The organism is Shewanella sp. AC91-MNA-CIBAN-0169 (assembly GCF_040310165.1).
Taxonomy (GTDB): Bacteria; Pseudomonadota; Gammaproteobacteria; order Enterobacterales; family Shewanellaceae; genus Shewanella.
In genome coordinates this window covers 1-57,671 of the sequence record NZ_JBEOPM010000022.1, presented here as the reverse complement: position 1 = coordinate 57,671, position 57,671 = coordinate 1, and the positions used below count along the sequence as shown (strand labels likewise).

The 57,671-nt window shown below is 38.0% G+C and carries 48 protein-coding genes, 1 tRNA gene and 4 pseudogenes (1 of these 53 running past the window's edge); 33 read left to right on the top strand and 20 right to left on the bottom strand.

Annotation, left to right across the window (positions count from 1 at the left end; translation table 11 throughout):
* A protein-coding gene (locus tag AAEY98_RS17165; protein WP_351018402.1) for a TIR domain-containing protein crosses the window boundary here: on the bottom strand, positions 1-2,903 show its 5' portion. Its footprint begins 175 nt before the window's first position; the window shows 2,903 of its 3,078 coding nt (coding positions 1-2,903); the start codon lies at positions 2,901-2,903; the stop codon falls past the left edge of the window.
* Between the two features lie 242 nt (positions 2,904-3,145).
* Positions 3,146-4,996 (bottom strand): hypothetical protein, encoded by a 1,851-nt coding sequence (locus tag AAEY98_RS17160; protein ID WP_351018399.1) that lies wholly within the window; start codon positions 4,994-4,996, stop codon positions 3,146-3,148.
* A 255-nt stretch (positions 4,997-5,251) separates the two neighbouring features.
* On the opposite strand from AAEY98_RS17160, the pseudogene AAEY98_RS17155 reads away from it, so the two are divergent.
* From AAEY98_RS17155 to AAEY98_RS17120, 8 genes and pseudogenes are all read left to right on the top strand, one after another.
* Positions 5,252-6,375, top strand: a pseudogene (locus AAEY98_RS17155) (ISAs1 family transposase).
* A 421-nt stretch (positions 6,376-6,796) separates the two neighbouring features.
* Positions 6,797-7,123 carry a hypothetical protein gene (locus AAEY98_RS17150; protein ID WP_182745147.1) on the top strand — a complete coding sequence of 109 codons (327 nt, stop codon included), beginning with the start codon at positions 6,797-6,799 and terminating at the stop codon, positions 7,121-7,123.
* Positions 7,124-7,151: 28 nt separating this feature from the next.
* The gene (locus AAEY98_RS17145; protein ID WP_351018396.1) at positions 7,152-7,745 is read left to right on the top strand and encodes a hypothetical protein; all 594 of its coding nucleotides are present in this window, start codon (positions 7,152-7,154) and stop codon (positions 7,743-7,745) included.
* 51 nt (positions 7,746-7,796) lie between these two features.
* On the top strand, positions 7,797-8,495 hold the full coding sequence (locus AAEY98_RS17140; protein WP_351011625.1) for a metallophosphoesterase: 699 nt from the start codon (positions 7,797-7,799) through the stop codon (positions 8,493-8,495).
* 70 nt (positions 8,496-8,565) lie between these two features.
* Complete coding sequence (locus tag AAEY98_RS17135) at positions 8,566-9,153, top strand: ECF-type sigma factor (RefSeq protein ID WP_182745141.1); 588 nt, start codon at positions 8,566-8,568, stop codon at positions 9,151-9,153.
* On the top strand, positions 9,150-10,280 hold the full coding sequence (locus tag AAEY98_RS17130; RefSeq protein ID WP_351018393.1) for a serine/threonine protein kinase: 1,131 nt from the start codon (positions 9,150-9,152) through the stop codon (positions 10,278-10,280). Before AAEY98_RS17135 ends, AAEY98_RS17130 begins: the two co-directional genes overlap by 4 nt.
* 164 nt (positions 10,281-10,444) lie before the next feature.
* The gene (locus AAEY98_RS17125; protein WP_351018390.1) at positions 10,445-10,951 is read left to right on the top strand and encodes a hypothetical protein; all 507 of its coding nucleotides are present in this window, start codon (positions 10,445-10,447) and stop codon (positions 10,949-10,951) included.
* A 503-nt stretch (positions 10,952-11,454) separates the two neighbouring features.
* On the top strand, positions 11,455-12,276 hold the full coding sequence (locus AAEY98_RS17120; protein ID WP_351018387.1) for a hypothetical protein: 822 nt from the start codon (positions 11,455-11,457) through the stop codon (positions 12,274-12,276).
* 305 nt (positions 12,277-12,581) lie between these two features.
* Here the strand turns inward: AAEY98_RS17120 and AAEY98_RS22815 are convergent.
* Positions 12,582-12,679 (bottom strand): annotated as a pseudogene (locus AAEY98_RS22815) (DUF1508 domain-containing protein); the annotation flags it as partial.
* Positions 12,680-12,826: 147 nt separating this feature from the next.
* Positions 12,827-12,934, bottom strand: a pseudogene (locus AAEY98_RS22810) (DUF1508 domain-containing protein); the annotation flags it as partial.
* 234 nt (positions 12,935-13,168) lie between these two features.
* Between AAEY98_RS22810 and AAEY98_RS17110 the strand changes: the two are divergent.
* The 4 genes from AAEY98_RS17110 to AAEY98_RS17095 all read left to right on the top strand — a co-directional run bounded on the left by AAEY98_RS17110 (position 13,169) and on the right by AAEY98_RS17095 (position 14,813).
* On the top strand, positions 13,169-13,474 hold the full coding sequence (locus AAEY98_RS17110) for a type II toxin-antitoxin system PrlF family antitoxin (protein WP_351018384.1): 306 nt from the start codon (positions 13,169-13,171) through the stop codon (positions 13,472-13,474).
* A gap of 182 nt (positions 13,475-13,656) precedes the next feature.
* The gene (locus tag AAEY98_RS17105; RefSeq protein ID WP_351018381.1) at positions 13,657-13,836 is read left to right on the top strand and encodes a hypothetical protein; all 180 of its coding nucleotides are present in this window, start codon (positions 13,657-13,659) and stop codon (positions 13,834-13,836) included.
* 138 nt (positions 13,837-13,974) lie between these two features.
* Positions 13,975-14,358 carry a hypothetical protein gene (locus AAEY98_RS17100; protein WP_351018378.1) on the top strand — a complete coding sequence of 128 codons (384 nt, stop codon included), beginning with the start codon at positions 13,975-13,977 and terminating at the stop codon, positions 14,356-14,358.
* 137 nt (positions 14,359-14,495) lie between these two features.
* Complete coding sequence (locus AAEY98_RS17095; protein WP_351018375.1) at positions 14,496-14,813, top strand: hypothetical protein; 318 nt, start codon at positions 14,496-14,498, stop codon at positions 14,811-14,813.
* Between the two features lie 135 nt (positions 14,814-14,948).
* Here AAEY98_RS17095 and AAEY98_RS17090 read toward each other — a convergent pair whose 3' ends face one another.
* The 5 genes from AAEY98_RS17090 to AAEY98_RS17070 are packed head-to-tail and all read right to left on the bottom strand — an operon-like array spanning position 14,949 to position 20,193.
* Entirely contained in the window at positions 14,949-15,167 is a 219-nt protein-coding gene (locus AAEY98_RS17090) for a hypothetical protein (protein WP_351018372.1), read from the bottom strand.
* Complete coding sequence (locus tag AAEY98_RS17085; RefSeq protein ID WP_351018369.1) at positions 15,155-16,714, bottom strand: TniQ family protein; 1,560 nt, start codon at positions 16,712-16,714, stop codon at positions 15,155-15,157. Before AAEY98_RS17085 ends, AAEY98_RS17090 begins: the two co-directional genes overlap by 13 nt.
* A 7-nt stretch (positions 16,715-16,721) precedes the next feature.
* Entirely contained in the window at positions 16,722-17,639 is a 918-nt protein-coding gene (locus AAEY98_RS17080; RefSeq protein ID WP_351018366.1) for a TniB family NTP-binding protein, read from the bottom strand.
* 9 nt (positions 17,640-17,648) lie between these two features.
* Positions 17,649-19,580 (bottom strand): TnsB C-terminal domain-containing protein, encoded by a 1,932-nt coding sequence (locus AAEY98_RS17075; RefSeq protein ID WP_351018363.1) that lies wholly within the window; start codon positions 19,578-19,580, stop codon positions 17,649-17,651.
* A complete protein-coding gene (locus AAEY98_RS17070; RefSeq protein WP_351018360.1) occupies positions 19,561-20,193 on the bottom strand; it encodes a TnsA endonuclease N-terminal domain-containing protein in 633 nt (210 codons plus the stop codon). The genes AAEY98_RS17075 and AAEY98_RS17070 overlap by 20 nt, the downstream gene beginning before the upstream one ends.
* A gap of 1,915 nt (positions 20,194-22,108) precedes the next feature.
* Between AAEY98_RS17070 and hsdR the strand changes: the two genes are divergently transcribed.
* From hsdR to AAEY98_RS17040, 6 genes are all read left to right on the top strand, one after another.
* Entirely contained in the window at positions 22,109-24,571 is a 2,463-nt protein-coding gene (gene hsdR / locus AAEY98_RS17065; protein ID WP_351018432.1) for an EcoAI/FtnUII family type I restriction enzme subunit R, read from the top strand.
* A 137-nt stretch (positions 24,572-24,708) separates the two neighbouring features.
* Complete coding sequence (locus AAEY98_RS17060; RefSeq protein ID WP_351018357.1) at positions 24,709-26,196, top strand: type I restriction-modification system subunit M; 1,488 nt, start codon at positions 24,709-24,711, stop codon at positions 26,194-26,196.
* Positions 26,196-28,130: a restriction endonuclease subunit S gene (locus tag AAEY98_RS17055; RefSeq protein WP_351018354.1), complete on the top strand. Its 1,935-nt coding sequence runs from the start codon at positions 26,196-26,198 to the stop codon at positions 28,128-28,130. Before AAEY98_RS17060 ends, AAEY98_RS17055 begins: the two co-directional genes overlap by 1 nt.
* Before the next feature lie 17 nt (positions 28,131-28,147).
* Positions 28,148-31,822 (top strand): reverse transcriptase domain-containing protein, encoded by a 3,675-nt coding sequence (locus AAEY98_RS17050; protein WP_351018351.1) that lies wholly within the window; start codon positions 28,148-28,150, stop codon positions 31,820-31,822.
* Entirely contained in the window at positions 31,819-32,259 is a 441-nt protein-coding gene (locus tag AAEY98_RS17045) for a hypothetical protein (protein WP_351018348.1), read from the top strand. The genes AAEY98_RS17050 and AAEY98_RS17045 overlap by 4 nt, the downstream gene beginning before the upstream one ends.
* Before the next feature lie 411 nt (positions 32,260-32,670).
* Positions 32,671-33,141 carry a hypothetical protein gene (locus tag AAEY98_RS17040; protein ID WP_351018345.1) on the top strand — a complete coding sequence of 157 codons (471 nt, stop codon included), beginning with the start codon at positions 32,671-32,673 and terminating at the stop codon, positions 33,139-33,141.
* 452 nt (positions 33,142-33,593) lie between these two features.
* Here the strand turns inward: AAEY98_RS17040 and AAEY98_RS17035 are convergent, their stop codons facing one another.
* From AAEY98_RS17035 to AAEY98_RS17025, 3 genes are all read right to left on the bottom strand, one after another.
* Positions 33,594-34,901, bottom strand: a complete 1,308-nt coding sequence (locus tag AAEY98_RS17035; protein ID WP_351018342.1) for a tyrosine-type recombinase/integrase — start codon at positions 34,899-34,901, stop codon at positions 33,594-33,596.
* 79 nt (positions 34,902-34,980) lie between these two features.
* The gene (locus AAEY98_RS17030; RefSeq protein WP_101088285.1) at positions 34,981-35,268 is read right to left on the bottom strand and encodes a hypothetical protein; all 288 of its coding nucleotides are present in this window, start codon (positions 35,266-35,268) and stop codon (positions 34,981-34,983) included.
* 441 nt (positions 35,269-35,709) lie between these two features.
* Positions 35,710-36,162, bottom strand: a complete 453-nt coding sequence (locus tag AAEY98_RS17025) for a hypothetical protein (RefSeq protein WP_162023110.1) — start codon at positions 36,160-36,162, stop codon at positions 35,710-35,712.
* A gap of 270 nt (positions 36,163-36,432) precedes the next feature.
* Between AAEY98_RS17025 and ccoN the strand changes: the two genes are divergently transcribed.
* From ccoN to ttcA, 11 genes and pseudogenes are all read left to right on the top strand, one after another.
* Positions 36,433-37,860, top strand: coding sequence for a cytochrome-c oxidase, cbb3-type subunit I (gene ccoN / locus AAEY98_RS17020; RefSeq protein WP_101088283.1), 1,428 nt, complete (start codon positions 36,433-36,435; stop codon positions 37,858-37,860).
* A 12-nt stretch (positions 37,861-37,872) separates the two neighbouring features.
* Positions 37,873-38,499 (top strand): cytochrome-c oxidase, cbb3-type subunit II, encoded by a 627-nt coding sequence (gene ccoO / locus AAEY98_RS17015; RefSeq protein ID WP_101088282.1) that lies wholly within the window; start codon positions 37,873-37,875, stop codon positions 38,497-38,499.
* A 9-nt stretch (positions 38,500-38,508) separates the two neighbouring features.
* On the top strand, positions 38,509-38,685 hold the full coding sequence (locus tag AAEY98_RS17010; protein ID WP_011637473.1) for a cbb3-type cytochrome oxidase subunit 3: 177 nt from the start codon (positions 38,509-38,511) through the stop codon (positions 38,683-38,685).
* Positions 38,686-38,690: 5 nt separating this feature from the next.
* Positions 38,691-39,659, top strand: coding sequence for a cytochrome-c oxidase, cbb3-type subunit III (gene ccoP, locus AAEY98_RS17005; RefSeq protein ID WP_192114919.1), 969 nt, complete (start codon positions 38,691-38,693; stop codon positions 39,657-39,659).
* 116 nt (positions 39,660-39,775) lie between these two features.
* Positions 39,776-40,255, top strand: coding sequence for a FixH family protein (locus tag AAEY98_RS17000; RefSeq protein ID WP_192114920.1), 480 nt, complete (start codon positions 39,776-39,778; stop codon positions 40,253-40,255).
* Positions 40,256-40,312: 57 nt separating this feature from the next.
* Complete coding sequence (locus AAEY98_RS16995) at positions 40,313-42,706, top strand: heavy metal translocating P-type ATPase (RefSeq protein WP_351018337.1); 2,394 nt, start codon at positions 40,313-40,315, stop codon at positions 42,704-42,706.
* Positions 42,703-42,858: pseudogene (ccoS, locus tag AAEY98_RS16990) on the top strand (cbb3-type cytochrome oxidase assembly protein CcoS); the annotation flags it as partial. The gene AAEY98_RS16995 and the pseudogene ccoS, both read left to right, overlap by 4 nt.
* Before the next feature lie 164 nt (positions 42,859-43,022).
* On the top strand, positions 43,023-43,712 hold the full coding sequence (locus AAEY98_RS16985; protein ID WP_162023117.1) for a sulfite exporter TauE/SafE family protein: 690 nt from the start codon (positions 43,023-43,025) through the stop codon (positions 43,710-43,712).
* Between the two features lie 329 nt (positions 43,713-44,041).
* Positions 44,042-44,794, top strand: coding sequence for an electron transport transcriptional regulator EtrA (gene etrA, locus AAEY98_RS16980; protein ID WP_101088277.1), 753 nt, complete (start codon positions 44,042-44,044; stop codon positions 44,792-44,794).
* 98 nt (positions 44,795-44,892) lie between these two features.
* Positions 44,893-45,822 carry a universal stress protein UspE gene (uspE, locus tag AAEY98_RS16975; protein ID WP_162023119.1) on the top strand — a complete coding sequence of 310 codons (930 nt, stop codon included), beginning with the start codon at positions 44,893-44,895 and terminating at the stop codon, positions 45,820-45,822.
* Between the two features lie 91 nt (positions 45,823-45,913).
* Positions 45,914-46,852 (top strand): tRNA 2-thiocytidine(32) synthetase TtcA, encoded by a 939-nt coding sequence (gene ttcA, locus AAEY98_RS16970; protein ID WP_101088275.1) that lies wholly within the window; start codon positions 45,914-45,916, stop codon positions 46,850-46,852.
* Between the two features lie 79 nt (positions 46,853-46,931).
* Here ttcA and AAEY98_RS16965 read toward each other — a convergent pair whose 3' ends face one another.
* Positions 46,932-47,585 carry a DUF2987 domain-containing protein gene (locus AAEY98_RS16965; protein WP_192114924.1) on the bottom strand — a complete coding sequence of 218 codons (654 nt, stop codon included), beginning with the start codon at positions 47,583-47,585 and terminating at the stop codon, positions 46,932-46,934.
* Positions 47,578-48,396: a glucosaminidase domain-containing protein gene (locus tag AAEY98_RS16960; RefSeq protein ID WP_101088273.1), complete on the bottom strand. Its 819-nt coding sequence runs from the start codon at positions 48,394-48,396 to the stop codon at positions 47,578-47,580. The genes AAEY98_RS16965 and AAEY98_RS16960 overlap by 8 nt, the downstream gene beginning before the upstream one ends.
* 266 nt (positions 48,397-48,662) lie before the next feature.
* On the opposite strand from AAEY98_RS16960, the gene yvcK reads away from it, so the two are divergent.
* Positions 48,663-49,619: a uridine diphosphate-N-acetylglucosamine-binding protein YvcK gene (gene yvcK, locus AAEY98_RS16955; RefSeq protein WP_351018332.1), complete on the top strand. Its 957-nt coding sequence runs from the start codon at positions 48,663-48,665 to the stop codon at positions 49,617-49,619.
* 208 nt (positions 49,620-49,827) lie between these two features.
* On the opposite strand, the gene AAEY98_RS16950 is transcribed toward yvcK, so the two are convergent.
* The 5 genes from AAEY98_RS16950 to thrS all read right to left on the bottom strand — a co-directional run bounded on the left by AAEY98_RS16950 (position 49,828) and on the right by thrS (position 54,644).
* Positions 49,828-51,021 carry an amino acid aminotransferase gene (locus AAEY98_RS16950; RefSeq protein WP_182744483.1) on the bottom strand — a complete coding sequence of 398 codons (1,194 nt, stop codon included), beginning with the start codon at positions 51,019-51,021 and terminating at the stop codon, positions 49,828-49,830.
* Between the two features lie 494 nt (positions 51,022-51,515).
* Positions 51,516-51,875, bottom strand: coding sequence for a 50S ribosomal protein L20 (gene rplT / locus AAEY98_RS16945; RefSeq protein WP_011637486.1), 360 nt, complete (start codon positions 51,873-51,875; stop codon positions 51,516-51,518).
* 16 nt (positions 51,876-51,891) lie between these two features.
* Positions 51,892-52,086: a 50S ribosomal protein L35 gene (rpmI, locus tag AAEY98_RS16940; RefSeq protein ID WP_011496149.1), complete on the bottom strand. Its 195-nt coding sequence runs from the start codon at positions 52,084-52,086 to the stop codon at positions 51,892-51,894.
* Positions 52,087-52,169: 83 nt separating this feature from the next.
* Positions 52,170-52,712: a translation initiation factor IF-3 gene (infC, locus tag AAEY98_RS16935; RefSeq protein ID WP_081430133.1), complete on the bottom strand. Its 543-nt coding sequence runs from the start codon at positions 52,710-52,712 to the stop codon at positions 52,170-52,172.
* Positions 52,713-52,715: 3 nt separating this feature from the next.
* Positions 52,716-54,644 (bottom strand): threonine--tRNA ligase, encoded by a 1,929-nt coding sequence (gene thrS / locus AAEY98_RS16930; RefSeq protein WP_351018329.1) that lies wholly within the window; start codon positions 54,642-54,644, stop codon positions 52,716-52,718.
* 494 nt (positions 54,645-55,138) lie between these two features.
* Between thrS and AAEY98_RS16925 the strand changes: the two genes are divergently transcribed.
* Positions 55,139-55,339, top strand: a complete 201-nt coding sequence (locus tag AAEY98_RS16925; protein WP_101088269.1) for a CPXCG motif-containing cysteine-rich protein — start codon at positions 55,139-55,141, stop codon at positions 55,337-55,339.
* A gap of 76 nt (positions 55,340-55,415) precedes the next feature.
* Here the strand turns inward: AAEY98_RS16925 and AAEY98_RS16920 are convergent, their stop codons facing one another.
* On the bottom strand, positions 55,416-56,030 hold the full coding sequence (locus tag AAEY98_RS16920) for a riboflavin synthase subunit alpha (RefSeq protein ID WP_101088268.1): 615 nt from the start codon (positions 56,028-56,030) through the stop codon (positions 55,416-55,418).
* 29 nt (positions 56,031-56,059) lie between these two features.
* Here AAEY98_RS16920 and AAEY98_RS16915 point away from each other — a divergent pair, with 29 nt between their 5' ends.
* Both AAEY98_RS16915 and AAEY98_RS16910 read left to right on the top strand, forming a co-directional pair.
* On the top strand, positions 56,060-57,430 hold the full coding sequence (locus tag AAEY98_RS16915) for an MATE family efflux transporter (RefSeq protein WP_351018326.1): 1,371 nt from the start codon (positions 56,060-56,062) through the stop codon (positions 57,428-57,430).
* Positions 57,431-57,596: 166 nt separating this feature from the next.
* Positions 57,597-57,670, top strand: a tRNA-Val gene (locus AAEY98_RS16910).
* Position 57,671 lies beyond the last annotated feature (1 nt).

Sequence of the window (57,671 nt, the reverse complement as noted above, 5' to 3'; positions counted from 1 at the left end):
TGGCGATTTTTTTCAGCAGCAACTTTCAACATGCGGATTATTGATTTAGGCACTGCTTCCATTTCGGTTATTTGATTAAATTTAAAGTCCTCATATTTATTGTAAAGGTTAAAGACTAAAATGTGTGAGCTCGTATTTAGACAAATTATGTCCGTTGAAATGAAGGTGTCTGGATATATCGCGATATATAAACAGCCTAAATCAAATAATAGTTTGTCTCGTAACGCACTTTGTTGGATGTTATTAGCTGAAAGGCAATATATTCCGGAAAACATTTCTCCCATCAACTCAGAAAATTTTTCTGGGGAAACGTAAGTGTTAACAATCAGAAATAATAATTTATTAAGTTCTGAATATAAAATATTGGTAAGCTCTTCGTATGAGTTTGTATTTTCAGCATTAAGAAATTGTTCACATAAGTTCTGGAAACTATCTAGATAGACTTTGGGGTCACCCTCTTCAGAGCCTAATGTAGCGACTATATTATTAAAGCAATACTCAATATGGCTCTTATTGTTATCGATATTTTCACTTTTACTCATCTGTGTTAAGTGTATAAATAATGCTGACTGAGGAGTATAGTCACTTTTATTTTTTGACTCTGAAAATAGTTTATTATAACAGGCAATCTCTAGGTCGAAAGCGCTTTTCTCGAGAAAGTAGGACTGTGGGATAGAATTGTTATAACTAAGGTTTGCGTAAGCATTCAGTAATCCAGCTTTGTTAGTCTCTGACGACAGAAGTTGTTTTTCACAAGCTCTGCGACTTCTGATTTCGTAAACAAAACTATTATTATTTGCAACAGGTGGTATTGCGGTTGTTTGCAGTTTTTGGTCGTCATCTACATACTCATATGACTCATGAACCGATATTTCATGACTAACTAATAACAATTTATCCACAAAGGAATCATCGTAACTAGGTGACTCTAAATAGTTCTTATAACATGGGTTAACCTGGCCTAAAAGAATGCTTAGAAGCCATCTGGCGCTATTTTTTTCTTTACAGGTATCTCGATAAATACCTGTGGGTTTATCATCTATTATTTTAACTTCGTAAGTATATATAGCGCCTTTTTTCAGTAATTCAAAAACTAACCTTTGTGAATAAGAGTAACCTTTAAGTGCAACCTGTTTTGCATAATAATAGCATGCGCCTTCCTTTTTATTTTCTTCGCTAATGAGTTCAACCAAATCTAGCGCATCTTGAAGTCTGTTATTGTACATGGCCAAGTTCATGAGAGCGATATTCAGATTTAAAGCTCGTTTCGGACTTGCTGCTTGAATTTCTTTTTTCACTAATGCATATAATTTTAAGTAATCATCTTCTAAAATAATGCCATCTAAATCAGTATCTTTAGAAAATTTAGCAAGTAATAGACTTGTTGGTTCGAAGTATCCTTGCTGGGCAGATTTTATGGCAAATGTACCCAAAGAAAGATGCTTGGTTTTTATATAGGCTTTTGCTAGAAACCCCCTACAATTTAGTTGGCCAAAATCGACCGCTTTTTCAAGAAAATCTATCTGCTCATCAATTGATATATGCGTTTGCAGCTCAGGTCGGTTTTCTAGTACCCATGCTAGGTCATGAGCACTATCAAATGAATTGAGAGAAATATTCTGGAGATGCATTTCAATACCAGAGGGAATATTCTCTTCAAAACCTAATGTTCTATATTCTGTCTCAAGGTAAATGCTGGCTAGGTATCGCCGGCACCCTGTACTTCCTTGTTCATCGCCTGCATGCAGGTAAGTTAAGCTTTTTTGAGTATTTTGAGCGACTTCGCTATCATTTTTACTGTATTTATAGCCTAACCAATAAACAGCATCTAAATATCCTTTACTGGCTAATTGATGTATCTCTTCAATAGCTTGTTCTTTATTTTTATTCGCGTGAAGTTGAGCGAGGAAATAACTATATTTTTCTGCAAGGTTAAAGCTTGTATAATTGGCTGATTGCTCAAAAATATGGTTCATAAATTCATTCGAATCTACAATGCCATATTTATTTTTTAAAAACTGTGTCGGGCAGTTGCTATTCTCGATATTGTCATCAAATAGTTTTGCTAAACGATAGGTTGCTCTAATATCACCCGCTTGGTGTGCTTTAGTGTAATACTCAGTCGCTTTATCTTCGTCACCACCATATTTTGTGTCTTCAAATCCATATAGCACTCCTAGTTCAAAATTCGCTTCTCGGCAGTCGGTAAGTGCTGCTTTTTGTAAATATTGATACGCTATTTCAGGCTCTATTTTTATTCCAAATCGGCCAAGGAGATTGAATTTAGCTAAAACCACATAATCGATAGACTCTTTTAAAAACTTATTTTCAAGTTCTACTTTATATTTAAGCGCTTCATTTACAGGCCAAGGCATGCTTAGTTTTAAATAAGCTTGCTGACTGTTTAACTCATGAATATTTACATGTGTTGAAGATGTTGAGGGTAATGGTGATTTTTTATTCTTTATTCTGATCAATTTATTGAGTTGGTTTAAAATCGTCTGGAAGTGAACAGAGTCTTTGTCTTCAAAGTGAATAAACTGAATTCCATTGAGCTCTGTCACCCACTCCGAACATTTTTCTTCAATAACATTAACTGGTACGCCTACAGAGATAGGAATAAGCTTTTTATCTTTCAATGCCCAATTAAGCTCTTCAATAATAAAGTTTTGCCCGTCATTATTACCATGTTCAATCCTTGCGAGGTAATCCTCTGTGAAAAAGGCTAAAACATAATTGGAATTATGCATAGCTTGCTGTAGCTCATTTGCCCAATTAGTTCCCGGCAACAAGCCTTTTTTGTCAATGAATACGGTAAAGTCATCATTCTTTAAAAAACTCGCAAAATCATGCGCTAAAGCGTCATCTGCACCTACTTTATAACTAACAAAGCAATCAAACATATTAAAATCTATTCCTAATTATACTTAAACAACATGCCTAGGGGTACAGTTCTCATTCTCGAGAGTGATGTGGATAGCTTAAATAGTCACAGCTGTGTCGTTTAACAAGCACTTTAATTCGATTCATTTTGAACTAATTCAACGCTAGAACAATGGTAAGTCAAAGTTTTCTAGACACTTTCTGTGGAATAAGATCAGAACAATCTTGATCTGATCTTAAGGCTAAATATTTTGGGTTATCACTATCTTCGTACTTTTAGATCGGAGAGCCCTTCATAGTGACTCCATTCGCAATGCTCGATAATTGCCTCATTTGCTATTTCTCTTAGACAGTAATCGATGGAGTTCTTATCATTTTCAGCTATGATTGATACGGCTCGTTCATAAAGCTTCGATAAATTTTCGTAACCTGTGGCGGTGGATTGATAGCCGGCTAATTCGCACCAAAGCGCAGTAACACCTGCTAACATTACTAAAATTTGTACGATAATCATCGTCCAAGATTGAATATGTAGACTAAAAGTGAACTGAGTTATTAACAAACAAATACCTGAAAATATAGCTAAGAGAAAAAGTATTCTTGAAACCAATGAAATATCTTTGTGTGCCAACTTTGGTCGATTGAAAATGAATGTTTTAAATGGCCAAAAAGACTTTTCTATGTTTAGATTTTTTTTCAAAAAATCATTCTGATTTTCTAGCCAATCTATTCTAATTCTTTCGTAACAAACAGGCTTTCTTGAACGCCACCAGTCCAACTCTGCAAGTGCAATGGCCTGATTGAACAAGGGGAGTGTTTCTTGATAACGTCTAGGAACCAACGGTTTGTTATTTGGTGCTATGTCAGCAAGATTAAGAAATCCACGGATCCGGAAACATTCTGCGATTCCTCTATATATTTGGTATTTCCATTTTAATTGCTTAGTAGCTGAATAATATATTAAATAGTAGCAAAGTGAGATAGACAAAAGGATTAGTACGTTTAGAACCATACCTATCTGCTTACCAACGTAGCTACCAAGAAACTCATAAAAAAATAGTCCCAATAGAGATATAACAAAAAAGAGTGTCATTATATTTCGATATTTTGATTGGAACTTACCAGCATTGTAATCTGCAGTGTTAAATAATGAAGCGCTATACCCTAATCCAGCTTGCGTTTGTTCTAATTGTTGGCTAGGTATTTCATCCATTAATTCTGTGTTATAGAATTGTAATTGACTCATTAGTTGTATAAATTGAGCTGACAGGTACTTCTGTATCGCTGGATGTTTTTTTACATTCAAATTATTGGTAATATAAATGCTAAATGGTGAGTCTATAGCCGTTTCTTCTAACTTTGTAAAACAAGATGAGATAATTGGTTTTGTAGATTCAATAAGACGTAACACTGGAATATGTTGAATAACGCCTCCGGTTCCACCATCAAAATCATTCATTGGCAAAAGAGCTGAGTGATCCGTTCCTTTTGGCCAGTCAATTTTTTGTCCTAATTTTATCGATACTACGTCGGCAGTACCACCTATTCCTTCACTGGCATGGCCATCCCAAAGGGCAATAATTACATTTGCGTATTTACTTAAAAATGCGCCTAAATTCAGATAAAGACTGCAACGATCTTCACCGTAATTAAGGTCTGCCATTGCAGATCTGTAGCGTTCTATTGTTAATCCACTCTCTATAATTAAATGTTCATTTTTATGTTTATCGAATAGTCGTCGAAATCCTTCTAACCCAAATTGACGTTCATGCAAAGGTTCTGCGAAATCAGTTTCATAAGCAGAAATCAACATCGGCAGACAAGGAATTATTATCAATTGTTCGCTTTGCCATCCTTCATTGATTAGTTCATTTGCAGCCTCAACTGCAAGCAGGTCTGCACCTTCAGCCATACCACTAAGTAACCATATTGGTGTTGTGTCATTTAGTTGTGTTCGCCAATACAGTAAGCAGCTCTTAATGGCTTTTTTTACTCCTTCTAAACCGCTTTTGGAATCCTTAGTTAGCCCGATAACGTCTCTATGACCGGAAATACCAATTATAAAAGGTATTTTTTTTGAACTTTCATTATTGTTTTGTTGTGTAAATTCCATTTAATAGGTTCTTCTTGTAAATTTATCGTGATATTTGCATTTTAAATAAGGTGAGGATTTGTTATTTTTAGTAGTTAATAATCATACTTTATTTGATTTTTATGTGTTTATCTAATGATTAATAAGATTTTTTGTGATTGGCTATCCTACAGGGTGAGATCGTTAACGTTTTTTTGAACTGCTGATATTGACACACAATCTGTTTGACGCCTTGGCTTAGCTGTGATCTTATACTCTCTTTTAGGAGAGTAAATTATGTACCTTGAAGCCTTCACAACTTTTTTCAGCGAGCTTACCGACACTCGTCAATCAGCTAAAATTACTTATCCTCTCGAAGATATTTTATTTGTTACTCTCTGTGGTGTTATCGCAGGAGTCGAGGGCTGGAGCGAGATCCGTGATTACGCTGACGGTCATCTTGATTGGTTTCAACAGCATGGATATTTAAGTGATGGTGTCCCTGTCGATGACACCATCGCGAGGACCATCTCACGCATTGACCCCGAGCAATTTAGGCTGTGTTTCATAAAGTGGATGCAAGCCGTGCATGAAATAACGCAAGGTCAACTTATCGCGATAGACGGCAAGACATTAAGAGGCTCCTATCAACGTGGAAACCGACAATCAACAATTCATATGGTGAAAATGCATTTGCATGTAAAAACAAACTCGTTCTTGGGCAAGTCAAGACCTCTGAAAAGTCCAATGAAATCACTGCAATCCCAGAGCTAATAAAGCTTCTGGATATTGAAGATGCTTTGGTTTCGATTGATGCCATGGGCTGCCAAGTTAACATTGCAGAGCACATTATCGAGCAAGGTGACGATTACTTATTTACGCTAAAAAGTAATCAGGGCAATCTACATAAAGCTGTAAAAACAGCATTTTCTGAGACACGTAAAGCCCCGCTAGGCGGCGTAAGCTTTGAGCTACAACATGGTCGTATCGAAGCGCGAGTTTACCATGTATTAAGTGCCAAACAGTTTAAAGAAGAATTCTCACAATGGCCTCAATTACAAACACTTAGCATGAGTATGAGCTTTCGTCAGCAAAAAGGAAAAGCGCCTGAGCTCATGTATCGTTACCATATCAGTTCCGCTGAACTGACAGAGCAGCAACTCGCTGAAGCGGTGCGTGCTCATTGGGCTGTAGAAAATAGCCTGCATTGGGTGTTAGATGTCTGTATGGCTGAAGATGCTTGCCAAATTTATCAAGACCATGGTGCTGAAAATTGGGCTATGTTACGCCAAGCCGCATTGAATATGCTTAGAAGCGAACCTTCAAAGGGAAGCATACCAGCTAAACAAAAACGAGCCTGGATGAAAACAGCATACTTAGAAGCGGTATTAAATGCTGGATTCAGTGATATGGCTAATTAATGAACACTCATGCGGTTGCCCTGGGCTATCCTAACATCGAATTTTTACCGTTTCCTGTAAATGAATGATTATCAGCATTTTCGGATTCTTTTATCCAGCTACCCCGAGGAACTGTGAGCTAACTCCTGGATTTCTTAAAGCTTCAGCAATGCTGTAATTTTACTCTCTTACCAGCGCACTGGCATCAAGAATAAATTCTTTTGAATAGTTTTTACCTGTAGTAATTTCGATCTCTAGTTAAAGCAACTATCTCTTAACCGTAGTCGTCATATCAATTAAATTTCGTGATCCTTTTAATTTATATTCATTTTTTTGCGTAAAAAAATATATTTTACGTCACTCCATGTTTTTCATCATTTCTTTAAGCTAATCCCAATCGCATATGACTTTAGTATGCATAACAAAAAGAAAGGATTAAAACATGAAAGCAATGATTAAAAGTAACATTAAATTTGGCGTCGTTTTGGGTTTGAGTGCATTAGTACTCGTAGGATGCGGCGGGTCTTCTGACGAAGAACAAATGACTTGGCTAAATGAGTGGAATAGTTCTGGGAATTATCAAGCTAATCTTAAAATGTTAGGTGTGTGCTTTAAAAAAGTGGGTATTAGAAGTATGACTCAAGAAATGAGTGATTCACAAAATGAAGCCGTCAATGAATGTGAGTTAGATTATATAACGGATTTAGCGGAAAAAGATGGCATTAGCCTGGATAGAGAGTTGTTAGCTAATAATATTATTCAGCTTTAACGTTGCAAATCTAATACAAGGATTGAAAATGTCATTAACAAATAAAAGCTTAGAACTGACTTGTGATGCAAAAAAAACAGTAGGGCAAGTCACGCACGAGTTGAATCAGTCACCTTCTTTTCAACAAGCTAAGTCTGCTATCACCAATACAACAAATAGTGCGTTAACTGCAGATATACCGAATATTAAATTAATGAACTTTTTTGCGGTATTCAGTCTAGCTTTAATGCTGTTAAGTACATTTTTTCCTGTGATGAACGTATTGGGCAGTAGAATGCCATTAAGTGACTTAGCACCAATATGGTTATACATAGTGACCATTTTTGCACTGTGTAGTCATCTTTTTGGATTTAAGCAGTTAATTTCACACGGTACTTTAATTATTCTATTACTGTCTATTTCCTTTACCGTTTATCAAGAGATATCCGACGTATTTCAAGCAACACAAATGTTTGGTAGCGTTAATCGCAAAGAAGTTATAAGAGGAATTGTTGAAGGGTTAAGGTATGCGGATGTTGGCTTCTATATGTTTATATCAAGCTTCGTACTGACTGTGATTGCAACGATAAAGCCAGGCTATAAAACTAATCATGCACTGTGGGATAAACTGGTTAGCAAATAGGTTATTACTCTCAAGGTCAGTTGTAAACTGGCCTTTTTTATGGATGTGTTTATGCATTTTATGCCTAGAAAGCAACATATTTATACTCCTGTTAATTCAGTTGGTAGAGACTATATAGTTGGTGATATTCATGGTCAAATTAAGCATTTATATAAAAAATTAGCAATATTAGGCTTTGATTTTAAAAGAGATCGGCTTTTTTGTACTGGTGATATCATTAGTAAGGGGCTAGGCAGTATTGATTGCCTTAACTTGCTCACTAAAAAATGGTTTTTTTCTGTTTTGGGAAACCACGAACAACTTTTTTTATTAGGATTTCAGTGTTCAAGTTATTGGGCTTTTTTAATCAAAAACGGAGGAGGTTGGTTAGCAGAAAATATTAGTCATTATGATGTATTACTTCGATGGAAAACTATCATTGATATCACCATGCCACTAACAAGGACAATTCAAGTAGGCTGTACATTTATTGGAATTAGCCATGCTTCAGCTTTAACTTCTTGGGGCAAGCTTCAACACGATGAATTGTCCGATGAGGATATATGGAATGTGCTTTGGAGTAGGCCATTACATGACCTAAATATGTGCACTGCAATTGAAGACATTGATTATGTCGTCCACGGGCACAGTCCAGTGAGGGAGATAGTTCAATACGAGAATCGTTTTTGGATAGACACTTTTACCTCAACACAAGAATTGACGATCGTTAATTTAACTGATTTACCCATTGCATTAGTCAATAGGTTGTAATTGCTAGTAATATAGGCTGAACTAGTTGATAATTTACATCATTATTATATTGAACAATATAGGGAATATAGTGTCCATTAGAGAGCTAAGTAATGCCACTGAATTACTGTTAGGTTGGCAAAATAGAGATAAGCATAAAAGCGAGGAATTCCTCATTTATGCGTATCAAGATATTCGATCTATAGTCGAAAAGTATCTTTCACATCATCGTCCAAATGAAACAATTTTACATGATGCATCTATTACAGAGCTGGCCAATGAGTCTGTTGTGAAGTTACATCGTTGGCGTAACGATGAGCAGCCCTTTGAAGGGAGGCAAGATTTTTTTGATTACGTACGCGTCTCAGTTTGGCATTTACTCTTTGGTAAACCACATCAATCCTTACTAAATCAACAAAAAGCTAAGCATGAATACCTTCAATTACAGTTGACGGATGCAGAGGTGTCTTTACCTAATTGGACAGAGAATCTTACGTTATCTTCTGTGTTGGAGCTTTTACAGAAGTCATATCCGAGACAAGCTGAAGTATTTGAGTTGAAAAATTTTGCCATGGTAACACATCAGCAAATCGCTGATATGTTAGATTTATCGACCAGAACAGTTGATAACGATTTACAATTTGCCACGGCTTGGCTTAGAACAAAGCTTACAGAATGATAGATATTGTTTCTCTGTTCGCTGAGTTATCGAGTTTAAATACCCTAGAACAACAGCAACGTTTACAGCCATTAAAGATACAATTTCCTGAGCAAGTTAATGAACTTGAGAAAATGCTCGCCATTAATCATACTCCCGTATCAAGTAGTGAACTAATAGAATCACAAATGTCCAATGTTGTTGATTTATCCTATGAATCCTTAATTGGACAAATTGTCATGGGTTTTACTGTCACCAAGCTTGTATCTGAAGCTGGCGGTATGGGCTTGGTATTTGAAGGTGAACAGCGCTTAATCTGTACTGATAGTCATAAAGGAGAGGCACATAAAGCGGCTATTAAAATTCTGCGAGCCAATAAGTTTAGTTCAACGCAACAACGAGCCATTTTTTTTAATGAAGCCACAACCTTAATGTCACTAGACCATCCCAATGTATGCAGCATATATGGAGTATCTGAGGTGCTTGGTTCCGCTTGTATTGTGATGGACTTTATTGATGGACAAGGATTAGATATTTGGTTGGCGAGTAGTAAAAAGAATTTAAAGCAGAAACTGAATATATTTGAGCAACTATTAGGCGCAGTAAGCTATTTACATCGAAAACATCTTTACCATGGTGATTTAAAACCGCAAAATATCATCATCAATGATCAAGGTCATTTAGTATTAATCGATCTTGGTCTCGCTAGAAAGTACAAACGAAATATGAATGACCCATTCGTTTCTGCTTATACAATTAAAGCATTCACTCGCTTTTGGAGTGCACCAGAGCAAATCGCAGGAGAACTTTCTTCCGCACAATCTGATGTATATTCACTTGGTGTGTTATTGCATTATGTATTAACCGGTACCACTGTTTTACCAGGGCATCAGTTAGGGGGTAAATACTCAGAATTAAATGCCATCATTAACAAAGCATTATCTAATAATCCTGAATTTAGGTTTCCTGATGCTTTAGCATTTGAACAGAGCATTCACAGATTTAAAGCTGGATTACCTGTAGTTGAATACTCACAAAGCACTTATTATTTATTCCAAAAATTGCTGAAACGCAAACCCTTCACATCTCTTGCATGCATGTTGTTTGTGTACTCATTTGCAACCACGGTCTGGATTTTTACTCACTAAAATTACTTAATAAAATTATTCAATAAATTGCGTATTTTTTTTTAACTTCTGTCACTGCAGTAATCTACTGCTATTTCATATTATAGCCACAAGTTAATCACAAACGCTGTAAGCGCGTTTGTGTTTATAACGATGTTGAATAATAAAATAATAGAGAGAAATCAATGAATTCAGATCATAATGTTGAAAAAAAAACCGGACTTAAACAGAGCTTACTTGAGACATTTAAAGGGCTAGATACAAAAAACAAAACTATGGTCATCGGTGGTGTCATATTAGTATTTGGGATTTTACTGTCATTTTCTGGCTCGGTAAATACAGGGAATATTGGTGAAACATTTCCTCAGGAAGCCTCTGTTAAAGAGCAATGTCACTTTATTGGAGAATACGAACGAAGTATGTATCGTGCTGCCGTTGAAGGCGCTTCTGCTGAAGATATTCTTGAGTTAATGAATAATGATATAAAAGATCCTGAAGAGTTTAAGCATTCGCCAGCCCAGTATTTTTACAAGATAAAGCAAAGTAGCATCAGAAAAGTCGACAATTTAGTTGCCAAGGTAACTGGGGAAAAGTTTCAATCTAAATCGGGCAGTGAGCAAAATGAAAAAATCGATTATAGAGGTAAACGATTAGAATCTGAATGTTTAGCAGGTTTTAACCGCTCTAAATAGAATTGATTGATCATATTTCTTATCGCTATATGGCTTGAGTAGGGGAGTTGTACTCAAGCCATCAAATTGATTAACAGCTCTAGACCAGGGCGAGGGCGCGAGCATTTACCATACAGATTTAGTCTGTTTTTAGAGCTAAATTTGTTCATTACGCTATCAATTCATCAATGGTTGTAAGTGATTCAGTATTGAAATTTTCGTAGTGACCAAAAAACGCACACTCATTCGTCTACGATGCCCTGTGTCACAATCCTAATAAATAATGAGAAACATTACTTTGTAAGAGTCTAATAAATATGTGCCAGTAAACAGAACTTGGTTTAAGTGTCGTATTAGCGAACTTTAGACTCTTGAGTGTTATGTTTTTTAATCTTATTGTTTAACTTTAAAAATACTGTTCTGGTCTACATACACAACTATTAAAATAAATATAAAGCATCAATGTATTACGAAAAGATAATACGTTGTACTAGTGTCAATAAAACCTAATTCGAGGTAGAGAAATGATTAACGATCAACAAGGCAACACAAAAAAATTTAGCGGCTTTAGAATAGTGAATAAGCTTGGGGGTAGCTTTTTTATTCTATTTTTAATAGGCACTTTTTTACCTTTGGTCGCGGCAGGAGGCTGGTCACAAGAAAAAATAAGTTTATATGAGTACGACCAACCTCTTTTATTAATGATCATAGCATTAATCGGCATCATGGTTTACCTGTCAGGTATAAGCCGTTTATTTGCTAGAGTGATTTCATCTATTTTTATTGCCGTTGTAATATTAACCATATTGTCAAATGCTTATGATATCTATGAGGCAGCTAAAATACTGAGAGTGAATGAGTTTAGGTTTAGCTATTTGGTTCGTTCAATCAGTGAAGCATTAGCCCCTTATTCATTTGTTACAAAACAAGATTTAGGCAGTAAAGTTCAATACACATTATCGATAGGTGCTGTAATTTTAACCCTTTCATTTGTTGGAATTATAGGCTGCATATTTTCTCCTCGATATAAAGAAAACAAAGAATTACAAGAAAAGATTGTTGAAGAAAATATAAATTCATCTGTTTCTCATACTTCGAAAGAAACTGAAACTGGCAATATTGATACTTTAACGACAGAAAAGATGCTCACAAATAGTCTAATGGCAAAGCTTATTAGTTTCGTTAAACACATTTATAGCATTGTAGCACCGGTTATTAATACATTATTAGATAAATGTTCCAATCTGATTTGTGACAAAATACCGACGTTAAAACCAAATCAACAAAAAGTAAAATTTGGACTTGGTTGTATTTTAATAATTCTAATCTATATAATTGCTTTTTAAATTATATGTAGTTTTTAGCCCGTTATTGACACTATCCCATAACGTCAATAATGGGTACTTATTCATTTCTATTGTCTAAACTGGCAAAGCTCGAGACATTAAGCGCTTTAGCCAGTATTTGTTATATAACTTGTGATTCTTAGCGTTGCAGTACCTAAAGATACGGACCTAAACCACTATTTTTGAAATAATGTAAATAGGGTCGAGCAGCTAGATAAGCTGCTTAAAGTTGATCCAGCTGAGTTCGTGAGCCTGTAAATGAGGGCATCTTGGAAGCTTTATTTGCTCACCAATCGAGTCATGAGCTATTCGTTCGTTAGATCTTTAATCTTATCTATACTTCCATTGTTCATCACTCTACTGATTCCGTTATCTCTAGCGGAAACAGTAGAGTAAATTTGGTTTGTACCATAATCTGATGATTAGCTGCTTTGAGATTAAAATATGGTTTATCATTATTTGCTATTTCTCCAGCAAATTTACTTTCATCAAAGTAGTTTTTTTGAACAGATTCAAAACCATTTTTAGCTCCGCTCCTCCCTGTGTATAGCTCACTGATAAGGATGACTTCACTATTTCCAGCATTAAGAACAAATTTAAACTGCCCGTTGCTACTTTTACTCAACTCATACCATCCTGATATGTCGTGCTCCTTCATTGGACTTAGATAGCTGGTATATAAATTAGACGCTCGAAATTAGTGTATTAAATCGATTGAATTTCATATAGATTTTCAAAAAAACCAATGTTTAGCCTTTGTCTGGCAAGTCCATCGTTCAATGTTAAACAGTAAGAGCATGTTACTTCAATGATGTAAGGTATGAATTTGTATTATCTTTGATTAGACGTTATTCTGACCACAGAAAGTAATATGCAAATGTAGGAGACCGGCATGGCACAAGCTGTTTTAGTCGCAGAATCTAAGCTAACTGACCGCTTTCAAACTACAGTACCTAGTCTTGTCCGACAGGCTTTGCATTTAGGTAAAAAAGATACAATAAAATACACCATTCAAGAGAATGGTGACGTATTAATGTCTCGTGCCGTATCAACAGATGAAGATCCTATCCTGGAAAGCTTTTTATCTTTTCTTGCAAATGATATGCAACTCACGGCAAATATGTGTCTTAGTGTTGAAAACTTAGTTGAAGATGTAGAAATTGATATAGATACCTCATTATTAGAAGAAGATGAGTAAGCTTGCCTAATGCCAATCCTATTATTGTTAATGAATGGAACTTTACACATCCATTTTTTATAGAGTAAACGATAAAATGTCTTAGATAGCTGGACTGGATCATCTAAACCATCTAATTGACCAAAATTTTTTTTAATGACATAGTCATGAATGGATATTGTTCATTTTATTTTGAGGTAATTATGCAGGTCAAACTAGAAGAGAATGAAGATGGCGAGATTTTTTTTAGGATACCCTCAATATATGAGCAGGAACTTCAGTGGGAAGAAGGTGATCTTATTGAATGGATCGATAATAAAAATGGTTCATGGACTTTACAAAAAATTAGTTCGCTAGATAAAAATTTCAAATCTGAAACATAGCTTTATAGAAAAATCAATTTATTCAATGGTGTCTATATGAAAAATCAATAAATTGGTATTTTAAGCTGCTTTAAGCTCAGTTAACAACCTATATGAATAACTCTATTAACTTTAATCATTACAATTTTCAGGAAGCAAATGGACCGCTTTTATTCAAACATTACCGGATGTATCAGATGTGCCGACTATTTAGATGCGGCAAAATGGTTGGACAAGGCTAAAGTACAACTTGATGATGAAAGTTATCTAATTTTACTATGGAAGGTTTTCGACAAGTATCCACTGATGGCTAATAGCGAACATTTTGCTCACTACAAGATATCGGAATTAGATGGTCTTGATGCATTAACAAGCTATCGTTTAAATAGTGATGAGCTTGTAAAATCTAATAAAAATGACATTGGCTCATGTTCAGGTGACCAAGAGGCTAAAATTGAAATAGAAGAAGATGAACTAGACCGTGAGTTCATAAAAAAAAGAGAACACTCGCATGAAATTACGATAGATATCAAAGATCTATAATTTTTTTAAACGCTCAGTTATACACTCAAAAAACTATTTTGTTTCAATAAACCTCCCTGTTTACATTATTGACCTATTGTTAATAATGGATTTAAAGCTTACCTTATCTTAATAACTTCCTGATATAAGTGTCGATTATGGAACTTCAATACATTGGTATTTCTGAACATTTTGCAACTGGTGAAGGGGTTACTTACACTATTTCTTCTGGCACAAAAGAACAGATTATTCAATTTTTCGGGCCTTATTTTTCTATTGGACTAGAGTTCTACACATTTGAAGCGATTAAAGAGGCTTTGCTTGAGTGTCAGAACATGAATCAAGATCTCATCATCCAAGATCAGTGTTTAAGAACAGCGTATGTGTTAAAAACTCATTTACCCGCAGTTGCAAATTTTATACAAAAACATGGATTTGGAAGCTTTTCATATTCGTTTCACTACAATTTAGCTTAATCTATTAGCTTGATTTATATAATTAAGTTCTAAATTGTAGGTTTCCCAATCATAATTGAGTAAAATATGATATTAAGCGTCTGATCATCTTAGCTAATGCGACCGAATTCAGTATGCCAGGTCACTACTTAGATATTAATCATAAGCGTACAATTCGTGATTATGGTAAATCGCGTTGTTTGCTGTTGTAAATGACGCATTGAGCTCATTTGCAAGGGGAAAAGGCTGTTTTGGACGATTATCTCGTTGTGAACAGCCATTTTGCCAGCGAAAGTTTGCAACGATTTTTACTTCAAAAAAAGTACCAAACAGAGTCTGTGCCGGTTGATGCTGATATTGAGTTAAAGTACCCATTTTTCATGCTTAGTCAGGTGGCATCGAGGCAGTTTTTCGACTCTTTGTAGTAAGTCTGCTAATTGTGCATGTGTTAATAAAGTACATTGTTGCGAACTGAGTATTGGCGTCATGTTAATATCTCTCATCACCTTTTCGACGCTATTACGCTGTAAACTGTGCAAGTAACAAAAGCGATGCAGTGTCGAGTATTGGCGTAAGAATACGCTAAGAGAGTCCTTGTTAATGTCTCGAGCTCGAGTGATCGCAAGCATGCCTGGCTTTACTAGCTCTTTAACCGCTTTGACTTGAATTCTTAATCGCCTTGCTACCCATTTGTAACTTTTATGCTCATCAGTTTCAAACACTTCATGATGCGAAATAAATGCTTTGACATCATCTTCTGCTAACATCAGTGTCAGTTGTTGCTGGACGCTCTTCAGCGTGAATCTAAATTGTCCTTGATAGATCGCTTTTATGATTGTCTTAAGATCTATTCCGCTTAACATTGCTAATTTATTAAAGCTGATCGCTGGATAGTAATTTAATGCTTCTTTACACATTCGAACCGATAACCAAGCACAGATCTGTTTCATGTCATACATTTTATGACATTTACTTGAAACGTGATACAAACTCTGAAAATGACCGCTATCTTCAAATAAACTCAGTTGTGCTGCGGTTAAACCGAGCATTTGTCTGATCTTACATGACGACACTCTGTCTTTTAGAGAGACCGTAATATTGGGGTGTTTATCAATACGGTCAACGGATGTAAATGCAGGCCAGCACTTGATATGATCAGTAGATGCGACAGGTAAACCAGCAGTTGCCATCAGTTCGGTGATCGGCGCTGACACCAAGCGCTTATCAAAGAATGCAAGGTACTCACGATCTTCTACACAACGTTTATGCCAAAGCTGATAGTATTTCCCTTGGAGCAAATTAAACGCTTCCATAATATACTGATTACTGACATTAAATTTATGCGTCAGCGCTAGGGGATCCAGATCGGTTGGGTAGATTAACAAGGTGATAGCTTTATGAAGCAAGCCCAAATGTTGATCAAGGTGACTTGACTCGATCCAGTCTTGATATTTCACATCGAATGCGCTTTCAGTCATTAACTCTGACCATTGTTGCCTACAGTGAGTACATTGAGTAAATAAATCTGCATTCCACTCAAATGGTTTCTGACAGCAGGGGCAGCTATCAATAATCTCACACTGATGTTGTGTGCAAAATACATTGGATTGATCATGATGATGTCGTTTTATAAAAGGTTGGGTTTGAATACAGCATGGACAAAAGCGCGGTGATTGAGTATAAAACATCCGTCCAGGCATCTGTTGATAATGCTCATTTTGCAGCGATAGAAAGTGGTTAATAGGTTGTCGCGTTACACGAGCCAGTTGTTCAAAATCAATATCTCGATCAACTCGTGATTGTTTGATTTTCATTGTGGTCAAAAATTCAGCTAGGGTTTCCCAACCATTATCGGTGCCGAGTCGACACAGATATGAATTGAGTGATTCTGATTTGATGGGCTTTAATCGGATAGGTAGCATGAAAGACTTAACCCTCTAAAAAATATAATTTTTCGAGCTGTTTTGTGGTAATTATAAACGGACAGTACTGAATGTCATAATCAGATATTTCACTGTATGCTCTCGAAAAATCAGATAATGTCGCTAATTCGCCTTCATTATTTTCAATGACATATTCTAAAATTTTGATAATAATTGATATTTTTCCTTTGCTTGCAGCCAGAATGCGTTTTGCAACAACGGGGTCTTTAATATTAATGGTGTCGATCGGCATGATGTCAGCAATCGTATGAAGAAATGAGAAAAACAGATCGGTATCAGTATAATCGTGATTTACCTTTTCATTATTCATACTAAATGGGTTGAGCATGATGGTCTTTGAAAAACGTCTTTCGATTTGCTCATCTAGTTCGAGTAAATCTTTAGCGTCTGGCATGCCCACTAACACAACGGGACAGTTCGTTTCTGACATTAAGTTTTTGACAAAATTGATCACTGGTTTGGTTTTCTTTTGCGCATTTTTTTCTGTTAGGTGCTGTATTTCATCAAAAATAATGATTTTAGTTTCCAGATTTTCCATTAATTTAACTGCTCGAATGAACATGCTATGGGCACTGCCGCGATCCGGGGTCGGGCAACCAAGCGCTTTGAGCAGGGCACATGTCATGCTCTTAACTGTGCCATTTTCAGGGGTTATCACTGACACAACGGTCTGATAGGTATGGGTCTCAGTTGCTGGTTTACTGTATTCCTTTTTAAAAAGTCGGATTGCCGTCGATTTACCTAAACCTGATGCACCCATGATTAATAACCCAGCAGGATTTAGGCCAGAACTTTTCAGACTTCTGACTAATCCTTCGATAACTATGTTGCAGTCATAGTGAAGTACTGAACAATTTAAAAATTTTTCTGTCATTGGTTTTCGTAATGGTTGAATGTAACTCATAGTAAGTGCCTAATTAGTTTTATATTTTATTATTTTTGGTGTGCTTGGTTGTGGTACATCAAGAGTGTGCTCGGTACTGGTTATGTTTAACTGCTTATGACTTGTTTGCTCTCGTTTACTCATCATTAGCTCAATGTCATTTTGAGTTAATGTTGAATCAAATGTTGATAATTCAGATGTTGATTTTTTTATTGTTTTTTGTTTGTCACGAACCGCTTTCTTTTTACGTGCTACTGCTTGCTGCGTTATTTTATCAATTTTTTGTTGAGCATTATTGGGTATGTGCTTTGCAGATAGGCTTTGTAACTCTTGAAAGCCGCATCCAATTGATGATTTACGCGTATTGGGGATTTTCAGTAGTGATTGATTTAAAGGATTTATCACAAGAATGTTTGATGCATCATCATTATCAACTAAAAAAGTGACTTTTTCTTTGTGACGTTTTACTTTTTTTAGTTGTTTATATAGACCTTTTAATTCGTCTGAGTTAAAAAATTGCAGCAAGTATTGGATTCCTTTTAATTCTTGAATCGTTCCTTTTTTTTGTGCTCTTAAGTAATTGTCAAATATTTCAATATTAGGAGGCAGTATAGGGGGAGAGTAGCGAATGTTTTTATCCCAGATCTCATTTGGGATATTATTTTTTAATCCCGAATGTGGCTCTATGTGATATTCATCATTAATGAGAATACAGACAATTTTTTCAAATTCTTCAAACGTCAAGGTTGCATAATGATGCCCTGGCTTGTCATAAGTGAAATTATCGACTCTCTTCCCTAAATACCCAGGCAATCCGATCAATTTATTTCGTAAAGTTTTATTAAATCGTTCAATAAAACTTCGTTTCCAAGGAAGACGAGTTTGCCCCGCAATTCTATGGATTTTTAATTGTGCAAGTAATGAATCAAATGAAGCATTGATAAATGATTTTCCAGAATCGACGTAAATACTCATCGGTTGACCGAAACATGACCATTTATTGTCCAAAAATAGATAATCTTCGACAGGTTTGGGTAATATTGCATGTCTTAATGCACTAACTGCGGCAATATTCGTTTCACCAGATTGCATACTGATATGCATTCCAGTAATGCGGCGACTAAAAACATCAATTAACAAGAAAATAATGGGTGTACCCAAAACATCGCCGTTATGATCAATCAAGTAAATTTTTGAATGTACGGCATCCATTTCAAATCGCTCAAACAAACCATTCACTTCGTATTGATGTTTCGCCGAGCGGTTATGTGCGTTTGCTGCAGCAGAACCTTGTCGATGTCTAATTACTTCTATTTCATCTAATTTTTTAATTTCGCGATAAAATGAAGATCGTGAAATAATTTTACAATTTAGCCCCAGACGGAGGTGAGATTGCATTAAGATTTTATAACATCTTGCTACAGTGGGCCCGTTTTGTGTTAAATAATAACTATCGACAATATCGTCTATTAACAAACGCATATCGTAATCCAAACGGCTATTTTGGCTAAGAGATGGATCATTTTGTCTAGATTTCAACAAATACAGTGCTTGTTTATTATTATTACACCATTTGGCATACCATCGTCTTAACGTTGAAATAGATGGTCTTAAGTTGATCGGTTCATTCAATAAATCAGCACAAATTTCTATTGTTAGTCTCAGAGTATTATCAGAGCCAGGGTATTCTTGTACATCAAGATAGTTTAGATATGTATTAAAACGTTTTAAATCAGCAGCTTGACTTTCTGTGAGCCAAGAGCGATCTAAGTTTGAATTGTCAATGGGTAATGTCAGTGTCCCAATTTGATAATCAGATAACAGTTCTTCGACTGGAACCACTTGAAACGATTTAGTATCAATTGATTCTAGTGTTGCTAATTGTTCACTGAGCATAGCAATCTTGTAATGCCGAGTTTTGCGGACTATGACCATCCCAGTTTTAAATACATATTGTGCCATCACTGATATCCAGAATTGTTTTAGCGTTTAATAAATGAGTTAAATCAAATGAGTAGTAATAATTTGCTAATAAGATCATTGGGTCATAGAGATGACATTGATTAAGCTCTGCCCAGTCAATAAGTTCAGAATATGTCAGTGTCGAAGGTAATTGACTCATTAGTAATTTGCATTGTTTGGAAAGCGCTAATGACTTGTAATGATAAAGTTTTTTTAAATTAGCTATCTTATCGCCATCGTGAATGTCTTTTTCTGTAATTGTTGATAGCCCACCTTCACAAATTTTATTAAATAGTGTTTGTAAAATTTTAAATTTATCAATATTTTTTGGACTATTCAATTTATCAAATACTTTAACCTCTTCAAAATAAACACCTTTTTGTTTGTGTCCAATAATAATATCTGGTGTATAGCGTAATTTTTTTCCATACGATTTATAACTAAATGAGGAAGGCTGAGTATTATAAACTTTCACTTCATCATCAAATTCTAATAACAGCAATCGCGCAGCTTCGAGTTCACTATCACAATATCGCGTAGAATCATTTTTAATTGAGTAAAATTGGATGCGAGGGAGGATTTTACTGTATCTCGGTAAACTGCGTTCTTTCATTTTATTCAGTCTCACTATGAATTTTTATGTGAATTTACTCGTGAAGAATATACTTGTAAAGGAAAGTTTTTAATGCGTTTCAATGAACTCGAATCTTAGTTTGATTATTTATTTGCTCTACCATTATTTTTTATTTTATAATTAGAAATTTAAAGGTATGTATTGTTTTTTAATAATAAAAAGAGGTTTAATCACCAAAGGCGAAACCGACTAAGCCAGTATCGACCACTGATTACTTTGGGTTTTGTTGTATTAATAAAGCTTTACAAGAAAATAGTTTATTTAATATGAAATATATATATCAAATAAATAAAACTTAATATTTGGTTTATTTGATATATATATTTTACGGCATTTTCAATAATTGAGAGGGATATTTGAAAGCTTAGAATTTTGGAGGATTTTACATGAAAGGGTTTTTGCATAAAAACGCAGTTTAGCTAATTTTTTATTCACAAAATATTTTTGAAATTATTTTTGGATAATCGATTTTCTGACGCAACACATGTTGATGATGAGCGCCTGTTCGCGATGAGAGTAAAATCCATACAAACCACGTATTGATTTGCGAAAATACAATCAAAAACATGCGCTATAACCTAGCAAGGATCAGGATTAACTGTGGCGACATTCTGACGATACATTACTTCACTTTTTTTGCAGTAAAAAACACCCGATCTGGGTACTCTCAAAAGTGTAATTACCACTATAAAAAGACGATTTTTTAAGCATTTTGCTTTAGCGGCACTTTACTAGTGGTTGTTTTTTAACCGAGCAGACAAAAACCTAAAAATGATAATAATTTCAGATTTGCTGAAGTGCTAAAAACAAAAAGTTTTTAACTCAAAATATAGAATTGACTTGAATATAATCAGGCTATTAGTGCTGAATGTTGTACAAAGTCAGAACGTTTAACTTGTCTATTTAACACACTAAAACCTAAAATAATGTTAACCATATATAATCTTTAATTGTATTTAATTAGTCAATAAATAAAATATATTTATTTTTTTTACTTGATTTTTAAACAAAAAGTTACTTAATAAGAGATATTGGTAGTAACAAACACACTCGACGTTTTTTGTTTTCTAAATTGTAAAGACTAAAAAACAACAGAGCTCGCAGAGTCTAAGATCACATTTCTGGGTTCGTTAAATTCATTCGCTTTTTGAATGAATTTGGTAGTCATTAAAATGCTTTTAAAGCTTTTCTTGTTAACAAATAAAAGTAGAGTTTTTTGAAAAAATTTCATTTACTATTTTTTGGTCAAATCCGAAGCGAAAATGATTAAAACTGTCATGTTGAAATTAGCACACGAGTCTAAAAAATTGTTTTCGACAAAGTTATACCAAAACGCTTTAGAATAGATTTGAGGACGTTTAAATTTTTTTGGCTTTGACATTAGGGTAGAGTGATTAAAACGTCACTGATAGCGTTTTAGCGTTGTTTGAATGGATTCTAAGGCGTACTTTTTGTTCTAGGTCTCTATTATCGCAAAATAGAAGATTTACACTTAACTGGTATCAATTAATTTCCTCTTACCTTTGTTTTACTCAAAATCTTGTCAATAAGCTGCTAATTTATTCACTCACGTCTACATGACTGAATCAAGTCTGACAATGGTCTAAAAATATCATAATAAATTAAGAGTGCTTTTCGAGTATATCTAGTCGATGTATGTGTTGGGAAACGACGAAAAGTTAGAGTAGCATAACTAACGAGAACCAATTTGTAGTTTTATTGATTCAGCAGACGGTATGTCATGCACAATTTAAAAAGTTACTTTGTAACTCAAAATCACGCTTTCACATTTTTAAGTTCTGTATCTGCATGTAATCATTGGTGATTGAAACGCTTTATGGCAAACTCAATATTATTGCCGTTTGCAATCGCGCTAGAAGAATCTAGATCTCGTATGAGTATCAATAAAGCCAAGCTTACCGAAACCGATATTATCTCTAAATACATCATGCCAGCTATCAAAAATGCTGGGTGGGATGATATGTCGCAAATTCGCCAAGAGGTGAAATTGCGTGATGGTAAAGTCATTGTGCGCGGTCAATTAGGTGTGCGTAAAACGGTTAAGTCTGCTGATATCGTGCTGTATCACAAACCCAGTATGCCGCTTGCTGTTATCGAAGCTAAAGCAAACAAGCATGAAGTGGGTAAAGGGATGCAGCAGGGCTTAGATTATGCCCGTTTACTTGAAGTGCCTTTTATTTTTGCCTCCAATGGCGATGGCTTTATCTTCCATGATAAAACCAAGCTCGGGACTAGCGAAGCGCACCAACTCGAATCAGAAATCCGCTTAGCAGACTTTCCATCACCACAAGAATTATGGACTAAGTACTGTGTGTGGAAAGGTTATACCCAAACCCAGTTACCCATTATCAATCAAGAATATCATGATGATGGCACGGGTAAGCACCCTCGTTATTATCAACTGCAAGCCATTAATAAAACCATTGAAGCTATTTCATCGGGTAAAGACCGCGTGTTACTTGTCATGGCGACCGGTACGGGTAAAACCTACACCGCATTTCAAATCATCTGGCGATTATGGAAGTCCCGCGCTAAAAAGCGCATCTTGTTTTTAGCCGACCGCAACATTTTGGTAGACCAAACTCGCATTAATGATTTTCAGCCCTTTGGCACTTCAATGACCAAAATCACTGGGCGCACGGTTGATCCTGCATTTGAAATTCATTTAGCCTTATACCAAGCATTAACCGGCCCAGAAGAAAGCCAAAAAGCCTTTAAACAAGTCGACCCAGACTTTTTCGACTTAATCATTATCGACGAGTGCCACCGTGGTAGCGCTTCAGAAGACAGCGCCTGGCGTGAAATTTTAGAATATTTCAGCAGCGCGGCCCAAGTTGGTCTTACAGCAACCCCTAAAGAGACAGACCAAGTATCAAACTCCGACTACTTTGGTGAGCCTGTCTATACCTATTCACTTAAAGAAGGCATTGAAGATGGTTTCTTAGCTCCTTACAAAGTCGTGCGGGTAGATATTGATGTCGATTTACAAGGTTGGCGCCCCACAAAAGGCCAAATCGATAACAACGGTGAAGTTATCGAAGACAGAATCTATAATCAAAAAGACTTCGATCGCACTATGGTGATTGATGAGCGCACCCAATTAGTTGCCGAAACCATTACCAACTACTTAAAACGCACCGACCCGATGGCCAAAACTATCGTGTTTTGTAACGATATTGACCACGCCGATCGCATGCGCCGCGCTATTGCCAATCTCAACCCTGAGCAAATGGCCAAGAATGAAAAGTACGTGATGAAAATAACCGGTGACGATGAGCTTGGTAAAGCCCAGTTAGACAACTTCATTAATCCCAAAAAAGCCTATCCTGTTATTGCCACCACCTCAGAACTAATGTCTACAGGGGTAGATGCCAAAACCTGTAAGTTAGTAGTACTGGATCAAAATATTCAGTCCATGACCAAATTTAAGCAGATTATTGGCCGTGGCACCCGCATTGACGACCGATACGGCAAGCTGTGGTTCACCATTCTCGACTTTAAAAAGGCCACCGAATTATTTGCCGACGAACGCTTTGACGGTACACCAGAAAAAATCATTAGAGTGACGCCTGAAGATATTGAAGATGAAAATGTTGATATTGACTCAGTTGGTGATGAGGTTACGAATGAAAACGGTGCCGATGATAATCAAAACCAACAGGGCGATGAACATCAGGTTGATGAACAAAACACCATAAACGAACCCCAAGGCGATGGCAGCCTTGATGGTGAATGGGACGAAGGTGAAACCCGTAAAATCAACAAGTACCGCGTGTCAGGCGTGACTGTCAGCAAAGTGGCTGAACGAGTGCAATATTACGACAGCGACGGTAAATTAGTCACCGAATCCTTTAAAGATTACACCCGTAAAACCATGGCGAAGCAGTTTAGCTCACTCGATGAGTTTGTTAAGCGCTGGAATGAATCAGATCGCAAACAAGCGGTAATTGATGAACTGGCACTCGAAGGCATTATTTGGTCGGCTTTAGAGGAAGAAGTGGGAAAAGAAATGGACCCCTTCGACATGATTTGCCACGTGGTGTATGACCAACCAGCATTAACCCGTAAAGATCGCGCAAACAATGTGCAAAAGCGCAATTACTTCACCAAATATTCCGACACGGCACAAGCCGTACTGCAAAATTTACTGGTAAAATATGCCGATGTCGGCGTGCAAGAAATTGAAAACATGCAAGTGCTTAAAGTCGCACCGTTTACCGAGTACGGCAATTTGAGTGAGATCGTTAAAAAAGGCTTTGGTGGCAAACAAGAATACGATCAAGCCATCAGTGAATTAGAAGCGCAGATTTATCAACTTCATCAACAATCAGCCTAGCATCTGTTCTTGCATAAGCACTTTGGCAAAGTAGGTTGAATAAGCACTTAATATTAGCTCTGTTTGTTTAAAATAAGACACTACACCATTTTATACTGCGGCCAATAACAGCCGCAGTAACCGTTTAAGAGAATACTATGTCTATCAGTTCAGCAATTAAATCCATCCAAGATATTATGCGTAAAGATGCCGGTGTCGACGGTGACGCCCAGCGATTAGGGCAAATGTCTTGGTTACTGTTCTTAAAAGTATTTGATGCCCAAGAACAAGAGTTAGAGCTTGAACTAGACGATTACCGCGAGCCAATCCCTGAAGCGTTTTTATGGCGCAACTGGGCGGCAGATAATGAAGGCATTACCGGTGATGAGTTACTTGATTTTGTAAATGATGAGCTATTCCCACAGCTTAAAAACCTCACTGCACCAATAGATAAAAACCCCCGGGGTTTTGTGGTAAAAGCCGCGTTTTCAGATGCGTTTAACTACATGAAAAACGGCACGCTGCTGCGACAGGTGATAAACAAGCTTAATGAGATTGACTTTACCGACTCAAACGAGCGTCATTTGTTTGGTGACTTGTACGAGCAAATATTAAAAGACTTACAAAGTGCCGGTAACGCGGGTGAGTTTTATACCCCGCGCGCCATTACTAAGTTTATTGTGGCGGTAACCGATCCCAAACTGGGTGAGTCGATTATGGATCCTGCGTGCGGTACTGGCGGCTTTTTAGCCTGCGCATTTGACCATGTTAAAGCCAACTACGTTAAAACAGCAGACGACCATCAAACTCTGCAACAGCAAATATTTGGTGTGGAGAAAAAGCAGTTACCGCATTTATTGTGTACCACCAACATGATGTTACATGGCATTGAAGTACCAGTGCAAATTAGACACGGCAACACCTTAAACAAACCGCTTTCAAGTTGGGACGAGCAAGTTGACGTCATTATCACCAACCCGCCATTTGGTGGCACCGAAGAAGACGGCATAGAAAAAAACTTCCCTAGCGAATTCCAAACCCGTGAAACCGCTGACTTGTTTTTACAGTTAATTATTGAGGTGTTAGCAACGAAAGGGCGTGCAGCTGTTGTATTACCAGACGGCACTTTGTTTGGTGAAGGCGTTAAAACCAAAATCAAAAAAATGTTAATGGATGAATGTAATCTACACACCATAGTGCGTTTACCTAATGGGGTGTTTAATCCCTACACCGGCATTAAAACCAATATTTTATTCTTCACCAAAGGCACGCCTACCAAAGACGTGTGGTTTTATGAGCATCCATATCCAGCTGGGGTAAAAAACTACAATAAAACCAAACCGATGAAGTTTGAAGAGTTCGAGACAGAACTTGAATGGTGGGGTAATGAGGCCGACGGCTTTGCATCGCGTGTTGAAAACGAGCAAGCCTGGAAAGTGTCGATTGAAGATATTATTGCGCGTAACTATAACCTGGACATTAAAAACCCACATGTGGGCGAGGTTATAAGCCATGACCCACAAGAGCTACTAAGCGATTACGCCAAACAGCAAGCCGATATTCAAGCACTGCGGGATCAACTAAAAGGCATCTTGTCAGCCGCATTATCGTCACCTTCTGCAGCATCAGACGGTGAGGGCAAGTAATGGCTGATTTATCAACATCTACCCATGATAGCCAATCTGAGCAAACCGCAGATAATTTGATCACGCAGCATATTGATATTTGGACCACCGCTATTGAGCGAAAATCCTCTGCAGGGCGTGGCACCTCGAATAAATTTTCGTTGTATGGCATCAAAAAGCTGCGTGAGCTGATTTTAGAACTAGCTGTGCGCGGCAAGTTAGTGCCGCAAGATGTGAATGACGAGCCAGCGTCAGTATTACTTGAGCGTATTGCCGCTGAAAAAAAACAGTTAGTTAAAGAAGGTAAGCTTAAAAAACAAAAGCCTTTGCCTGAGATTGGTGAAGATGAAAAGCCGTTTAACTTACCTCAAGGGTGGGTGTGGTCGAGATTTCAAGATATTTCCTCGTATATTCAACGAGGCAAAGGACCTTCATACGCTGAAGTTGGAAAGGTTAAAGTTATTTCTCAGAAATGTGTTCAAAATACAGGCTTTGACATATCTCCTGCACGTTATGTTACTGACGAAAGTTTAGAAAAGTATCAAGCTGAAAGATTCTTAATAAATGATGATATTTTATGGAACTCTACTGGTACGGGAACCGTGGGTAGAGCAAATGTAATATCTAATGTTGATGTTAATTCACTTGTTGCAGATTCTCATGTGACGGTAATTCGGCCTTTAAATATTTATAGCCGGTTTTTATGGTGCTTTATTATGGCACCCGGTATTCAATCTAGAATTGAACCTGATAATGAAAATGCTTTAGTCTCAGGTTCTACAAATCAAGTGGAATTAAATACTAGTTCAGTAATGTCTGTTGTAGCACCTGTCGCACCTATTGAAGAACAACACCGCATCGTCGCTAAAGTCGATGAGTTGATGAGCTTGTGTGATGCCCTTGAAGCGCAAACTGAAGCAAGTATTTCGGCACACCAAACCTTAGTCGAAACCCTGCTGAATGCACTGTTACTGCCGAACACTTGTCAGCAAAAAGATAGCCAATCAGCCAGCCCTGAGTCTTCTTTTGCTGACAGCCTTGAGCATTCACTTAATGATAGTTTTATAGACAGCTGGCAACGTGTCGCCGAACACTTCGACACGCTATTTATCACAGAAGCCAGCATCGACACCCTAAAACAAACCATACTCCAACTCGCCGTCATGGGTAAGCTAGTACCACAAGCTAGCTTCGCTGAAAGAAATAGCCCAGATTACGAGCCCGCCGCCAAGCTACTAAAGCGGATCAAAGCCGAAAAAGACCAACTGATTAAAGACGGTAAAATCAAAAAACAGAAAATTCAAGCGATAGGAGTGGATATCGACCTCTATTATTTACCAGAGGGATGGAAGTGGGGTCAATTAGGGCAATTGACTGCCTCTGAAGATAATGCGATGTGTGACGGCCCTTTTGGCAGCAAACTTAAGACCGAACATTATATTAATGAGAAAGGATTTTCGGTTGTCAGGTTAGGGAATATTGGAGCCGGTAAATTCCTCTGGGGCAAAGAGGGACATATAAGTAAAGAACATTATGAAACCCTTCCTAACAACCATATTCAAACTGGTGATCTTATTGTGGCTGGTATGGCTGAACCTCTTATTAGGACTTGTGAAGTTCCACCCAACTTAGGTCCTGCGGTTAATAAAGCTGATTGCTTTAGGCTCCGACTTCATAAGTCTTTAGAAAAAAAATACATTAGTCACTATCTTAATTCACATGTTGCAAAACAATTTGCTTCTGAAGAAAATCGAGGGATGACTAGACAAAGAATTAATCTAGGTAATTGTAAAGCTTTACCTGTACCGATTCCTCCACTCGAAGAACAACACCGCATCGTTATCAGAGTCGATGGGCTAATGGCACTATGCGACCAACTCAAAGCTCGTTTAGCTGACGCACAAACCACCCAACTCCACCTCACCGACGCCATCGTCGAACAGGCAGTAAATTAACTAAGGGCATGGACGCTATGAAACTGATTAAAGAAAAATACAGAGCATTAAAACCATCGATTGATTACTTAGATGACGAAGTTGTCATAGCTCAAGCTTGGAAAAAAACGCATGGTTATATCCGTTCATTCAATTGGTATGCAGATACATTAGAACTCGATATATCTGCATTGGGTATTGAGGAAAATGCAAAGAAATGGGCGACTTCTATTAAAAGCGCTAAGTTATCAAAATTAGAATTAGTACCAGCTGCAAAAAGTGAGGTTTGGGCTTTTGACAAAGAAGGGTGGAACCCAAAAAATACTGAAAAAAGACAAGAAAAACCACCAATAAGACCTTTAGCCCATATAACTATAAGAGATCAAACATGGGCTAGTGCAGCAATGCTCTGCTTAGCTGACGCTGTAGAATCAGCACAAGGAGATTGTAGTCATAAAGAACAAACATATGAGCAAGCACGCAATAACAAAGTTTATAGTTATGGTAATCGGCTGATATGTGACTGGAAAAATAAAGATTCTGCATGGTTCCGGTGGGGGAATAGTGAAACATATCGAAAATTTTTTACTGATTATCAAAACTTCTTAAAAAGACCCATTGAGCTTGGGCGTATTGCAGCAGAACAAACAACTAGTACAGAAGACGTATTTGTTGTTAATTTAGATTTATCTAAATTTTATAATACGATTAATATTGATGTTTTGATTAAACGACTTAAGGTTATTTCTTCAGAGTTTGGACATAAAGAATGTCCAAAATTTTGGAGTGCATTTGAACGTATAACGAGTTGGTCTTGGTCAGCAAATGACTTGAAAATAGCTAAAACCTTGAAATTGGGTGATATTGATACTGGATTACCTCAAGGTCTTGTTTCTGCTGGTTTTTATTCAAATGCATATCTTGTTGATTTTGACTGCAATGTAGGAAAACTTCTTGGTAAAAAGTTAAAAGGAACCGGAAATATTGTCCTCCATGACTACTGCAGATACGTGGATGATTTACGTTTAGTTGTTAGTGCTTGTGATAAGACACCTTTGGAAGTTGCCGTCAGAATAAACAAGATAGTAGACGATCTATTAAAAAAACATGGTGGCAAAGAGCTTGAAATAAATGGTGATAAAACAAAAGTTACCCACCTTAGTGACCTAGACAATATCGGTAGTATGGCAAACCGTATTGAAATGATTCAGAGTGAAATGAGTGGGCCTGCAGATAGAGAAGTATTAGATACTGTATCAGGTGTTTTGGAGAACCTATTAGATATTGAAGAGATAGAAGTTCCAAAATTGAGTGCGACTCATGCTGACTCTTCTCTGTTACAGATATCCGATTATGACCATGATATTCGACCAGACACATTAAAACGGTTTGCGGCAAATCGATTAGAAAATATCGTTAAAAGTAAGCGTAAAATAGCTTTTGATGATAGTGAAAATATTAGTAATAACAACGAAGAACTGTTAGCAAAAAAGCTTATATCTGCGTGGATGAAAGATCCCTCTTTGGCACTTGTACTTAGAAAGGCCATTGAAATTTACCCTGATGCGGATTTATTTGAACCTGTGTTGGAAGCGATTTTTAGACGTAGCAGTTTTTGTAAGAATAAATCGGGAGCAGATCTAGTAACCGTTCAAATAATGGACTACATACTTGCTGACTTATGTCGTTGTGCTATCGATTTTAATGGATATTTTCAAGTAATCACTTATCCTAAAAACTTGGAACCTAGTTCTATAATTGAACTAATATCTCGTTACGCTCAGAAAATCCTTGCGAACGACAAAGTACCAAAGTTTGTAGAAAGACAAGCCTTAATGTTACTTGCGGTTGTTAATAAGCCTGTATTATTAGATCGAAAAGGGGCCTCTACTCAGTCTAATTTACATGCGATACTCGTATGCGCTCCCCCTGAATATAAGCCAGAACTAAGTGCGCTTTTTGAAGTAGCCGGGCAAATTACTGGTAAATTTGAAACCTATGCATCTCTGTTATTAGAGTCTATTTCTGAGTTAGAAGATAAATATAAGCCTGTTGAAGTGTTTGCTAAGAGAGGCGGACCTTTTTGGTTAGCTTTATGGAAAGTGTTGGACAAAAAAATTATTTATAAAGATTTATGTAAACAACTTAAGTGGGCAGCGCCTCAAGTTTCATCACAACCAAAACCAAGAAAACAGCTTCTTTCAAAGGTTATTAATTCAGACTTAAATGGATTTGAATTTGAGCATGGATTACTTAAACTTGCTATTGGTTTACTAGAGAAGGCTAGATCTGATAATAAGGTTATAGGTTCATCGCCTAATGACATTTATGTTGATATAAAGTCTAAACTACCGTGGAATCAAATATGGAAAGCGGTAGTAAAAGATGTGAACTGCTCAATTTCAACAACATCTAAGTTTCAAGACCCTAGGTTTTCAATTCCAAATTGGTTAGATAGTGAAAAAATTGATAATCAAATCATTTATTGGATTGGAACGGTACTAAGAACTTCTGCATTAGGTGCAAGTGATTTCACTGGTAGTAGGTGGACACAAGGAAAAGCCGTTACTTATAAGGGATTACGTACTAGCTGGTATAAACGTCGCATGGGTATGATGCATGCTCCTGAATCACTAGTGGGAGAGTTCGCAACTACTAGTAATTGGTTTTCTGATTTCTTAATTCGATGTCTTCAATGGCCAGGTTTTGAATCTACATTTGTTAATGATATCGATGTTCGTTCGATTCAATGCTTAGAGTCATTTGAGAATTGTTTAAATAATAGGTTGAAATATCTCAATAGCTTAATTTGTAGTGCCTCTTCACTACCAGTAATACCTACTCAGGTTAATAGACCTAGCAACAAGTCTAACTTTAGAATTGTAACAGTACAGCAACTACTACCTAAATCTGTTGATTTCAGCATTGCAGATCCTTATTTGAATAGCCCCAGATATCGTTCTAAACATCGGGAACACCTTCTATCAATCTGTAAACTGACGCTTAAAACATTAAAGACTAAGACACATGCTGAGAACGAAAGGGCAAAACCTTATGCAGATTTAATCGTGTTTGCTGAACTTGCTGTGCATATAGATGATCAGGATGTAATTAAGCGTTTAGCTGACTCAACAGGCGCCATTGTATTTGCGGGCTTAGTATTTACAGATCATGATGGAAAACTGGTTAATATTGCTCGATGGTTTATACCTGATTATCGTGAAAGTGGACGGCAGTGGGTCATTCGTGATCAGGGTAAAGAAAATATGACTCAGGATGAAATTAAATTAGGTATTAGTGGTTTTAGGCCTTGCCAGCATGTTATTGAACTTCATGGTTACGATGAAGGCCCTTTCCGAATAAGTGGTTCTATCTGCTATGACGCAACAGATATAAAGTTAGCTGCAGATTTAAGAAATATAACCGATTTATATATCGTAGTTGCGCATAATAAAGACGTAAACACGTTTGATAATATGGCTGCGGCTTTGCAATATCATATGTACCAGCATGTTGTAATTTGTAATATTGGTGAGTTTGGTGGCTCAACGATACAAGCTCCATATAAAGAACGTTTTGAACGTTTAATATCACATGCTCACGGGAGTGAGCAAATATCTATAAGTACAGCAGATATAGATTTAGCAGCATTTACTAGAAAAGTTAGACAGTACAAAAAAGTTAAAACAAAACCAGCCGGAGTAAAAAGATGATCTGTTTTGATGTTGGATGGGCTTACCTAGCCGATTACCAATTTTGGAATGAGAGAACTGGAGTTATTACCGCTGCTGTGGCAGTCATAGGACTTTTTGTTGCGTGGTATCAAGTGTGTGCGGCGAGAAGGGAGAGTCGAAGGGCTACAGCTTATGCTGCATATGATGGATATTTAAAGCTATGTATTGAACACACCACGTTTGCAAGTGGTGATGATATTGAAATAACAAATAATCCAGAACATTACCATCAATATAAGTGGTTTGTTGCGAATATGCTTTTTGCTTTTGAACAGGTACTTGAAACTTGTAAAGGTGATAAAACTTGGGCTGTTACAATTAAGCATCAATTGAAAAGGCACAAATGGCATTTAGAAATGTCTAGTTCAGCGGAAAGGCCTGAGTGGAGTGATGAGTTGAAGGCATTGTTTCCATAAACTTATTTTAAGGACAATTATCCATGGTTGGACTTGGTGATATAGAAGCATTTTTCTCTCTTCGGGATCGGTATCATAAATGGCGTAATCCTGTTTCTGGGTTTACAAATACAGCGCAGCGTTTCATCCGGTTATTTGAAGCGCATGGTGTTTCTCGCGCACAAATCCCGCGCTTTTTTTGGGCATGACCTTAGCATTCATCAAGTAGAAGATGAAACTGAACTTTCAAAAATACTAGACACTAATTTATTAGAAGCAGTAGCTACACTATTTGGAATTCGATTAGAGTGGCTAGAAGGCGGAACTGATGAGCTTTACGACATTAATCATTTCTACAAACAACCGCAAAAGTTTGGTGAATGATTAGATTCATTAACGGCAGACACTGATAAAATTAAGATTGATGGATGGTTGCTAACAACTAAATTTAAAACAGATCAATATGATGCACTTATACTAATGCGTGAGAAGATAGGCGAGTTGGCTGATACTAATATTTACCGTTACTATTTTTGCGAGCAATGGATTTACGGTTATTGGAAATGCCGAGCTGATATAGCTGCTTGTGTTGCTCAAAGCTGGAAACGCAATCAATACATGACTGTAAGGATGTTAACCCAAAAGGTATTCAATAAAATCATTTCACTAAAGTTTGTACCAGACAGTCGACTTGAAGGCACAACTATAGCAAATCAAAGATTCCAAGCTGAAGACCTGACGATAAATCCAAATTTTTTTGTTCAAGGATTATCGGAAGGCCAGTTTGGTATCGAAAACGCAGTTGCTTTGTGGCTCGAGTACCAACAACTTGGATTAATAGATTCTGGCTTTGGAAATAAGCGAAGTGTTTTTGATAAATTTCAACATGACCATTTCAAATAAACAGTTATGACTAATCTCTGAACCACAACAGCACATACTAAAACACACTGACAACCAAACCAAAAACATACCACAGGATTTTAAAAAGTCAGGTGGTAAAAGCAGCATCAAAAAGCGCTCTGATTAGATTGTTGCACCTTAACAGTGCAATTAAATTGTTAGTTTTAATATAACCATCTGATTCTAAATACTAAAAGGCCAGATCCACGCAGTGAGACAAAAGTCATTTGGTATGAGAAACCACACAAAAAAACCGTTAGTTATGATGACACAAATACTATATTTAACATAATATACATTGTGCGCATACTTATGCGCACATTAGAACTTATGTTCAATACTAAGTCTTTGTAGGCATTGATTGTTCATTAACAGCCTAATGTTGCTTAATGTGTTGTTTAGCATCGTGCTGAGATTGCATGCTTTAACTTTTTACGGTTTGTGCCTGCCAATTATTTAATCTCAGCAAGATGATTTAACGGTTTGTTGAAAGCACTTTGATGTCGTTCAGTTTGTGTGGTGTGTAAATACTGTGATGTGGTGTCGATGCTCTCATGACCGGCATCGGCCTGGACATGTGACAATGGGCGTCGGTTGATATTGATGTCATGCGTGATCCCAGTATGGCGAATATTATGCGCACTGAGTTTTCGCATAAGTTGGCTGTCGTGATCAAAACCGTCTTTAGCGGCATTGTCTGCAGCCAAGTTAATCAGTTTGTCTATTTCGTCACGTATGTGACGAATACCAAGATTGGCATTGATGACACCAGATTCACGTCCATGGGCTGCTGCTTTGTGACGGACAAATATAGGATGTTGATCGTTGATGTTGGGTAAATCACTGAGGCGCAGATAACGTCGATAATCAACTAGTCCAGCCAGCAACGCTTTTGATATAGCAATATTACGTGCTTTGCCGCTTTTAGAAAATGGCACGTGAAAATACCAGATACCAGAATGTGGATCTTGTCTAAACTGGCTCATGATCGGCGCGTAACCTGCGCGTGCACTTATTTCCGATATGCGTAAGTAGCAGCTATATAATAGTGTGATGAGGAATAAACTGCGTTGATGCTGCTCTGGTTGAGTGTCTGCTAATTGGCTTACGGTGCTAATAACATACGACCATTGTAGCTCTGTAAACGCATGATGGTTGTTGTCTTCGTCGATGGTAAATTTACGTTTAATGGAGAATCGGCTGTGTTTAAGCCATAACTGAGCTGGGTTTCGCTCGGTGTATTCTTCGCTAATTAGATAGCCATAAAATGAGGATAATATTGCTATTTTAGTCTTCAATGCATTATCACTCAGTTGATATGGTAGGCATTTCCCGAGGTGTTTTTTACCGATAAATGGCCGCCATTGTGGGTTTGGCGATCGCTCTGCGGTGGCTTTATCGAGTTTGAATTGCGCTACATTGAAATAGCCTATCAGTCTTTGTGGCGGCGATTGGCAGTAATCGATGTATTTGGCGATGTCTTTACGCGTTACCGCGATTGGCGATAATGCGACGACGTCAAAACACCAATGAAGAAATGTGGTTAACTCGCTGCGGTAGGCTTTATAGTTGTTTTCAGACTGCTTTTGCTCAAATAACCAATCGGCACAGTGCTCTATGATGAGCCCTGCATCGGCCACTTTATCTATTGAAATTCGGGTAATGTACTGATTAACGGATGCATTACCTTGTAAAACATGCTCTGCAGCATCAAATAGTGGTAATACTGGTGGCAGTTCATCAATGATATTGTCGGTCATATGATTAAGTCTAGGTTATTGATTATATTGCCTTATTATACTATTTTTTGCTTGATGCCGATAATGTTATTTATCGGCATCAATCGTAGCGATTTTTAATGATGAGTCTTGGATATGTTGATACTGCAATATCTTGGTCTGTTATTAACTGCTGCATACAATAATCTACTGCTGTAATTGGCTTGCAAGCCTGCTGGCATTGCTTGTTGTGACATGTAGACCTTTTTTGGCAGCTCCATAAACACAATTGCCAAACCGTTTGTTTGCTTGCCCTGTCTAGGCACTGTAAGTCTGCAGCACATAAATGACCTGCTTTGATTAATTGGGCCACTTTATCTGCATCGATAGACACATTTATTCTGTTCATGTGTGCTCCTTATTTCACGCTACTCTTTTTCATAACGTTATTGCTCTATTCCCTACTCACCCTAGAAAGATGAATGCTGTAGCTTAATAATACATTAATGAGAATAGTTATCAATTACATTGTGGCTGCTCTAACCACTTCTGTGCTGTTGATCATATAAAAGCGCATATAAAGGCTCACTTGAAATGTTTAATCGACAAGTGCTGTTGAGCATTAATGCAATATGATGCCAGTACTAGTCATAAGATTCGAAGTGAAATGAAATATAGACAGTAGGAGTGAAGTTTTTGACGGGATGACACTGAAACTAACCATAATGACTATTAAATAGACCTATTTAAGACCTTTGCTATAGTGAAATGAAATGCCTAAAGCGATTAAATTACCTCTGCCCTAGCCCACAAAGGTATAGTCATCTGCATATATAAGTTAGCGATAACGTTAGTTGTTATCGTTATCGGCTAAGAAATCATACATTAATGTACGTGTCTGTTGTTGGTAATCAAATGAAACAAATACTCGCCACACCATATAATTACTGCTGCATGAGCCAAAAATAACTGGACCTTGATAGACATTATCTTTTATTTCGGACAATGAAACTGGGATAATACCCATGAACATGTCGCGACCTTCTATTCTCATTGAAATATTAGTGATCTTTTGATTACTGGAAAGCGTAACTATTAACGGTTTTTCGCTTGGGGTATTGATGGGGTCAATCAGTAAACCGACTTGCAAGTCGGCCACCTTTTTGTAACATTCCCCAACAGAAAACTGACATAACGTTTTATCGATGACTAAATTAGCGTGTTCTTGTGTTTGTGGTTTGTCACAGGCTACTAAAAACATTAACAAAATATTTAAAATGATAATTCGGACAAGTTTGTGCACAATTTTTAACCTTTATAGTTGAGTTAGTAACATTATCTTTCACAGATTGATCTAGATCAACTTTGATGCCTTTTGGTAAGTATCTTTTTTGACTTAGCTCAAGTATCATTACACCGTCTCATGATAGAGAGAATTAACATGAGGTAACACCTTGACATATGGCATTAAAAACAGCATTAAACAGCTGGTTTTATGACCACATGTTAATCTAACTGGTAAAGTTCGCTTTACTAAATATTAAAAGTATAAGTAATAAGCCGTGGAAGCATTATGATGAACCATTCCCAGTCTACAGGCGCTGATTACAACTACACTATTGTCCGCCAATTTGCACTAACCACAGTTTTGTGGGGAATCTTTGGCATGTCAGTGGGTGTATTGATTGCGGCTCAGTTAATCTGGCCACAACTGAACTTCGACACTCCTTGGTTAACGTATAGTCGTTTACGACCATTACACACCAATGCGGTGATTTTCGCGTTCGGAACATCAGCTCTTTTCGCTACATCCTACTATGTTGTGCAACGCACTTGTCAAATCCGTCTTTTTGCGCCCAAATTGGCCGCATTTACGTTCTGGGGTTGGCAAGCCGTTATTATTGCAGCTGCTATCACTTTACCAATGGGATTTACCCAAGGCAAAGAATATGCAGAATTAGAATGGCCTATCGATATCGCGATTGCGATTATTTGGATTAGCTATGCAATTGTATTCTTTGGCACAATCGCTAAACGAACGACGTCCCACATTTATGTGGCCAACTGGTTCTTTGGTGCCTTTATCATTACTGTTGCAGTACTTCACATTGTTAACTCAATGGCGGTACCAGTAAGCTTATTTAAGTCTTACTCTCTGTACTCCGGTGCAGTCGATGCGATGGTTCAGTGGTGGTACGGTCATAATGCGGTAGGCTTCTTACTTACTGCTGGTTTCTTGGGGATGATGTATTACTTCGTGCCTAAGCAAGCTGGTCGCCCAGTGTATTCGTACCGTTTATCCATTGTCCATTTTTGGGCGTTGATTGCGTTATACATTTGGGCCGGTCCTCACCACTTACATTACACTGCCCTTCCTGACTGGACTCAGTCATTAGGCATGGTAATGTCATTAATTCTATTCGCACCTTCTTGGGGCGGTATGATTAACGGTATTATGACCTTGTCTGGTGCGTGGCATAAGCTGCGTACAGACCCTGTATTACGTTTCTTAGTTGTTTCATTGTCTTTCTACGGTATGTCTACCTTCGAAGGCCCAATGATGGCAATCAAAACAGTTAATGCATTATCTCATTATACTGACTGGACTATTGGTCACGTTCACTCTGGCGCGCTAGGCTGGGTGGCAATGGTGTCTATTGGTTCTTTATATCACTTAATTCCAGTGCTATTTGGTCATGGTCGTATGTACAGCATGAAGCTGGTTAACGTCCATTTCTGGTTAGCGACTATCGGTACTGTTTTATATATCGTTAGTATGTGGATTTCTGGTGTTATGCAAGGTCTTATGTGGCGTGCGGTTAACTCTGATGGAACACTAACTTATAGTTTCGTCGAGAGTTTAGAAGCCTCGTACCCATTCTACTTTGTACGCTTTATTGGTGGTTGTTTCTTCTTAACCGGTATGTTCATTATGGCCTATAACGTTATTCGTACCGTTAAAGCGTCTAAAGATTCATTACCTGCTATTGCAGAAGCTTAAGGAGCAGATTCGATGAAATTTAATCATGAATTAATTGAAAAGAATGTCGGCCTGCTTGCTATCTTCACTGTCATCGCCATTAGTTTTGGTGGTTTGGTGCAGATTACACCACTGATATTTCAGAAAGACACTACTGAAGCCGTTGAAGGTCTTATTCCTTACACTGCTTTGCAGATTGAAGGTCGTGACATTTATGTTCGTGAAGGTTGTTACAACTGTCACAGCCAAATGATCCGTCCTTTACGTGCTGAAACAGAACGTTATGGTCATTATTCTGTTGCTGGCGAGTCTGTTTGGGATCACCCTTTCCAATGGGGTTCTAAGCGTACTGGTCCTGATTTAGCCCGTGTTGGCGGACGTTACAGTGATAGGTGGCATGAAGTGCATTTGCTTAATCCTCGTGACGTTGTACCACAGTCAAACATGCCTGGTTTCCCTTGGTTAGCTGAAAATAAGCTAGACGGCGAACTCACTGGTGACAAGATGACTATTCTGCGTAACCTGCATAAAGGCGGTTACAAAGGTAATGATCTTTACACTGATGAAGAAGTTGCTGGCGCTAAAAAAGCGGTTGAAGGCAAGACAGAAATGCAGGCGCTGATCGCTTATTTGCAATCTTTGGGTCACGCACTCAAATAGGAGGCAATAATGGATTACGGTACTTTTCAAGGTATTTTAACCATAGTTGTTATGGTGACTTTTGTAGGGATTTTCTTCTGGGCATACAGTAAGCATAGCAAGTCAAAATTTGACGAAGCGGCTAACTTGGTGTTTACAGAAGATGAACTTGCAAAAATGTCAAAAGACTCGGGAGATCAGAAGTAATGATTATGAGTAACTTCTGGAGCATTTGGATTTCTGTACTGACGATTGTGGTCATTGCTGGTTGTTTTATCCTTCTTAAACTGGTTAATAATAATTACACCGGTGTAGAAGAAGGTAAATCAATGGGCCACAGTTTTGATGGTATTGAAGAACTGAACAACCCACTACCAAAGTGGTGGGCGTACATGTTCTATTTAACCATCGTATTCGGTGTGATCTATTTAGCTCTATATCCAGGCCTAGGTAACTACAAAGGTCTGTTTGGTTGGACAAGTTCAAACCAAAGTATTGGTACTGAAAATGGCATTAAAGCTGACTCAGCTGCAGCGCTTGAAGCAGCAAAATCGGAAAACCGTTTATCTCAGTATGACCGCGAAGTGGCACACGCTGAAGAAAAATACGGTCCAATTTTTGCGGCTTATTTAGCGACACCGTTAGAAGAGTTAGTGAAGGATCCTGAAGCATTGAAGGTGGGCGGACGTTTGTTTTTACAAAACTGCTCACAGTGCCATGGCTCTGACGCTCGCGGTTCTAAAGGCTTCCCTAACCTTACCGATGACGATTGGTTATATGGTGGTGATTTAGCCACTATTAAAACTACTCTGATGAACGGTCGTAACGGCATGATGCCTCCAAAAGGTGGTTTACCTATCGAAGACAGCGAGATTAAAGGTCTAGCTGAATACGTGATTAAACTATCTGGTGGCGAACATGACGAAGCGTTAGCTGCTCAAGGTCAAGGTTCATTTATGAAAGGTTGTTTTGCATGCCATGGTATGGATGCAAAAGGCAACAAGTTCATGGGTTCGCCTAACCTGACTGATAATGTTTGGTTATACGGCGGCAGCCGCGGTGTGATTGCTGAATCTATCATTAATGGCCGAGTAGCGGTTATGCCAGCATGGAAAGACATTCTTGGTGAAGAGAAAGTCCATGTCATTACAGCTTATGTTTATAGCTTATCAAACAAATAGTTACTTATAAGTAACATCTAGGCCTCGATATTATCGAGGCCTTTTTTTTAAGTGATTATTAAGCCATTAAGGGGTAAAATAGCCCCCGAATTATTACCACCATTTTAGGACGAATTATGTCGGATCAACTCCCTTGGTATAAACAGTTTTGGCCTTGGTTTTTAATCATTTTGCCAATGTGTGCGGTTATCGCTAGTTTAACTACATTAAAGATTGCTTTAGATAATTCTGACTCATTAGTTGCTGAAGATTATTATAAACAAGGCAAAGCCATTAACATGGATTTGCGTAAGATAAAGTACGCTCAACAGATTGGGATGAAATTTTTAGTTACCGTGGCCGATCAAGAATTAAAAATTACTCAACAAGGCGGTCCTGAATATCGTGCGGCATTGAATGTTCAGTTTTATCATCCAACGATTGAAGAAAAAGATTTCAGCCTTAATGCAACTTCTGATGCTAATTATGTTTATCACATCCCATTAGATGCTGCGATTACCGGCCCTTGGGAAGTGCGCATAGAAGGCTATGATGCTAAGTGGCGTATACAACAACGTATTGATATTAAAGATGACGTTGAATATTGGCTAAATTAATAGTAAATCTATTAAGTCTTTGAATGATGACATATTTAATTAAGCTGGTATAAATAGATGACATCTTGCTTTCATTGCAATGAGCCGGTGCTAACGGGTGAACAGTTTACAACCGTGATTAATGGGCAACCACAACCTATGTGTTGCCCAGGTTGTCAGGCGGTTTCACAAGCGATTATGGATGCTGGCTTAAGCAGCTATTATCAATTTCGTAGTGAGCCAGGCAATCGTCAAACTGCTTTGATCCCTGAACAATTGTCGCAGTACAGTGCCTATGATTTACCTGAAGTTCAACAAGACTTTGTTCATAAACAAGGTGCTATTGATTCAACCTCTTTGTCTATCGACGGTATTACCTGCGCTGCTTGTGCGTGGTTAATTGAACATAAACTCAAACCTATTGCGGGAGTCACTAATGTGTTGGTTAACTCAACCACACAACGCGCGTTAGTGAGTTGGGATAGTCAAATTATTCAGCTCAGCGAAATTTTGCAGATTATCAGTAAAATTGGCTATCAAGCTGCGCCCTACCAAGTTGATGAGCAAGAAAAACAATCAAAAGCAGACAGTCGTAAATTTTTACTCCGCCTAGGACTTGCAGGTTTTGCCACCATGCAGGTGATGATGTTTGCCCTCGCCTTATACACTGGATACTTTACCGACCTAGATGTTGAGTTTCGGGATTATTTTCGTTGGGTTAGCTTAATTTTTGCTACTCCAGTGGTATTGTATTCTGCGCAACCATTTTATTTCAGTGCGCTTCGTAGTCTATTAAGTGGCAAGCTTAATATGGATGTCTCTGTCTCCATCGCGATTTTAGGTGCTTATGTCGCCAGCTGTGTCGCGACAATTCAGGCCAATGGCGAAGTGTATTTTGAATCAGTATCCATGTTTACCTTCTTCTTATTACTTGGCCGTTATTTTGAACAAACAGCCAGACAAAAAGCCTCCGTCAGTTCGAGTAATTTACATAAACTGGTCCCTTTGACCGCACATTTATACCGTGACGGCGAAATTACAGAGATCGCTGCTAAACAGCTAGTCATTGGCGATATTATTTTGGTCAAACCTGGTGAGGTGATTGCAGCAGATGCTGAGGTGGTTGCAGGCCTATCAAGCGTCAACGAAGCGATGTTAACCGGTGAACAAATGCCAATAGGCAAACAGGTATCAGATACTGTGTATGCTGGAACCATTAATGTAGAACAACCTCTTGAGGTTAAAGTCACTGCGTTAGGTCAAGATCAGCTAGTGGCTGAAATTATTCGTTTACAAGAACTTGCATCAAACAACAAACCTGCCATCGCTTTGGTGGCCGACCGTTTAGCTCGATACTTTTCCGCGACCATATTATCGATAGCAGCAATAACTTATTGTGTTTGGTTATTTATTTCTCCTGATGATGCCTTTTGGATCACCTTGTCGGTATTAGTTGCCACTTGTCCATGTGCCCTAGCCCTTGCTACGCCGACAGCAGTGACATGTGCGACGGCTATTTTTACCAAGTTAGGTGTGATTCCGCGCAAGGCCGGAGTTTTCGAAAAACTGACTAAAATTAATCATGTGGTGTTTGATAAAACGGGAACCTTAACCTGTGGCCATTTATCGATTGGTGAAGTACAAACCTTTGGCAAATATTCATCGGAGCAGGTCCTATCAATGGCTGCTGCAATTGAACAAGGCTCTTTACACCCCATCGCATTAGCATTTAAGCCTTTTTTTGATAATAAACACTTTGTTGAAAATGTTGACCATCATATTGGATTGGGTATTCGGGCCAGTATCGGCCAACAGCAAGTTTGTATTGGTACGGTACAATTTGTTACCCCAGAGGCAAATATAGCGGCTTCGAAGGCAATAGAAAGTCAGTGGATTTATCTTTCCATCGATAATAATTTGGTCGCTAAAATTGAAATGCTAGATGAGCTAAGAGTTGATAGTTTAGCCACCGTAAATGTCTTAAAGGCAGCTAACATAACACTCAGTATTGCCAGTGGCGACAATTCGGGTCATGTTGAGTTTTTAGCAAGTAAACTTGGTATTTCTGATGTGCATTCAGGTTTATCGCCGCAAGATAAGTTAGCGTTAGTGAATCAATTACAACAACAGGCTAATGTGGCTATGTTTGGCGATGGTATTAATGACGCGCCAGTGCTCGCCGGAGCAAACTTGTCTGTTGCTATGGGAAGCGGCAGTGCTATTGCCAAAAACAGTGCCGACTTAATTTTACTGGGCGATCACTTGTCACGTTTTAATGATGCTATCTTTGTCGCTAAGCAAGCCCAGCGAATAATTCATCAAAATTTGTTATGGGCTTTTGCTTATAACATGATTATTTTGCCATTGGCAGTTACTGGGCATGTTGCTCCTTATATTGCTGCGATTGGCATGTCTGTCAGTTCACTTATTGTGGTGAGCAACAGCTTACGCCTTCTTAGGATAAAGTTATGAGTATCATTTACGTATTAATACCTATTGCGATGTTGTTTGTATTGATAGCAGTCTCTATTTTCTTTTGGGCAGTAAAGTCTGAGCAATTTGATGATTTAGATAGACAAAGCGTGTCTATTTTATTCGATGAAGACGAAAACAGCATGAACAAAAAAAGCAGTGCTAAAGCCGACTCTTCTAACGACAGCTCTGCAATTAATGATTTTCCAATTAACAGCTCTCCAATTAACCGTTCTGCTACTACCGATGTTGCCCAACAAAATACAGTTGGTTCTGCTGCTTCATCTACTGCTCACACTAAACCAGAGTAAACCCAGTGATTGAATATAATGTTGGTGGTGCATTTATTGTTGGTTTAATGGGCGCTGCGCATTGTTTTGGCATGTGCGGTGGATTAATTGGCGCTTTTTCAGCCAATATACCCACCAATGGCCAGACCCGCTTAGGCACTCAACTCACATTTCTGTGTGGCTACAATTTTGGACGTATTTTTAGTTACACAGTAGCGGGTGCGATTGTCGGTGGCAGTGTCTCAGCCCTTGGTCATTTATTTGATGTTGATAGTTATTTAATTTTTTTGCGAATTGTTGCTGGCACCATGATGATTCTTACCGGGCTTTATATTGCTCAGATATGGTTTGGCATTGTACACATTGAAAAAGTCGGCAAAATATTGTGGCGATATTTACAACCACTGACGCGTAAATTCATACCTATTACTCATCCATTGCAAGCTGTTATGGCTGGTATGGTATGGGGTTGGCTCCCTTGCGGCCTTGTGTACAGTACATTAACTTGGTCAGTTGCATCTGGTAGTGCATTACAAGGTGGCTTAATTATGTTTGCGTTTGGTTTAGGGACTTTACCTGCTCTATTCGCTGCAGGATTAGCCGCTAAAACCTTGGCTCAATGGGTACAAAAACGGGCAGTAAGATTATTCAGTGGCGGGCTTTTAGTGTTATTTGGATTGCAAACGCTTTACATCGCTTTTAATCAACTAAACTAGTTTATAACGGTCAAATATGCATTTATTGTCGTTAAGCTAGAGGCTATTTTTAAGCGGCTTCACAGATATTGATCTAAAGATTTTTATGTTTAAAATCAATGGTTATAAGTTAAGCTGTTAAGTATGTATAATCATTTTTAAATACATTTTACTGACAAACTTTGCTATCTACAGTGTGTTGAAACGAAGTGAGTAACAACTGTGTTTTAAAATGCCATGATTGCAGCGTCCATTCTCTTCATATAGTAAGTGCGACTCTGATGTTGAAGAGTACCTTATTAATGCAGAATGGTATAACATAGTAACGTCTTCATAAATTGAGATTGGGTATGCCTTCAGATTTGATTAAAGCTCGACGTCCATCTACTACCGGTTGCGCCATTCATTGTCACGACTGCAGTATGGAAGCCCTGTGTATCCCTTTTACGTTAAACAATGATGAGCTTGATAAACTCGACAGCATTATTGAACGTAAAAAACCCATTCAAAAAGGTGACCTTATCTTCAAGTCCGGTGACGTGCTTAAGTCATTGTATGCAATTCGCTCCGGTACAATCAAAAGTTATACCATTACTGAGCAAGGTGATGAGCAAATTACTGGATTCCATTTGGCCGGTGACGTCATTGGTTTTGATGGTATTCATGCACAACGTCATCAAAGCTTTGCCCAAGCCTTAGAAACCTCAATGGTCTGTGAAATCCCCTATGAAACTTTAGATGATTTATCTGGATCTATGCCTAAGCTACGCCAGCAAATTATGCGTTTAATGAGCAATGAAATTATGAGTGATCAAGAGATGATCCTATTGCTTTCAAAGAAAAATGCTGAAGAACGTTTAGCTGCATTTATTAATAACCTGGCTAATCGCTTTGGTAATAGAGGTTTCTCGCCTCATGAATTTCGTCTGACAATGACTCGTGGTGATATCGGCAACTATTTAGGCTTAACAGTTGAGACAATTAGCCGTTTATTAGGTCGGTTTCAAAAGTCTGGTTTAATTGAGGTTAAGGGTAAGTATATTTCTATTATCGATCACTCATCGTTAAGTACCCTTGCTGGAAATGCTCGCATCGCCACTTAAATTTGATATATATGATCTATCTCAAAGTTTATTTATTAGCAAACGGTAATACTATCAATAGGTAATGTAAATAAGAACTCAACAGCTTTGGAGGTTATATGAAGGATTATAAAAAGATATTAGTGGTGATTAATCCTACAACGGATCATCAACCCGCATTGGCACGTGCTGTTGAATTAGCGTCAAAAAGTCAGGCAGAGATAACTGCATTTTTATCCATTTTTGACTTCTCATATGAAATGACTTCAATTTTGTCCAGTCAAGAACGTGAAGCGATGCGCCAAGGTGTTATTGATCAACGTGTCGCTTGGTTAGAAAATGCCATAGATGGTTTTAGTAAATTCAATATAAAAATTAATACCGAAGTTGTGTGGCATAACCGCCCTTTCGAAAGTGTGATTAATCATGCGATGAAAGGCAATTATGATTTAATTGTTAAAAGCACCCACGTACACGACAAATTAAAAGCTGTAATTTTTACACCTACAGATTGGCATTTAATGCGTAAATCTCCGGTTCCTGTTTTATTAGTCAAAGAACACGATTGGCCAGTGGCTGGAAAAATTGTTTGTGCGGTTAATGTGGTGAGTGAAGATGAAGATCATCAAACGCTTAATGGCAAAATCATTAATCATGCACTCGATTTAGCCAAAAAATTCTCTGCTAGTGTTCATTTAGTCAATGGTTACCCTGGTACGCCAGTAAATTTAGCCATTGAATTACCCGACTTTGATGCCAATGTGTATAACAACACAGTGCGTATGCAACATGAGCAACGAGTACAATATTTAGCTCAAGCCTATAATATTCCGCTTGAAAATTGCCATGTTGAAGAAGGTTTGCCAGAAGATGTGATTCCAGAAATGGCTGCTAAATTAGATGCCGAATTAGTGGTCCTTGGTACAGTTGGTCGTACTGGTTTTTCAGCGGCATTAATTGGTAATACTGCTGAACATGTCATCGACAGCATTAATTGCGATTTGTTAGCGATTAAACCTGATGGATATAAATCACCTTTAGAAGATTAGTCTCCAATAGAATAGGTTAACTACTTTACCCTGACCTCGAATACTGGAATAATACGCGCCCTGAAACACTTGGTTACTGGGCGCATTTTTTATGTCTGAAGTTGATACAATCGCTAAACAAAATATTACTCGTATGAATAAACTGCAAAAGCGTCTACGACATGAAGTCGGTTCAGCCATTGCAGACTACAATATGATCGAAGATGGTGATCGTGTTATGTGCTGCCTTTCCGGCGGCAAAGACAGCTACACCATGCTGGATATTTTATTAACCCTTCAACAACGTGCCCCTATCAAATTTGAAATTGTGGCCGTTAACCTAGACCAAAAGCAACCAGGTTTTCCTGAGCATGTGCTGCCTGCTTACTTAGATAAGTTAGGCGTGGCTTATCATATTCTCGAAAAAGATACCTACTCTATCGTTAAAGAAAAGATACCTGAAGGCAAAACGACATGTTCACTTTGCTCTCGTTTACGTCGTGGTACTCTTTATGGATTTGCCCAACATATTGGCGCCACAAAAATTGCTTTAGGTCATCATCGCGACGATATTATTGAAACCATGTTTTTGAATATGTTTTATGCTGGCAAACAAAAAGCCATGCCGCCTAAACTATTGTCTGATGACGGTGCCAATATGGTCATTCGTCCATTGGCCTATTGCCGTGAGAAAGATATTGAAGAATATTCGACCCTAAAATCATTTCCTATCATTCCTTGTAACTTATGTGGCTCACAAGAAAATTTAAAACGTGGCGCAGTCAAAGACATGTTACAAATGTGGGATAAGCAACATCCTGGGCGTATTGAAACTATTTTTACTGCAATGCAAAATACCTCACCATCACAAGGTGTTGATCGCGAACATTTTGATTTTAAATCATTAAAGCGTAACCCAGATGCCGTAAATACTGGTGACGTAGCTGATGCCGACTTACCTGCTTTTGATTTTGTCGATATCAGTAATAATGGTCACATCAATTTAGACATTAGTAATCGAATCGATGTGGTGGCGACATTTAAGCCATAATAAATAGACTAGCTGTTAATAGATAAACAAAAGGCGTTGATATCAACGCCTTTCTTTTATTATTTATCCCGAGTTCAGATTACTGGGTTACGAGAGGACTCACAACACTGGGTTTGTGGGTAAATGAAATGTTTTTTATCTGATTGATTTGTTCGAGTGTTAAAGTGTATTTTTCGCCAGCTATTGATTCTACATTATCAACAACAACCTTAACTGTTATGCCATCTGCTTGTATTTCAGCAAACTCAAACGTGAGTCCATTAATCGGTTTTCTAAAATACTTCATTGGAAAACCTTGTAATCCATCAAGTAATTTATTCATGTCATCGGTTAATGCTAATAGTTCTGTTTGAGTAAAATGTTGTTTAGTTTCTTTAGCGCGAACTTGCATGGCAATCCCACACTGTGCTGCATCACCCACCACATTAATATTGACTAAGCCGCGGTCTGATTTCAGCTGTGGATCGTAAGGAATAAATAAACGTTGTTGTTTAGTATATGTTAACGGGAACTGTTCTTTTTCAGTGGTAATACTGCCTGACACTATGATGCAATCAGGTGTGATAGGAACACTAAAGGCTAGCTCAACTAAAGGATAGTTTTGCTTATTCACTTGCTTTAATCGATCATAAAAGCCGTTGTACTCTAAAGAAACCGTTTCAGCAAAACTGCTATTCACTATAAAAATAGTCGATATAAAAATAAATCCGTTAAGTAGCGTACGATTACGCATTAGCTTTGTTCCCTTGTAAATATGGCTTATTGTGTTTAAGCATTTCGAGGAGTTCATCAATGTACTCATCTTTTCGTTCTGAATAATTCATTAACCCATAAACCAATTTCTCGGCTGTTGGTTTAACTTTTTGAGCCCGTAAATCGGCACGAATAGAACGAAATAAACGATACGCGGAATTGGTGTTTAAATTGATCATGTAAGCAATAATGGAATCTTTGGGTGAATCAAATACTGCAACCTCATGAATTTTTCCATCAGCTCGCGCTAATGGCACTAAACCACAGCCTTCAATAAAACACCATTGACCAAAGAAGTTAAACCCGTCGACAGCAAAACGTGAACTGCCCCAACCGCTTTCATTGGCAGCTTGAACTAATACCATATCAACCGGAATAATATCGATACGCTTTAATAATGGCATTAAGGTTATGCGAGTAATTGCTTTAACATCATATTGATATTTTTCAAGAATGGTTGTTAGCCTATCACTATCATTTTCACTCAGTCCTAAGCCATTATCAATTTGCTCAATAACAGCCAGTAAAAATTGACGATCGTGAATAATAATCTGATTTTGTGCTTCAATGGCCGGACGTAAAAAATCAAAAAATATTTGCTTTTTAGTGGCAATATCTTCTATTTCAGCAAATAACGGCACCTTACCTAGATCAATATTATTCAACTGACGTTCACCAGGTGCTACAGATATCTGGCTAGTGTTAGGAAAAATAAAGAGTCGCATCGCCAACAAAGCAACAACGGCTAAGCCTAACGCAAAAGTCACTTGACCCACATTGCCTATCTTCAACAGTACCTGCCTTATCAAAAATTCATTTCAACTTATAAATCCCGCTAATTATAACCTTAATAAACGATAGGATACAGTAAACCACTTTTGTAGAGTCTGTGCTTATCCGTTATTGATCACGATACGTTAAGTCAGCGTCTACAAAAACTAAAATTAATTACACTTTCATGACTATATCCAGTTAAAATCATTATACGTGTTTACGGGGCAGTCATTTATGATTGTGAATCGTCTTATTCAACAACTCAAGGATTTGAGAACACATTATGTTGAATCAAAAGTTCAATAATTATCATCATGTGGTAGCCATCGGTGGCGGACATGGATTAGGCAGAATTCTTGCCTCATTATCTTTTTTAGGTCCGAGATTAACGGGAATTGTTGCAACGACTGATAACGGTGGTTCTACTGGTAGGCTTAGGCAAGATCAACAAACTATTGCTTGGGGGGATTTACGTAATTGTCTTTCCCATCTTGCACATCGTCCATCGTTAGGTTCAATGTTATTTGATCATCGTTTTACGGGTGACAATGAACTTTCGGGGCATAATTTAGGTAACGTAGTATTACACGCACTTGATCAACTTTGTGTAAGACCACTTGAAGCGGTTAACTTAATTCGTGGCTTACTTAAAATTGAGACACAAATTATTCCAATGTCAGAAGCTTCTACTCATCTGGTGGCACTTACTCACTGTGGTAATAAAGTGTTTGGTGAACTTAATGTCGATGGCATGAAGGAAGCGCCGATTGCATTATCATTAGAACCTGAAGTTGAAGCGACATTAGAGGCTTGTAGTGCACTAGCAAATGCTGATTTAATTATTATCGGCCCAGGGAGTTTTTTAACCAGTATACTTCCTCCTTTATTGCTGCCACAAATAGCCAAGAGCATTCGTGAGTCGAACGCACATGTTATGTTAATTGATAATTTAACCGCTGAGTATTCACCTGCAAGCACGTTTAGTATTGAAGATAAAATTGCTTGGTTTAACCAGGTAATAGGCAAAGAAGTGATTGCTGATGTTATTCAGCATGGGAGTGAAATTAAGTTGTCTCATTCCAACATTAACGGTGTTCGTTTTAATCACTTTCCATTAATTAGCCAATATCATCCAGGGTTACATGACAAAACAGCATTAGCAGAAGCGATTAGCCAAGTTTGTGACTTACACCTTAAGCGGATTGATTTGGTTGAATACCGTCATTGCAATATGACATAAAATCTATCGATATTGTCTATAGTCATATCGAAGCTCATGGTGTTTAATATTCGTTATGAATTCTGTTGATGGAGCATACTGCTCGCAGAAGTGATTTGATGGAGTTAAACATTTGGCTAACGTGCAACTTTGTCAGATATGAAAATTGAAATGGTCAACACAAAAATGGCTGCATAATGCAGCCATTTTTGTATCCCAATAGCTAAGACTAAATCACTTGAGCTATGGCTTTACACACCGCTGGGATATTATTTTTCGTTAACCCAGCCACACTAATACGACCCGAGCCGACAATGTAAATAGCGAACTCATCTTTTAAACGAGCAACTTGGCTTTTGTTCAGACCAGAAAAACTAAACATACCGTTTTGACGAGAGATGAAGCTGAAATCTTGTTCGACACCTTCAGCTTTTAGACTTTCGACAAATAAACTGCGCATTTCAGCAATGCGTTCACGCATTAGCGTCAATTCTATTTCCCATTCTTGGCGCAGTGCAGCATCCGCTAAAATGGTACTTACAATCAATCCGCCATGTGCCGGAGGATTAGAATAATTTGCGCGGATAGTTTTTTTAATTTGGCTAAAGCTTTTTACTGCATCATCTTGATTTTCAGCAACGATGGTTACCGCACCGACGCGTTCGTTATATAAACCGAAGTTTTTAGAAAAAGAGTTTGCAATTAATAACTCTGGTACTACAGCAGCAACTGTACGTAGACCTTGTGCATCTTCATCTAGACCAGCACCAAAACCTTGGTAAGCAAAATCAAATAACGGTAACAATGATTTTTCTAAACAAACCTTGGCGACGAGTGTCCATTGTTCAATTGATAAATCGATACCCGTTGGGTTATGACAGCAACCATGAAGTAAAACCACATCACCGGCATCCGCATTGGCTAAATCAACTAACATTGAATCGAAATCCATATCGTGTGTTTCAGCTTTGTAATAACGGTATTCTTTAACGGTTAATCCTGCGGTTTCAAAAATATTCTGGTGATTAGCCCAAGTAGGATTACTAACCCAAATGGTTGTTGATTTGGTATTTCGGACTAGAAACTCTGATGCTACCCGTAATGCCCCAGTTCCACCGGGTGCTTGAGCTGTTACAGCTCGTTTATCCGATATAATTTGGCTCTCAGGCCCAAAGAGTAATTCTTGAACCACTTGATTGTAAGCTTGTACACCTTCAATACCGAGGTAATTCTTGGTCTTTTCGGTTTCAAGTAAAATAGCTTCAGCTTTTTTTACAGAAGATAATATCGGCGTTTGCCCTGCTTCATCTTTATAAATGCCGACACCTAAGTTGACTTTGTGTGAGCGAGTATCTGCTTTGAAAGCATCTGTTAAGCCTAAGATCGGGTCTGCTGGCGCAAGCGTGACTTGAGAAAAGATCATTACAACTATCCTAAGTGAGGTGAAGAGACTAATTTTGTTTAGTTATACCATTGTATGTCGACAGTGAGTAGTGAGATTTTTAATAGTTGAGATAATTTTATGATAAAGTGAACATTCCTCAAATTTATGTACACGATAATAGTTATTTTGTTAGTTATCCTGTCACTTCCTGCCATTAGTATTATCTCCCCACCAGAACAGGGAACACTACTCTGACTGCTAATTGCTTTTTATTTGGTGAGTAACGTTAGATTCATTTTTAATCGCTAAGTGATTTAGCGTTACTTCTGTCAGAAGATAGTAAAATGAAAGTTTCGATATGATATGGGTGACAATCATCTGATGACTATCAGACAATATCTTGTTCTGTAGTTAATATTACATTACAAAAAAACAGTTATAGAATCGCGAGGACTTTATTAAGTCAATCTTGTCGTTTAACGGATATAAAAAAAGGAACCCGAAGGTTCCTCTTTTTAAAGCGACTAAACTAATTACTTAGTTAACGCTTCTTTTGCTTTTTCAACTAAAGTTGCAAAAACAACTTTGTCGAAAACAGCGATGTCAGCCAAAATCTTACGATCGATTTCAATAGACGCCTTTTTCAAGCCGTTAATGAAACGGCTGTAAGACAGACCATTTTGACGAGACGCTGCATTAATACGTGCAATCCATAACTGACGGAATTGACGTTTTTTCTGACGACGGTCACGGTAAGCATATTGACCAGCTTTAGTTACTGCCTGAACAGCAACACGGTAAGTACGGCTACGAGCGCCATAATAACCTTTAGCTAATTTTAAAACTTTCTTGTGACGAGCACGTGCGGTTACACCACGCTTAACTCTTGGCATTTTCTAAACTCCTAAATTAAGCGTATGGTAGTTGACGCGCGATTGCTGGAACGTCAGATTTAGCAACTAAACATTTAGCACGTAAGTGACGCTTACGCTTAGTGCTTTTCTTGGTCAAAATGTGACGTAAGTGTGCTTGCTTGCGCTTGAAACCATTAGCGGTTTTCTTAAAACGCTTCGCTACACCCTTGTCTGTTTTCATTTTAGGCATTTCTAAAACTCCGCATTGGGACGTTAATAAACGTAAGGCGAGCAAAAGCCTCAAGAGACTTTTGCTACTTTAGGGTTGCCCTACTATTTCTTTTTAGGTGCTAGCACCATAATTGCTTGTCGACCTTCCATTTTCGGGAAAGATTCAACAACCGCATACTCTTCCAAATCAGCCTTGATACGGTTCAAAAGATCCATACCTAGGTTTTGGTGTGCCATTTCGCGACCACGGAAACGCAGCGTAATTTTCGCTTTGTCACCATCTTCTAGAAAACGAATCAGGTTGCGTAGTTTTACCTGATAGTCGTTTTCATCAGTGCCAGGACGGAATTTAATTTCCTTAACCTGGACCTGTTTCTGCTTCTTCTTTTGTTCTTTTTGAGCTTTCGCTTTATCAAAAAGGAACTTACCGTAGTCCATTATGCGACAGACAGGTGGCTCAGCATTGGGACTGATCTCTACAAGATCAACTCCGGCTTCATCTGCAACGTTCTGAGCTTCTTTTATACTTAATATACCAATTGGCTCACCATCTAAACCTGATAAACGGACTTCAGGTACACCAGTGATTTCATCATTGATTCTATTAGGGGCTGGCTGTCGCCCTGCTGTTCTTTTGATCTTTATGACCTATTCCTCCAACAATTTGAGACTACGGAGCGAAATCTGTTGACGTATCATCGCGGCGAAATCTTCTAGTTTTAACTTGCCTAAATCGATACCGTCACGCGTACGCACCGCTACTTCCTTATTTTCCATTTCTTGATCACCAACGACCAATAAATAAGGCACACGTCTTAGGGTGTGTTCGCGTATTTTAAAGCCTATTTTCTCATTCCTCAAGTCAAAAGATGCTCGAATACCCTGTTCTTTGAAGAATTTAACGATTTCTTCAACATAATCAGCTTGTTTATCGGTAATGTTCATTACAACAACTTGCATTGGAGCAAGCCATGTTGGGAATTTACCGGCGTATTCTTCTATCAATATACCTATGAAACGTTCTAAAGAACCTAAAATAGCACGATGGATCATTACTGGCGTCTGGCGACTGTTGTCTTCTGCGACATAAGTGGCACCCAAACGAGTCGGTAATGCATAATCGAGTTGTACTGTACCACATTGCCATGCACGATCTAAACAGTCATGCAAAGTAAATTCGATTTTTGGACCATAAAAAGCGCCTTCACCCGGTAATATTTCATATTTAATATTATTATTGGCAAGAGCTTGCTTTAAAGCGTCTTCAGCTCGGTCCCACATATCGTCATCACCAATACGCTTTTCAGGGCGAGTTGACAGTTTAACCACGATATTATCGAAACCAAATGTAGCGTATGTGTCGTATACCATTTGGATACATGCACTGACTTCATCCTGCACTTGATCATCAGTACAAAAAACATGAGCGTCGTCTTGAGTAAAGCCACGTACACGCATAAGACCATGAAGTGAACCTGATGGTTCGTTACGATGACAACAACCAAACTCTGCCATACGTAATGGTAAGTCGCGATAAGATTTTAACCCTTGGTTGAAAATCTGTACATGACCTGGACAGTTCATTGGCTTAATCGCGTATTCACGGTTTTCGCTGTTAGTGGTGAACATGGCTTCTGCGTATTTATCCCAGTGGCCAGAACGTTCCCATAAAACTCGGTCCATCATTAGAGGGCCTTTCACTTCTTGATAAGTGTATTGACCTAACTTTTGACGAATGAATTTCTCAAGTTCTAAAAATATGCTCCAACCATCGTTATGCCAAAACACCATTCCTGGCGCTTCTTCTTGCATATGGTACAAATCTAGTTGCTTACCAATTTTACGGTGATCACGCTTAGCAGCTTCTTCTAAACGCACTAAATGCGTTTTAAGGGCTTTTTTGTCAGCCCATGCTGTGCCGTATATACGTTGCAGCATTTTGTTATCAGAGTTACCACGCCAATACGCACCAGCAACGCTCATTAACTTAAAGTTTTGACAAAAACGCATGTTTGGCACATGTGGACCACGACACATGTCGATGTATTCTTCGTGATGATAAAGCGCTGGTGTTGCGTCTTTACTGATGTTTTCATCTAAAATAGCTATTTTGTATTCTTCACCGCGTTCGCTAAAAGCATCACGAGCGTCTTTCCAAGATACAACTTTTTTAACCACATCGTAGTTAGTTTTAGCTAACGAAAGCATACGCTTTTCTAAGGCTTCTATATCTTCATGCGTCAGCTTATGATCTAAGTCGATGTCGTAATAAAATCCGTTGTCGATAACCGGGCCGATTGCCATTTTGGTTTCAGGCCACATTTGTTTGATCGCGTGACCTAATAAATGCGCACAAGAATGGCGAAGGATTTCAACACCCTCTTCGTCTTTGGCCGTGATGATAGCTAACTCTGAGTCTACAGTGATTAAGTCAGTTGCATCTTTTAATTCACCGTTTACGCGGCCAGCAATACACGCTTTTGCTAAACCAGGGCCGATGTCTAATGCAACATCAAGAGTCGATACAGGATTGGCAAACTCACGTTTGCTGCCATCAGGCAATGTAATAATAGGCATTAAAAATTCCTTTTCCAGTGGTGACCCACACGTAGGGCCACATGGTAATTAAGTATGTTCTTTTTGAACGAGAGCACGCTAATGAAATCAAGACAGTACAGGAGTCTTAGTTACCCAAAAACGCAAGTCTCTATTCTATGTGATAAGCGGATTATTGCGCAACCATGGTGCGATGAATAACTGCAATATATGAGGTATTCAACAACATTCATTGGTTAAGATCACTGTATTGGTCAGCAGTGAATATGACTTTAGCCCACCTTTATTGTGTCTTGCCTTAGAGGGTGTTTGTTGTTTTAAAGATGACTATTTAGTGACGATTAACTATATTGATTACATTAAACCCTGATTCATAACTAAAAAATGTAAAAATAGACTTTAATCTTAGTTGTGAGTGAATAATATTGATTTGTATTTAAATCATGCTTAGGGATGACCCAAAATATAAAATGCTCACTATACTTACTGAAATGAGTCAGTGAGGAGTACTAGCAATGAGATTACTTTCGCGTGCCATTTGTTGCCCGCATTGCGGGCATCATCAATATGTCACTTTAGATGCAAGTTCTGGAGATCAAGAATATTACGACGACTGCCGTATTTGTTGTAATCCAATACACATTCGAATGCACCTAGATGATAACCGCCGAACAATTGAACTTCATATCGATTCTGACGATGAACAAATTTATTAATGCCTAGCTTGCCTGCTTAATCTTCAAAGCAGGCAAGTTAATATAGATAATTATTTTAGGTGATTATGTTGGGTGATTAGGCGAGTTGCTTTTTAGCAAGAATTCGCTCCACAGTATCAACAATAACCTGTGTTTGACTGTCTATTTCGATATTAATCTTGTCGCCAACGTTATAATGATTCAAATTAGTTAACTTTAAGGTTTCTGGAATTAAATGCAGTACAAAACCACTGTCACTGACTTTACCTACCGTTAAGCTACAACCGTTTATTCCCACAAATCCTTTATAAAAGATGTAGTTCATCCATTGTGAGTCAACCTGTAATTCAATATTGTAATGCTCGTCGGTGTTACTGACAGCCTTAACCGTGGCCAGAGTATGTACATGGCCAGATAAAATATGGCCACCGATCTCAGTTCCAAACGTTAACGAGCGCTCAATATTAACCATGTCACCGACACTGGTATTACCTAGGTTAGTTACGGCTAATGTTTCTTCCATTACATCAAAAAAAACCTTATCATTTAGTATCTTGGTTACGGTAAGGCAAACCCCATTATTAGCTACGCTAGCACCTGTCACTAATCCTTGTGTTAACGGTGGTGTCATTGCAACTTCAAAGGTTTTAAGACCTGCAGCATTGTTAATCGATACCACTTCACACGTGGCTTGGACTATACCAGTAAACATAATTCTCTCGTTCCGTTATAGGTTTTTTAATGAATAATACAGGTTTTCAAATTTCACGCTTGATAAAATTAGCGCTTCCTGTGCTGATAGCTCAAGTGACTCAAACCATGATGGGTTTTATTGACACAGTGATGGCAGGTAGAGTGAGTGCAGTAGATATGGCTGCCGTAGCTGTTGGCACCAGTCTATGGTTACCTGCAATCTTATTTGTTCAAGGCTTGTTAATGTCCTTTACCCCTGTATTTTCACAGCATCATGGGGCTAATAATCAACAAATCATTCCATCACTCATTTTTCAGGCGGGTTATATTGCCATAATAGGTGGTATTGGGGTGATGTTATTTCTCGCATCTTCAACATATTTGCTCGACTTTATGCATTTAGAGCCAAAACTGCATTTATTAACAGTAGGTTACATAGATGCCATTTTGTGGGGCGCCCCAGCCTTCGTGTTGTATCAAGTATTACGCGGTTGCAGTGAGGGGATTTCTTATACCATGCCGACAATGGTGATAGGCTTCATTGGGTTAGCGGTCAATATACCCGCTAATTACGTGTTTATTTATGGTGGTTTTGGTATTCCTGCTATGGGTGGTGCTGGTTGTGGTGTTGCAACTGCATTAGTCTTTTGGGCAATGTTAGCTGCGATGATTATTTACATGTTAGTTGATAAAACATTTAAACAGCTCGCGCCATTTAAGCATTTTTACCGTCCTCATTTAGCCAGTATGTGGTCTATGACTAAATTGGGTATGCCAATTGCGATGGCATTATTTTTTGAGGTCAGCCTGTTTGCTATTATCGCGTTATTTTTAGCTCCATTAGGCGCTAATGTTGTTGCAAGCCATCAGATTGCCCTTAACTTCTCGTCAATTGTCTTTATGCTGCCACTATCTATAGGTATTGCTGTCTCGATACGAATTGGTTATTACCTTGGCCGTGGGCAACCAGAAATATCGGCTTTAGTCGCAAAAGTGGGTTTATGGTTATCATTCACCCTAGCCATTTTTACCGCCCTATTAACCGTCACCTTTAAGCATCAAATCGCCTTGTTGTATAACGATAACCCTGAAGTGGTCGCTTTGGCTGGTAGTTTAATGATGTTAGCTGCGTTTTATCAGATATCAGATTCAATTCAAGTAGTCGCTGCTGGAGCATTACGTGGTTATAAAGATACTCGTAGTGCTTTCTATATCACCTTGTTTTCATATTGGGTTATTGGTATTACTACAGGTTACATTTTAGGTTATACCGATTTTATTTTTGAACCTATGGGCGCACACGGATTTTGGATTGGATTAATTGCAGGTTTAACTTCGGCAGCAATTTTGTTTGCTATTAGATTGAAATACATTCAAAAGAAAGGATTTGAGTTTAAACAGATTGGCGAATCTAATTGATTTTTTGAAGCTTAAGCGACTCACATTGCTTAAGCTTGAATCAAGTTGCACAGCAAATCACCATTTAGACATATAAATGTTTTTTTTGCTTGCATGCAACAGCCTATCCCCCTTAAGATAGCGTCCGCTTTGAAGCAAAAGATTTTAAAGTGCAACGTTAAACTATACACCCGTAGCTCAGCTGGTTAGAGCACTACCTTGACATGGTAGGGGTCGGTGGTTCGAGTCCACTCGGGTGTAC

What these genes read in the sequence shown, in the direction of transcription:
- AAEY98_RS17145 (WP_351018396.1), top strand. Translation starts at nt 7,152, where the DNA reads ATGTCATTAACAAATAAAAGCTTAGAACTGACTTGTGATGCAAAAAAA.
- AAEY98_RS17010 (WP_011637473.1), top strand. Translation starts at nt 38,509, where the DNA reads ATGGATTACGGTACTTTTCAAGGTATTTTAACCATAGTTGTTATGGTG.
- AAEY98_RS17105 (WP_351018381.1), top strand. Translation starts at nt 13,657, where the DNA reads ATGCAGGTCAAACTAGAAGAGAATGAAGATGGCGAGATTTTTTTTAGG.
- uspE (WP_162023119.1), top strand. Translation starts at nt 44,893, where the DNA reads ATGAAGGATTATAAAAAGATATTAGTGGTGATTAATCCTACAACGGAT.
- yvcK (WP_351018332.1), top strand. Translation starts at nt 48,663, where the DNA reads ATGTTGAATCAAAAGTTCAATAATTATCATCATGTGGTAGCCATCGGT.
- AAEY98_RS17060 (WP_351018357.1), top strand. Translation starts at nt 24,709, where the DNA reads ATGTCTATCAGTTCAGCAATTAAATCCATCCAAGATATTATGCGTAAA.
- AAEY98_RS17160 (WP_351018399.1), bottom strand. Translation starts at nt 4,996, where the DNA reads ATGGAATTTACACAACAAAACAATAATGAAAGTTCAAAAAAAATACCT.
- AAEY98_RS16925 (WP_101088269.1), top strand. Translation starts at nt 55,139, where the DNA reads ATGAGATTACTTTCGCGTGCCATTTGTTGCCCGCATTGCGGGCATCAT.
- AAEY98_RS17080 (WP_351018366.1), bottom strand. Translation starts at nt 17,639, where the DNA reads ATGAGTTACATTCAACCATTACGAAAACCAATGACAGAAAAATTTTTA.
- ccoP (WP_192114919.1), top strand. Translation starts at nt 38,691, where the DNA reads ATGAGTAACTTCTGGAGCATTTGGATTTCTGTACTGACGATTGTGGTC.
- AAEY98_RS17000 (WP_192114920.1), top strand. Translation starts at nt 39,776, where the DNA reads ATGTCGGATCAACTCCCTTGGTATAAACAGTTTTGGCCTTGGTTTTTA.
- AAEY98_RS17110 (WP_351018384.1), top strand. Translation starts at nt 13,169, where the DNA reads ATGGCACAAGCTGTTTTAGTCGCAGAATCTAAGCTAACTGACCGCTTT.
- AAEY98_RS17140 (WP_351011625.1), top strand. Translation starts at nt 7,797, where the DNA reads ATGCATTTTATGCCTAGAAAGCAACATATTTATACTCCTGTTAATTCA.
- AAEY98_RS17090 (WP_351018372.1), bottom strand. Translation starts at nt 15,167, where the DNA reads ATGGGTACTTTAACTCAATATCAGCATCAACCGGCACAGACTCTGTTT.
- AAEY98_RS16995 (WP_351018337.1), top strand. Translation starts at nt 40,313, where the DNA reads ATGACATCTTGCTTTCATTGCAATGAGCCGGTGCTAACGGGTGAACAG.
- AAEY98_RS17125 (WP_351018390.1), top strand. Translation starts at nt 10,445, where the DNA reads ATGAATTCAGATCATAATGTTGAAAAAAAAACCGGACTTAAACAGAGC.
- AAEY98_RS17120 (WP_351018387.1), top strand. Translation starts at nt 11,455, where the DNA reads ATGATTAACGATCAACAAGGCAACACAAAAAAATTTAGCGGCTTTAGA.
- AAEY98_RS17100 (WP_351018378.1), top strand. Translation starts at nt 13,975, where the DNA reads ATGGACCGCTTTTATTCAAACATTACCGGATGTATCAGATGTGCCGAC.
- ccoO (WP_101088282.1), top strand. Translation starts at nt 37,873, where the DNA reads ATGAAATTTAATCATGAATTAATTGAAAAGAATGTCGGCCTGCTTGCT.
- AAEY98_RS17130 (WP_351018393.1), top strand. Translation starts at nt 9,150, where the DNA reads ATGATAGATATTGTTTCTCTGTTCGCTGAGTTATCGAGTTTAAATACC.
- rpmI (WP_011496149.1), bottom strand. Translation starts at nt 52,086, where the DNA reads ATGCCTAAAATGAAAACAGACAAGGGTGTAGCGAAGCGTTTTAAGAAA.
- rplT (WP_011637486.1), bottom strand. Translation starts at nt 51,875, where the DNA reads ATGCCAAGAGTTAAGCGTGGTGTAACCGCACGTGCTCGTCACAAGAAA.
- AAEY98_RS16915 (WP_351018326.1), top strand. Translation starts at nt 56,060, where the DNA reads ATGAATAATACAGGTTTTCAAATTTCACGCTTGATAAAATTAGCGCTT.
- AAEY98_RS17035 (WP_351018342.1), bottom strand. Translation starts at nt 34,901, where the DNA reads ATGACCGACAATATCATTGATGAACTGCCACCAGTATTACCACTATTT.
- AAEY98_RS17030 (WP_101088285.1), bottom strand. Translation starts at nt 35,268, where the DNA reads ATGAACAGAATAAATGTGTCTATCGATGCAGATAAAGTGGCCCAATTA.
- ccoN (WP_101088283.1), top strand. Translation starts at nt 36,433, where the DNA reads ATGATGAACCATTCCCAGTCTACAGGCGCTGATTACAACTACACTATT.
- hsdR (WP_351018432.1), top strand. Translation starts at nt 22,109, where the DNA reads ATGAGTATCAATAAAGCCAAGCTTACCGAAACCGATATTATCTCTAAA.
- AAEY98_RS17050 (WP_351018351.1), top strand. Translation starts at nt 28,148, where the DNA reads ATGAAACTGATTAAAGAAAAATACAGAGCATTAAAACCATCGATTGAT.
- AAEY98_RS16965 (WP_192114924.1), bottom strand. Translation starts at nt 47,585, where the DNA reads ATGCGTAATCGTACGCTACTTAACGGATTTATTTTTATATCGACTATT.
- AAEY98_RS17075 (WP_351018363.1), bottom strand. Translation starts at nt 19,580, where the DNA reads ATGGCACAATATGTATTTAAAACTGGGATGGTCATAGTCCGCAAAACT.
- AAEY98_RS17095 (WP_351018375.1), top strand. Translation starts at nt 14,496, where the DNA reads ATGGAACTTCAATACATTGGTATTTCTGAACATTTTGCAACTGGTGAA.
- thrS (WP_351018329.1), bottom strand. Translation starts at nt 54,644, where the DNA reads ATGCCTATTATTACATTGCCTGATGGCAGCAAACGTGAGTTTGCCAAT.
- AAEY98_RS17045 (WP_351018348.1), top strand. Translation starts at nt 31,819, where the DNA reads ATGATCTGTTTTGATGTTGGATGGGCTTACCTAGCCGATTACCAATTT.
- AAEY98_RS17150 (WP_182745147.1), top strand. Translation starts at nt 6,797, where the DNA reads ATGAAAGCAATGATTAAAAGTAACATTAAATTTGGCGTCGTTTTGGGT.
- ttcA (WP_101088275.1), top strand. Translation starts at nt 45,914, where the DNA reads ATGTCTGAAGTTGATACAATCGCTAAACAAAATATTACTCGTATGAAT.
- AAEY98_RS17085 (WP_351018369.1), bottom strand. Translation starts at nt 16,714, where the DNA reads ATGCTACCTATCCGATTAAAGCCCATCAAATCAGAATCACTCAATTCA.
- AAEY98_RS16920 (WP_101088268.1), bottom strand. Translation starts at nt 56,030, where the DNA reads ATGTTTACTGGTATAGTCCAAGCCACGTGTGAAGTGGTATCGATTAAC.
- AAEY98_RS16950 (WP_182744483.1), bottom strand. Translation starts at nt 51,021, where the DNA reads ATGATCTTTTCTCAAGTCACGCTTGCGCCAGCAGACCCGATCTTAGGC.
- etrA (WP_101088277.1), top strand. Translation starts at nt 44,042, where the DNA reads ATGCCTTCAGATTTGATTAAAGCTCGACGTCCATCTACTACCGGTTGC.
- AAEY98_RS17070 (WP_351018360.1), bottom strand. Translation starts at nt 20,193, where the DNA reads ATGAAAGAACGCAGTTTACCGAGATACAGTAAAATCCTCCCTCGCATC.
- AAEY98_RS17055 (WP_351018354.1), top strand. Translation starts at nt 26,196, where the DNA reads ATGGCTGATTTATCAACATCTACCCATGATAGCCAATCTGAGCAAACC.